Consider the following 57,671-nt stretch of genomic DNA (forward strand, 5'->3'; position numbering starts at 1 on the left):
AAATCATCAGTGACGCGAGCAATACTAACTCCTACAATTTCTATTGTTTCACCTGTGGGTGCATAGTCCTTATAGGAACCATTAAATGTTCCCCAATGTCGCCATTTAAAGGTAACATTAGGCGGACCAGAAAGTACTTCTGTTAATTCCCAAAGAAAGCCATTAGGGAAGGCTGTATGAAAAACTTGAAATGAAGATTCAAAGGTTTCTGTTTCAGAACTGTATTGCTCAGTTTCACCCAAAAACAGGTTATAAGTACCTTCATCTGCAACATCCTGAGCAGTGAATTGTTGTCCGCCATTGGTACTCATTTTAAACTTATCAGTAACAATCGAAAGCCACTGTTGAGGATTAGATTTATTAGAAGCTTCCATCTCAAAAGTGCGGACTAAGTTTTGAGCGTAGGCGCAGCCCGTCGTAGACATCGCTTCTAAAGAACCTTCTGGATGCTGAAATTTACTCTCTTGATGAAGAAATTCATTGGTGTATGAATAATCCGGGCGTTTTCCTTCTCGCCACTGTACTTCTTCATCATGAGCAATAACTATATCTCTATCTTGTACCCAGAGTGGCAATTCTGTTGTTTTATCGCTACTCATACAAGCTGACTGATTATAAACGTCGTTTCTAAGAATAATGTTTTATGCATACAAGTAAATAGAAAAATCTAAAAAAGTAAAAAATATTCATAATCAACTCAATAAACTTTACTTGTTGTACAAATCCGAATATGAGCAAACACGGATGCTTCTTGAGCTAGAAACTTATCTTATCGGATTTAGGTTTCTTCATCCGCTAGTTACACAGAATTCAGAAATGAATTCTGTTTTGTTAAATCAAATCAAATCTAATTGCATTACATTTCCTTCAGAGAAACCGAGGCTGGAGTAAACTGCTTTACCTGATGGCGAGGTGTTAAGAACTACTCGCGTACAACCGATCGCTTTTAAATATTCAATTGCTCTATTAGTTAGAGATTTGGCAATGCCTTGTCTGCGGTAAGATTGTTCAACGTAAACGCCCCAAATATATCCAAATTTGCGGTATTCATCTTTAAAAATATTCGGTGTTTTGCAATCAGTGAATCTTCTTTGCTGGAGGCTTCTCTGATAGTGATATGTTTTTCTGTCAGCATAATTTCTCACGATTTTTTGGAACTCACAAAAAACTCCTCCCCAAAGTACACCCGTAGGGGCACGGCATGCCGTGCCCCTACACCTTGCGATATAACGTTGTACCCCATCTGAATGAGAAACGCTATAGCATCAGCTAAAAACTGGCAGCTTGACAGATACAAGCTTAGACTTTCTGTGCAGTTACTTCCTCTGGCTTTTCTTGAGTTTGCAAAGATGCATACAACCGATTCAACGCATTTACATAAGCTTGCGCGGATGCCACGATGATATCTGTGTTCGCTGCATGACCAGAAAAGACTTTAGATTCATAACGTAAACGAATCGTCACTTCTCCAATGGCATCGATACCGGCTGTTACTGACTGCACAGAAAACTCAATCAATTCGTTGGGCACATTCACCACCCGATTGATCGCTTTGTAAACTGCATCCACTGGCCCAGTACCGATCGCAGCATCGGTTAATTCTTCACCTTCTGGAGTCCGCAGGGTGACTGTAGCCGTGGGTTTAGCGTTGCTACCACAGGAAACTTGCACCAACTCTACTCGGAACAAATCGGGTGCTTGTTGGATTTCATCATTAACGATCGCTTCCAAATCCCAATCGGAAATTTCTTTCTTTTTATCTGCTACGTCTTTGAATCTAACGAATGCTTTATTTAATTCCGTATCCGACAACTCAAAGCCCAATTCTTTTAACCGCGTGCGGAAAGCATTTCTCCCTGAATGTTTGCCCAAAACTATTTGATTGTCTGTCAAGCCAATCAATTGGGCATCCATAATTTCGTAGGTGAGTCTGTTTTTTAACACCCCATCTTGGTGAATTCCAGACTCATGGGCAAAGGCATTGGCACCCACGATCGCTTTATTTGCTTGTACTAACATTCCCGTCAAATTGGAAACTAAGCGTGAAGTTTTGTAAATTTGTCGGGTGTCGATATTTGTCAGGGATTCTTGAGAATCTGCTGGTCTTCCTAAGAAGGGGTTAAAATATTGCCGCCGGACGTGCAACGCCATTACTAATTCTTCTAATGATGCATTTCCGGCACGTTCGCCAATGCCATTGATTGTACATTCTAGTTGCCGTGCGCCATTTTTCACGGCTTCTAAGAAGTTAGCAACAGCCAAGCCCAAATCATTATGACCGTGAACGGAAATAATCGCTTGGTCGATGTTGGGGACATTTTCGATAATGCCCTTAATCATGGCTCCAAATTCGCTGGGGGTGGTGTAACCTACTGTATCGGGAATGTTAACTGTTGTTGCACCAGCTGCGATCGCACCTTCTAATACTTGGTACAGAAATTCTGGATCGGTACGCGCCGCATCCATTGGCGAAAATTCTATATCTGTCATGAAGGACTTGGCATAGGCTACCATTTCTTTGGCGATCGCTAGCACTTCTGCCCGTGACTTCCGCAACTGATACTCTAAATGAATATCTGAAGTGGAAATAAATGTGTGAATTCTGGCGTTAACTGCTGGTTTTAATGCTTCGGCGGCGGCTTCAATATCTGCTTTAATGGCTCTTGCCAAACTACAAACTACCGGGCCATTTTCTGTGCCGACAATTTGAGAAATCTTCTTGACTGCTTCAAAATCTCCCGGACTAGCGAATGCAAAGCCCGCCTCAATTACATCTACACCCAGACGAGCTAATTGTTTGGCAATAACTAGCTTTTCGTCTATATTCAAAGTCGCTCCCGGACACTGCTCTCCATCTCGCAATGTCGTATCAAAAATAATGATTCGATCTGTTTTGTTTGTCATTTGCCCTTTGTTGTTTAGTTTTTACTTGTGGCGCAATATATCTTCAACCTTAGTTTTTCTTTTACTCTTACCTTTGTAAATAATTGCTAAGACTACTAACCTTCGGTTTTTTCTATTTGATCTCTGATATCATTTAAATCTATATATCTATCAGTAGCGTTGCGTAGCTCTCTAGCAATCATTCCTTCAGTTGAGACTACCGTAATATGTGTATTTTTGGAGCGTAATAGTTCAATTGCTCTTTCAAAATCCCCATCACCACTGAATAATACTACTCGGTCATACTGGTCTACTGTATTAAACATATCTACAACAATTTCAATATCTAAATTCGCTTTTTGCGAGTAACGACCTGACGTATCATCATAGTATTCTTTGAGAATTTTAGTTCGGACTGTATATCCTAGACTGATTAGAGCATCTCTGAAACCTCGTTGATCTTGTGGGTCTTTCAAGCCAGTGTACCAGAATGCATTAATTAATGTTGTTTCTGATTGCTCATGTTTGAAATATTCCAAGACGCGCCGTGGGTCAAAAAACCAGCCATTTTTTTGTTGAGCATAGAACATATTGTTTCCGTCTACAAAAATAGACAGACGATTCATTGGAGAACCCATACAAATTTACACCTAATAATATATATGAATTTAGATTGAACAATAGATTATAGCAATTTTCAAATGCCTTGTTTGCTAATATCCATAAAGCAGTTTTTCATCTATAGCTTTTATCCTACCTCTTTCAAGGCATAAAAACGCCTGCAACATTGGAGTTGAGATCCTGGGTGCTAACCCTTATTCACTTCCAGCACTGCAAGAGCTATGGGGTGATCAAAATCTACCAATAAAATTGACTCAGTAACAGCATTCATCGCTGCATAACATTAAAGTTTACTCCTAAAGAGGTATAGAATTTGCTGAGGGTAGGATATGAGTTAATGCCTATCTATAGGTTTTGCTTTCAGTATCAGGACACCCTTTGTAAGGATTACCAATATTGCGCCAGACACAGAAGACGGTCTTGGGACAGCTTCAGGTAGAGTACCCAGTTAGGAGCATACTTGTTTGGTTAGGTTAGGGTAAAATCTCCCAGTAACGAAATGCACAGGCAGAGTATATCTGGCTCTAATCTGTGAGACAATCACTAGTTGTAACTCACTCAATAGAAAAAGAATAAGTTAGGCAGTGCTTGAGTAGAATCTCTTGGGGGCTGGCTCTGCCAATAAAAGTTTGTTGATGAATAGAAGATACTTTACAAATATATAAGATTGTCATTTAAGTCTTATTTGAATGTGCTTACACTAAAACGTGGTCTGAATAAATAAAAGTGTTGGACTTAAATCAATCAGTAACACGATATGGCAGAAGAACCTACATCTACCTTAACTAAAAACTATGTCTCTGCTGCCAATAGACTGTCAAGTAAACCGACAAAAGTAACTTCGACAGCATCAGCTCGCCAGTCCAGGTGGATGGTTCGCTTAGGTCATCTCCTCGCCGGCGCTTGGACAATAGGGGCAGCACTGTTGACTGCTTCTGGTTGGGGATTGGTTCAATTGACGGAAAATCAGGTGCTTTCTGGCTTTTTTCAACTGCGTGGGCCGATTGTGCCTCCAGAAGACATTGTAATTTTAGCAATAGATGATCAGTCAATATCAGTTCCCGAACAGTACTATAAAACAGATCCGAAACAGTACGCCTACCTAGAAACACTGAAATCTTATCCTTATCAACGTGCTGCATACTCCCAAGTCATCACAAAATTAATCAAAGCAGGTGCCCGCTCTGTAGCATTAGACGTTGTTTTTAACACCCCCAGTAGTTATGGAGTTTCTGACGATCGCCAATTCCAGGCAACATTGCAAAAATATGGCAGCAAAGTTACCTTAGCGGCTATCTACGAAAATTCCCAGACGCACCAAGGGTCTTTTACGCAACTGACAGGACCACAACGAATGTTTCGCACAGGGTCACTATCCATTGGCTCAGTTAATTTCCCCGTGGAGGTGGATGGTAAAGTTCACCGATTGGCGAGTGAGTTTTCTAAGTCCTTAGCTGAAGATAGTTTAATCGATAAGCTACCTTCTTTTGATGAAGCAGCGCTCAGGGCAGCACAAGTAAATTATCCCCGACCAAAGGGCGATCGCATTTATTTTTGGGGTCGTGCGGGTACATTTGAGCAAATACCCTTTTGGCACGTACTCGATCCGCAAAACTGGAACACCTATTTGCAACAGGGAAAGGTGTTCAAAGACAAGATCGTGCTGATTGGTGGAACAGATAAGTTAAACAATGATTATTATCCAGTCGCTGCAAGCATTGGTACTGAACCGATGTCCGGCGTGGAAATTCACGCCAATGCCATCGCCACTTTGATGTCAGGTAAAGCCATCGCCTCAGGAATCAACAGTCCACCGTTGCAGGGTTTGTTTGTGCTAGTGCTAGTTAGCAGTACAACCTTGATGATTAGCAGACGCAAGCGTAGTATCAATAGATTTCTCTATAGCCTCGCCCTGTCTGGCGCTTGGGGAGGAATTAGCTATGGGTTCTTTATCTATGGTCAGTTAATTTTTCCGACTACTATACCAATGATCGCGATCGCGATGACCGGACTTTCCTACCTGGGAACCTCGGTAGTGAGGGAAAGCATTAGAAAACGCCAATTAGTAGACATTTTTCAGAAGTATAAAACTTCCCCAGTTGTCCAAGAGATTATCAGCCAACAAGATGACTTTCAAGACCTAATCCAGCAACGAGATTTAGCCTTGTCAGGTAAAATACTGGCTCGACGCTACAAAATTGTCAAAGTTCTCGGTTCCGGTGGATTTAGCGAAACCTACATTGCCGAAGATACCCAACGTCCTGGGAATCCACGATGTGTTGTCAAACAACTCAAACCAGCCAGCACCAAATCAGAAGGGTTGCAACTTGCCAGACGTTTATTTAACTCAGAGGCGCAAACACTAGAAAAATTGGGAACGCACAATCAAATTCCTCAACTTTTGGCATATTTTGAAGAAGATGAAGAATTTTATTTAGTCCAAGAACAGATAATTGGTCATACTTTAAATCAGGAACTCCCAGCAGGTAGAGCAATTGAAGAAATTGCCGCGATCAAAATTGTTAGGGATTTATTGCAAACATTAACATTTATTCATAAAAACAACGTAATTCACCGGGATATTAAACCCAGCAATATCATTCGGCGACACTCAGACGGAAAACTGGTATTGATTGACTTTGGAGCAGTCAAAGAAGTTAGCACAAAACAGCTTGATACTCAAGAGCAAATCCCCTTCACCATTGGCATTGGGACTCAGGGTTACGCACCAAGCGAGCAATGTTTTGGCCGTCCACACTACAGTAGTGATATCTATGCAGTGGGTATGGTTGGAATTAAAGCCTTGACTGGTGTAGCACCCCGTGAGCTAGATAGAGATAGTGATGGGGAGATTAGATGGTGCGATGCCTACGGCGGTAAACTACGCACTCAGGTAAGCCACTCCGTAGCGAAAATTCTCAGTAAAATGGTGCTGGTTGACTTCAAACAGCGATATCAGTCTGCATCAGAGGCTCTTGAGGCTATTGAAGCTCTTCAAGTTCTGGATAATTCCGTAAATTCTGAAAGTAGACATCCCACAGCAGAAGATGATTTATTAATGAATACTTTAGATGAATTAGGTACCACCACAAAATCTTGCTCAAAACCATCCTCAGAAACTCCTTATTAGATGCAAAAGGAATAGCGATCGCTCGATTATTTCTAAGTTAGATTACCGAAGAAAGGCAGAGGGCAGGAGGCAGGAGGCAGGAGGAAGAAAATATATTTTTTGCCCTCTGCCAAACGGGTTTAGAGCAAGTAAATTTATTTATGAATAAAGGTAAAAAATGTATTTTGAGACGCGCAGCGCCAAAAATACAGCGTGCATTATAACCCCCGCAGTCATTTGCTGCAAGTAATGCTGTGAATATAGCGGTTCTCAGTTGAGTGCAATACAGACAGACCTAACCCCCAGCCCCTTCCCTTATAGGGAAGGGGAGTAAGATTCAAAGCCTCTCTCCTTTTAGGAGAGAGGAATGGAAGTGAGGTCAAACTGTATTGCATCCAAGTGAGAACCGCTATATTTTTGATTGTAGAGATGCGAAGCGGTACAAAGTACCGCTTCGCATCTCTACTGCTGATGGATTTACCCTGGATTCTGCCGCGCAATTCTCGCCACCACGATGGACTTAAACGCTTCTACTGCCTCCGGTGTAGGCTCGGTAGCTTGCCACGATGGACGTACAATCAAGCGATCGCACCAAGCACTTAGTTTGGGATAGTCACTTAAGGAAATGCCTACTCTCGGCAACCGCGTTACTACAGTTCCAGCTACAATTTCGACAAAAGTGAGGTTGTGACTAGCAAAGTAAGGGCGATCGTCTAATAAATTTTCAAAAAACTTCAGCACTGTGGCAATTTTTTGCTGTGCCGTCTTGATTTTTTCTGGATCTCCTCCAGGTAAGCCTAGAAACTGAGGTAAAAATGTGGTCGTTGCTGGCAAAAGTTCATTTACAGTTACCAGTTGTACCATGCGTGCGATCGCTAAATCCTTGGCATCTTTAGGCAACATCGCAGGTGTTGGATATCTTACCTCTAAATAGTCCAAAATTGCTAAAGATTCAACTATATTAAAGCCGTCATCTACCAACGCCGGAATGTGATGGAAGGGGCTAATTGCCAAAAACTCTGGTTTAAACTGCTCCCCATCCACTTTGATCTCTACTAATTCAAACTCAAGTCCTTTTTCTAGTAGAGCAATCCAGACGCGGCGTGAGTTGGGAGAAATCGGGGTGTGGTAAAGTGTCAGCACGAGAAAACCTCACAGCTTTATAAGTAAGGCGGACAATGCCAATTTTACACCTGATACTCAATTGAATTGTTCTAACAATGTCTCAACATCGGCATTGTGATCCAGAAAAGAAAATAAATGCCAATAGCGGAGTTTCCCTTCTTTATCTAATACAAACTGTGCTGGTAAAGGCGCTCCCAATGCTTGTCCTACTTGATAGGTACGAAATACTCGACAGATGGGATCACTCAGCAATGGCATTTTTAAGCCTAAATCCTTCACAACTATTTGACTCTGCCGTTCATCAGTACTAGTAACTAGTAAAACTTCTATACCGCGATTTTTAAATTTTTCGTAGTTCTCATTCAAAGCTTTGATGTGAGGAAAACAAAAGGGACAATATTGTTTTTCGGTAAAGATGCGAGTCAAGGCAAGTAATACTGGTTGCTTGCCTTTATAATCAGACAATTTTACTAAAGTTCCGTTGGTAATATCTGGCAGTTGAAAGTCTGGTGTTCCCACTTCCAGCCTGAGTTTATTAGTAGCTGGAACTGGTAAAAAATTGCGGAAGAATCGCTTATTTAATAAACCACTAAAATCAGTTGAAGTAAGCATGATACAATTTTGGATTTTAGATTTTGGATTGTCAAAGAGTTATAGCGTTTCCTAATTATATGAGTTAGTCATAGTCCCCTCTTCCCTTGCTCTTAGGGGGTTGTTTAAAAAGTCCTCTTATCGGTAGCAAAAAGTTCTAGATCCCCCTAAATCCCCCGATAAATTGGGGGACTTTGATTCTTCCCCCTTTTTAAGGCAGGGCTGTTTCATTCGATCTCTTAGAGATTTTGTCAATAGTATAAGTCAGAAATTTGCTTGATTTGGTTATCGAAAAGATACCACCTCAACGAGTAAATTTCAGTGCGATGTCTACGACGGGCTACGCCTACGCGATTTTCTCGCCCAATCAGATTTTTTAGTCACCTGACTTTTTTGCTTGAAACGCTTGTAAATCAGAGCCTTTTAGGGAATGAATCAGCCCTGCTTTTTAAGGGGGGTTAGGGGGGATTAATCAGTGCCAAAAGTTACAACCAACCACTTTTCAAACAACCTCTTAGGGAGTTGGAGGTGGGGTTATTGAACTTCACTCAACTGAGAACCGCTATATTAGATAATCTTTTGTTCACTGCATCTTTTACAATCATTGTTAAAACTGATATATATTTTTTTAACAATAATTATTTAAATACCATTTAGTCAAAAAACCACAGATAAATACCGAGCTTGACATTGTTTAATGTATACCTCTGTTTATCTGTGGTTTTCATTGATTTTGCTCTCAACTCCAACAGGATGAATTAGAGTTTGCTAGAACCGAGAAATTTAGACAGCAGAGAAGTAGACTTTAGACTTCACTGGGTCAGGATTCATTGTCTTGTCACCAGGTTGCCAACCAGCTGGGCAAACTTCGTCGGGGTGAGACTGAACATACTGAATTGCTTGTAATGTCCGCAGGGTTTCATCAACGCTGCGACCAAAAGCTAGATTGTTGATGGTAGCGTGCTGTATGATACCATCTTTATCGATGATGAATAGACCACGCAAGGCAATGCCTGCTGCTGGGTCAAGAACGTTATAAGCGGCACTAATCTCTTTCTTGATGTCAGAGACTAGAGGATAATTCAGGTCGCCAACGCCACCAGACTTACGATCTGTTTGAATCCAAGCGAGGTGGGAGAATTCACTATCAACGGAAGCCCCAAGGATTTCCGTATTAATTTTATTGAATTCTTCGTAGCGATCGCTAAATGCTGTGATTTCAGTGGGACAAACAAAGGTAAAGTCTAGTGGGTAGAAAAACAGGACGACATACTTCCCGCGATAATCGGCAAGTTTGATTGTCTTAAATTCCTGATCTACCACAGCCGTTGCTGTGAAATCGGGAGCTTGCTGACCAACGCGGAGGCTTCCTTCGGTTCCGTAAGTAAGGGACATTAACCTAATTCTCCTTTATCGGTTTAGTAGCGTTGGAATTCGGGTCAAGTAAAACTCACCCATCCACGCTCTCACAGTTTAGTTACGATCTGTTACGACTATATCATACTCATAACGATTTTGAGTAGCAAATGCCTGATTTAGATACAAGAGAATGGTTGCTTACTAATGGCTTGGGAAGTTTTGCTAGCGGTACTGTTTCTGGTGTCCGCACGCGCACTTATCATGGTTGGCTGTTTGCGGCAACAAACCCACCTTCTGGGCGGACTCTGCTGTTTTCGCACCTAGAAGCTAGCTTGGAAGTATTAGGAAACGTCGTGCCACTGGGCACAAATTTTTGGGGTAACGGTAAGATTGAGCCGACAGGCTACGAACTGCTACGTCATTTTGATATTAACCCAGTTCCAAAATGGACTTGGGGTAAAGATAACTGGCAGTTAACCAGACAGTTGGTGATGCCAATTGGTTTGGTCGGGACTGGGGACTGGGGACTAGGGACTGGGGAGTGGGCACAAGGGAAGATAAGCAATGCCCAATGCCCAATGCCCAATGCCCCTGCCCAATTTTGCCATCGGATTTTAATCCAGTATCACTACGAGGGAAGTGATACAGCGATTTTACGGTTGCGACTGTTGATAGCAGAACGTGACTTTCACCACCAGCAGACTGCTAGTGAAGAATTAAAGTTCTCACAATTGCTAGGGCAACAGCAAGTCTGTCTGCAAGCAATCCATTCTGGGCATTTCGGTATACCTTGGCACTTGCGCTGGACACAAGGAAATTATCAACCAGATGCAGTTTGGTATTGGAATTATCGATTGTCTGAGGAGACGAAACGCGGATTAGGCGACAAAGAAGACCTCCACAGTCCTGGTTACTTGATAGTCACACTCCAACCAGGAGATACGGTGACTCTAGAAGCACGAGTAGGTTTTCCCGACTCAGTGCAAGCTGTTCTCAACCCCGAAACCTTTGCAGAATCTCTAGAGTTAGAGCAAGAAAGGCTCTCACAAATTTTTGGATGGAGTAAAGAGGGGACTGGGGAAGAGTTTTCCAATTCCCAATTCCTAATCCCTAATCCCCAATTCCCAATGCCCAATACTTCTCTACGAGAGGCTGCGCCAACGGCGTCTCGTAGAGAAGGGATACCCAATACCCAATCTCCAATCTGGCAACAACTACTCAAAGCAAGCGATCAGTTTATTGTCTATCGAGCCTCAATAGCAGGCCCGACAGTCATTGCTGGTTATCACTGGTTTAATGACTGGGGACGTGACACATTAATCGCCTTACCGGGGTTGGCGCTAGTTCCACAGCGCTTTGACTTGGCAAAAGGAGTATTGCGAACTTTTGGGCATTATTGTCGCCACGGTTTGATTCCTAATGCATTTCCTGATGTCAATGGCGAACCAATTTATAATAGTATTGATGCGGCGTTGTGGTGGATTGAAACTTTAGGACTTTATTTAGAAGCTACCCAAGACTGGGATTTTTTGGCAGAGCAATTTCCCGTAGTACAGCAAATCTACAAAGCATTTATGGGTGGTACACATTTCAATATCCAAGTCGATGCTACTGATGGGCTAGTTAGTTGGGATGCTCGTGGTGTAGCCCTCACCTGGATGGATGTGGTAATTGGGTCACACCCCATCACACCCCGTCACGGGAAGCCAGTGGAAATCAATGCACTGTGGTATTCTGCTTTATGTTGGCTGAGTCAGTGGGCGGAGCGCTTGAGCCAGCTTGAGTATGGCTCGCCAGCCCGTCTCACTAAGCAAGCACAGCGTTATGCTCAACAAGCACGACATATAAAAACCTCGCTGCAAAAGTTCTGGAATCCTCAGCTAGGTTATCTATACGATACGATTGAGCCGGACGATCGCCGGAATTTTCAAATTCGCCCCAATGCCGTTTTAGCACTGTCGCTACATCATTGTGGGTTTTCCGAACAGCAAGGATGTCAGATATTAGATTTGGCAACTACCAGCTTGCTCACCCCCTATGGTCTTCGCAGTCTCGATCCAGGAGATCCCGAATACAAAGGGAAGTACGAGGGCAACCAAGAGCGACGCGATCGCGCTTATCACCAAGGCACTGTTTGGACTTGGCTAATTGGGCCATATATTCGGGCTTGGCAACGTTTTTATCCACAACAAGCGCTGCCTTTTGATTGGAAACCCCTGCTAGATCACTTCCTATTTGACGCTTGTCTTGGTTCTATTTCTGAGATTTTTGATGGCGATTCACCTCACACACCCAGAGGAGCGATCGCTCAAGCTTGGTCAGTTGGTGAAGTAATCCGCCACATTCAATAGTGCTGAGTCTTGAATATTAGTGCCAAGTGTATTGTATCTGAAGGGGCGATCGCTTCTCTGTTGACTGCAATACAGACCTAACCCCCAGCCCCTTCCCTACGTTCGCGTAGCAGAAGTGCGGGAAGGGGAGTAAGATTCAAAGCCTCTCTCCTAAAAGGAGAGAGGAATGGAAGTGAGGTCAAAACTGTAATGCACCCAAGCGAGAACCGCTATAGTTTTCCTGAACCAGCAAAACCGACTTCACCGGACGCTTGATATAATTTCCCTCCAAATCAACCTTCCCGTAAAAGGTTTTGCCATTGTAATAAAGCGAAGATGAACTCCCTCCATCCAGATTCATCGCTTGATCAGCACCAAGAGTTTTCATAAAATTAGCTAATGCTGGCAACGACACCCCAGAGTTAGCGGCAGCCGAGGGTTTTTGAGCCACCATAACTAAAATAACGCTGCCATCACGGGTGATACCCACAGCAGTTCTGGCATTGGGTTGGTTGCTGCCAAGTGCATCTCGTTTATTGGCATTATCCACAAAGCCTTCTTTTACTAACGTGAGTTCTGGTAATAGGCGTGGACCAGCACCTATCGCATCGACTAACTGACAACCTGCTGGTGGTGACTGACTATGTAAAGCAATGGAATAGCTGATAATTTGCCCACATAAGTAGCGGCGGAATTCTGTGCGATTAAATATTTGATCCAGATAAGGTTTCAAGTTGGGATTGTTCACCAGCCGTTCGTTTTCCTTGGGGTCAGCTACCAACTTTCGTTGTACAACAATATAAGATGTAGATTTTTGGTTGGCTGGGTCAAAAAAGCCTGCGTTCAAAATAGCTACGGCTCGATGCTTTTGGGCAAATTCCTCTACAGTGGCTACCTTCTGTGATAATGCCGGAGTTACCAAAAATCTGCTATTGGCTGGAATTAACACTATATGAGCTATGCTTTGGGGCAAAGTGCGCTCGAAGTAGCGGATAGTTTTTGGTGGTGAAGATGCAACAGTTGATATTGATGGTGTTGAGGAATGCAAATTAAACCACAACACCATTGCTAAACTAATTAATATCAAAGCCAGTAGTTTGATTTTTCTCACATTTAAACCCGCTTGTGGTTAGCTCAAACAAAGTTGCATATCATACCGCAAAACTTGATTGAATTTTGGAACGTCTACACACGCCCAACTGAGCGAAATGGCTTAGGGCGTAGTGTAGCAGAAACACACGCAGAAGTTAACGATTTTAGCAAGTATACATGGTAAAATCTAAGAAAGTTGCAAAACACCTTACTCTTCATAGGGATTGAAACGCTTCAAACTTACTAAATCCCCTCACCGGGACTGAAACTAAGACCATGTTAGAAATTACAAACCTGAAAAATATCTCTAAAAAATTCGCTATAGCCAGAAATTCTCCTTCTTTCAAAGAAAATGAGGCAATGAGAGCTATTGCATATAGCATGGATTTACTACTACCTGGTTTGTATATATGGCTACTCGGCTTTAGTTTTCGCATTGGTGGGAGCATACCAGATGATATTCCCTATAAATATCCTGGTAAAATTCACAGTAATACTGGAATTGCTTTAGTATTACCAGGATATAGAATTATTACGACTTACCAGGGTAGCTATGACCCTAAACAGACATCAGATACAGGGACTAACAGCTTTTAACGTATCGCGGAAGTCCCCACCCTCAATGTACTCATAGGGTGGGGATAAGGAGTCGTCAATCTTGTGGCTAGGCGATTTGTCAATGTAATCTTCAATCATTTGAGTCACTGTTTTTTCCTTGAAAGTGGCATGGTTTTTTAGTTTGTTGAAACGCTTTTCTGATATACGAATATGTACTTCCTTTGTTTTCATAAATATGTCTGTAGTGTGGATATATCTATGGGAATATATAAATGGTTGTTGACCCACCCACTCGACTCATATAACAAACGGCCACAGTAGCGGTAATACGCTTGCCTAGACTAAGAGCGAGAGAAAGGGGGAAAGACCTCGGTCACTGGTTCGTATGGTTACGCCCTGCGGTAAAAAATAAGCCACACAGGGGTGTACGAAAAAGTAATAAAACTGTCTGCCGAAGGCGGACGGCTGCGCGGGTTCTTCCTGAGAAGATAAAGGTAGCAATACCAGAAACGCTGTGTAAGACCATTATCGGGTTTAGTCCCGAATATCAAGAGTGATATACCCAACGTGGCAACGACGAATGAGACGCGAAACGATGATGGTTGTTATCTTTGAAGCTCCGGCTTCAGCGAAGCAAGCCGGAGTACTTCACTTGTACGGTTCTCGACTCAAATACTTTTGAAACCTTAATGACTCAGGCAGGGTATTCAATCTCAGGTAGCGCACCTGCACAGTCTAATAGAATAAAAGTATGGTGGATTCTTGAAGAAGAATTCAGAAGTCAGAATTCAGGAGTCAGAATCAATCAGTCGGGGATTCAGACCCGCGACTGATTGAAGACCACTAAATTAAAAATTTAGTGGGGGTATTAAACCCGATTATTCATCCGCCAGTCGTACAGAAAACATTGCTGAATTCTGACTCCTGACTCCTGAATTCTGTTCGATAACGAATACCCAAGAGTCGAGTGTGTATATAGTCCAGACAAGACAATAGTTATAACGGCATATCATATTAGCTGATATTTTTTATTTCTATTAAGCAATTTTTAGCGTGTATAGAAATTTTTGGTTGATATGATTTTTGTAGTCTGTGATATTTTAACCAGCAAAATAAATTAGCTATCTTTTATAACTGATTCCAATTCTGGAGATAGTGAATGTGTGTCTCTGAATGTTAAGGCAGGGAAGTAAACTGTAAATTGAGTACCTCTGCCTACCTGACTGTAAACATTGACAAAACCACCGTGATTCTTAATGATGCCCAACGCTGTGGAAAGTCCTAAACCTGTACCTTTCCCTATCTCTTTGGTGGTGAAAAATGGTTCAAAAATCCGTTGCTGGACTGACGACGACATCCCCATACCAGTATCCGTCACCACGATCGCAATATAAGAACCCGCTTTCGCATCAATATTTATCTGGACAGAATGTTCACCAATTACCAGATTTTCCGCCGCAATCCTTAAAATCCCGCCATTGGGCATAGCATCGCGGGCGTTAACTACTAAATTTATCAGCACCTGATGTAATTGAGTTGTGTCTCCACGCACGTACCACAGATTTTTGGGGATATCTATTTGGCAAATGATGGATTCGGGGAATGTTTGAGCGATAATTTGCTCAATTTCTGCCATCAAAGGCTGAATTTGGACAATTGTCTGTTTACCTTCAATACCCCGTGCAAAGGACAAAACTTGCTTGAGTAAATTAGCGCCGCGTTTAACATTATTTTCTAAAGTTTGCAGTATTTGCTGACTCTGCTGATCGGGCAATTTCTTCTGCAACAGTTGAACTGCCATTAAAATTGGAGATAGTATATTGTTGAGGTCATGAACGATACCGCCAGCTAGAGTGCCCATACTCTCCAAACGTTGCGATCGCACAAGTTGAGCTTCCAGTTGTTTCTGCTGCGTGATTTCGGTGTTCACACTCAAAATGGATTTGGGTTGTCCATTATCATCTCGGATCAGCATCCACCGACTTTCAACAATAATTACTTTGCCTTCCCTTGTCAGTTGATGCAACTCACCCCGCCACTCACCCGTATTCATTACCCTTAAGTAAGCATCTTCTAGCTGTGGTGAAATCTCTTTATACAAAAGCTGCAAAACATTCTTACCCACAACTTCCTCAGCCTTCCAGCCGTGCAGACGTTCAGCGCCTTTATTCCAAAACAAGATTTGGTTGTGGATATTTCGTACCAGAATCGCGTCAGTTGATACATCCAGCAGCAACCCTTGTTCACGGATTTTCTGTTGTGCCTGTTTTTGCTGGGTTATATCTCGCGTCAGTGCCAAATGGATGAACGTCCCATCAGACTCGTTACGCAGTGGTACGCCATGAGTTTCCATATAACGGCGGGTGCCTTGAAATCCAATGATTTCAAACTCCAAAGTCCCCTTGTTACCTTGGCAGATACTTTCATGCAAGTCCGCAAAGGCTGCTTTATACTCTGGCACAATTACGGCATCAATTGGTTTACCAATCAAGACATCAGCACTTTCCACTTCCATCATTGCCAGCCCTTCTGCATTAATTTCTAAAAGGGTGCCGTCCCTGGCAATTAATTTAATGCATTCTGGTTCTGCATCTATCATGGCTCGTAAACGATTTTCACTTTGGCGTAAGGCCACCTCCGTCTGCTGAAGTTGTCTGATATAACGCCACAACAAATCATACAGCAGCGCCACCAGCACCAAATCTACAACAGCAGCGATAAAAAATGTCACTATCGCCTTTTGGGAACTTGCTTGTGACTGCTGCATTCCCTGCTGCAATAAATTTTGCTCCGCCTTTAAAGAGTCGTGAATTAGCTGTTGGATTTCTTTGCCAATTTGCTGATCTTTATCAGATAACATTAGCTGCCGAACTGCTTTTAATCCCTGGTTTTGTCTGAGGGAAATTTCTTGTTGCAGAATGTTGAGTCTCTTGGTAATTTCCGGCTTCAGCAAAGAAATCGACTGCTGCTTATGATGGTTATCAGCAGTTAACTTACTGAGAATCTGAATATTGCTATTAGTTTGTTGAGCAGCTGCAAGATAGATTTGTAAATCATCTGCACCTGCTGTAATTAGATAATTACGTTGTGCAGTTTCAGTATCTTTAAGGGTAGATTGGATACTTTCAATTTGAGTAATAACTTTATATGAGTATGTCACCTCTTGCTGCTTGTGAATCAGTTTAACAGTGTTGCTATATGAAACTACAGCATTAGTCAATACAACTGCCAATGCTAGGACGAATATTGCTTTCAGCTTTTGGACTCTATAGGATTTTTTGTTCATGCGATCGCCCCTTCTGCCGCAGATTACTTGCATCAGTTAAGATTAAACATTAAAAAAAAATACCGACAATGCTTGAAGGATTTTGATAACACTGGTAGCAAAATACAATCTGTTAAAGTTGTAAATATATGGATTTCTTGGGATGATGATTTATACATAATAGTCACAAATAAATCCGCTAATTTTTAATATAAATTCATTTTTACAGTAATGTGGGCAATGCAGTTTAGATCAGATAAATTGCCTATTAACAGAGAGTAGGCAATAATACCAAAAATCACTTAATGACCAAACCACGTATTGTCTGCAAGACAACTTTTTTACAGGGTCATAACTTTTACACTGGACTCTGTGTTGAGCTATTTCCGACAGATCACAACCCCATTTCTGGGATATGTGATTCGTTTTAGCTTTTTGTTAATTCTTTTGCTAATCCTGTAGCAATCGGTAATTTTATCTGCCCAATGTGCATCACCAAGCTTTGCCGCGCCTATTCCAGAAATGGCTCGGCTTTGCAACGGTGATGGCTTTTTAGTTCCAACTAAGTGGTGCTAGTTATTGCCGTGATCACAACGCGGCGCGAAATATAAAACACAGGGCGGAGGGTCATCCCGTCCTTTTTAAAGCTAGGGAAATGTCCGACGGGTTGCCGGGAGTCACCTAGAAGCCCGCGCTGTCCCGAAGGGCAGCATCGGGAGTATGTCACTGTGGAAATCTTAATTTCAGCAAGCGTCAGCAAACTGCTGATTTACGGGGTATGATTGCCGTTGTCACAGGAGCCAGGGTAAAGATTGGTCATGGGGTAGCGTTGAGGCTGTTGCGAGATGGTGCAACTGTGATCGCAACAAGCCGTTTTCCCCATGACGCAGCAAAAAAGTATGCAGCAGAGCCAGATTTTCTAGAATGGCAACATCGGTTGCAACTTTACGGACTCGATTTGCGCCATCTCCACAGTGTTGAGCAATTTACCCAACACGTTTGCCAGTTTTACCCGCGACTCGACATTATTATCAATTAATTAATGCGATCGCTCCATTTATCAATGAAGGCAGGAGACAGAGGGCAGGAGGCAGGAGGAAAACTGCCCTCTATTTCCTGCCGCGACCAGACTCTTCTTGGGTTTAAGACCCATTCCAAAATCTCTGCCTCCTGCCTCCTGCCTTCTTCACCATTAACAGCTTCTCGGTAGGAAAACGTTCTAGACACCCCCACCCCGATAAATTGGGTAAATTTAATTCTTGACATGATTCACATATTATGCCAATAATAATAGTTTGTGGAAACTTTACTTCTTAATATAAGCTCTTGGCTAACGTCATTGTCATAGGTGCCCAATGGGGCGATGAAGGAAAAGGTAAAATAACTGACTTACTCAGCCGTTCCGCAGATGTTGTGGTGCGTTATCAAGGGGGTGTCAATGCTGGACACACAATTGTAGTCAAAGGTCAGACCTTGAAACTGCACTTGATTCCCTCTGGTATTTTGTATCCAAATACCGATTGCATTATCGGCTGTGGGACAGTCATCGATCCACAGATTTTGATTGCAGAAATCGACCAACTAAAAGAATTAAATATTTCCACTGACCACCTGCTGATATCTGAGACAGCCCACGTCACCATGCCTTATCATCGGTTGATTGATCAGGCATCGGAAGAACGACGGGGGAGCCATAAGATCGGCACAACAGGTAGGGGTATTGGGCCGACTTATGCTGACAAATCTGAACGTACAGGCATTCGAGTTTTAGACTTGATGGACCCGGATGGGCTACGTGAGCAGTTGGAGTGGACGATTAATTATAAAAACGTCATTTTAGAAAAGCTTTACAACTTGCCGCCTCTAGATGCACAAGAGGTGATTAAGGAGTATTTGGGTTATGCAGAACGCTTGCGGCCTTACGTTATTGATACATCGTTGAAAATATCCGATGCGATTCAGCGACGGCGCAATATTTTGTTTGAAGGCGCACAAGGTACGCTCCTCGATCTAGATCATGGAACTTATCCTTATGTCACCTCCTCTAACCCCGTGGCAGGGGGGGCTTGCGTTGGTACAGGGGTAGGCCCGACAATGATTGACCGGGTTATTGGGGTTTCAAAAGCCTATACAACACGAGTGGGAGAAGGACCATTTCCCACCGAATTGCATGGAGAGTTGGGCGAATTATTGTGCGATCGCGGTGCCGAATTTGGCACAACCACCGGACGCAAACGACGCTGCGGCTGGTTTGATGCCGTTATCGGTCGCTATGCCGTGCGGATTAATGGCATGGATTGTATGGCGCTCACCAAACTGGATGTCCTCGATGAATTAGAGTCAATCCAAGTTTGTGTCGCTTATGACATAGATGGCCAACGTAGCGAACACTTCCCTACCAGTTCCCGTAAATTTGCTAGATGTCGCCCCATCTACAAAACCTTACCAGGATGGCAAGTGTCAACAACTGACTGCCGCACCCTAGAAGACTTGCCACAGCAAGCACTGGACTATGTAAAATTCTTAGCCGGGTTGATGGAAGTCCCGATTGCGATCGTCTCACTCGGAGCCAGCCGCGATCAAACCATAATTGTAGAAGACCCCATCCACGGACCCAAACGCGCTCTATTGCACCCTGACGGCACACCTGCAACCTTGCTAAGTGCATAAATTAGTCATTAGTAATTTGCTAATGACCAATGACTAATGACAAATGACTAATGACAAAGGACAACTTATATGGCTATTACAGTCGAATCTCAAAAACGTCCAGAAGGCAGCAAGCCAAGAGCTTTGCGCCGTTCTGGACTGATACCCGCCAATTTGTATGGTCATAAGGGTACAGAATCCATTTCTTTAACCATTAATGCCAAAGTTGTTGAGCGCTTGCTCAAAAGAGCTTCAGTCAACAACACCTTGATTGATTTAAACGTTACTGATGTACCTTGGCGCGGTAAAGCCTTACTGCGGGAACTTCAGATCCATCCAGCAAAAGGTACACCTTACCACCTCAGCTTTTTCGCAGTTGCCGGCCACGGCGACACTACCGTAGGAGTTCGGTTGCGTTTTGTGGGAACTGCTATTGGTGTTAAACAAGATGGTGGTGTGTTAGACACCGTAATCTCTGAATTGCAAGTGAGTTGTGCGCCAGAAAATATCCCAGATGTAATAGAAATCGATGTCTCTAACCTGAAAATCGGAGACAGCTTGAGTATTAGTGATATCCCCTTTCCGGAAGGTGTAACACCTCTAGCTGAATTAGAGCGACTTGTTGTGAGCGTTTTGCAACCACAAATTAGTGCTGCTGATGCTGGCACAGAAACTGAAACAGCTTCTTAAGCTAGATAAACTGTGTAATAATTTTTGATGATACCAGGGGGAAACTCCTGGTTTTTTTGTATTTGAACCGCAGAGGCCAGAGATGACAGAAGCGACTCTTCCAGTTTTAGTTCAGCAAATGTTGCAGCCTGGATTTTATCCCCATGCGGTAACAGAACCTATTCAACTAATTCAAACCCATATTTCTTATGTGCTGTTAACTGGAGATTATGCCTATAAGCTGAAAAAACCTGTGAATTTTGGCTTTTTGGACTTTTCCACCTTAGAGAAGCGGCAGCATTTTTGTCACGAAGAGTTGCGGTTAAATCAACGGGGTGCTGGTGAACTGTATTTAGAAGTTTTGCCCATAACTTTGGTAGGGGAGCAATACCAGTTAGGGGGAACGGGCGAGGCTGTAGAATATGTGCTGAAGATGCGCCAGTTTCCTCAAGAGTCGCTATTAAGTACACTCTTTGAAGAAGGTAAGTTAAATGAGACACACCTAGAAGAGTTGGGACGGGTGGTGGCTCAATACCATGCCGACGCACAGACGAACGATTACATTCGCACTTTTGGTGAAGTGCCAAAAGTCCGGGCTGCCTTTGATGAGAATTATGAGCAAACTGAGAAGTATATTGGTGGTCCCCAAACTCAGGCGCAATTTACAGAAACAAAGCAATATACAGATAACTTTTTTGCAGAACGTCCAGAATTATTTGCTAGCAGAATTCACAACGATTATATTCGTGAATGTCACGGAGATTTACACCTGAAAAATATTGCTCTGTGGCACGATAAAATCTTGCTATTCGATTGCATTGAGTTTAATGAGCCATTTCGTTTTGTCGATGTGATGTACGATGTGGCGTTCACGGTGATGGATTTGTCAGCTCGTCAGCGCCAAGATTTGGGTAATGCGTTTTTGAATGCCTATATAGAGCAAACTGGAGACTGGGAAGGCTTACAGGTATTGCCCTTGTATTTAAGTCGTCAGGCTTATGTCCGGGCAAAGGTGACATCATTTTTGCTCGACGATGGGAGTGTACCCGCGACGGTAAAGGAAGAGGCGACAAAAACTGCTGCTGACTATTACAAACAGGCTTGGGAGTACACTAAACCAAAGCTGGGACAACTAATTTTGATGTCGGGGTTGTCGGGTTCTGGTAAAAGTACCACAGCAAAGTATTTAGCCCGTCAACAGGGAGCGATTCACCTGCGTTCGGATGCGGTGCGGAAACATTTAGGGGGAATTCCCTTGTGGGAAAAGGGTGGCGATGATTTGTATACACCTGAAATGACCCAGAAAACTTACACACGGTTGTTGGAATTGGGGATTATACTGGCTAAACAAGGTTTTTGTGTAATTTTGGATGCCAAGTATGATAAACAGCAGTTACGGCAAGAAGCGATCGCCCAAGCTACAAAGCACCAACTTCCCCTTCAGATTTTCCAATGCACAGCACCGCTAGAAGTTCTCAAAGAGCGTCTGAACAAACGCACTGGTGATATTGCTGATGCCACTGCCGATTTATTAGTCTCGCAAATCAAACAAGCTGAACCTTTCACTGAAGAAGAACAATCTTACGTAAAGATTTTGGATACAACTCAACCACAACAGTCACAATTAAAATAATTCATAATTATTAATTATTAATTCGTAATTGAATTGAAAATTACTAATTACGAATTAATAATTAGTTAATAGTCTTTTTTGATTATATGGCAGACAAAAAGAACGATTTTTTCAGTATTTCTCCCAGTTTCTTTTCTCAGCTGTTATTTGGGGCATTTTTAGCTTTTATATTAAAAATGACCGGCTCCGCACTACCTCTGAGCATCTTCTTAGGTATTATGGGGGGTTTCATCTTAAGCTGGATCACAAATGCAACCAGTAATAGTCCCCAGCCTCCAACTGTCGCCTCCTCTGATGGTGTCGATACAGGATTGAAATACTGGTTATTTTTCATGCTTGGTTTTGTATATTTGGGATATCCAGCACCCATGAGTATCTTGCTAGGTGGAATAGGCGCTTTAGCTGGAGGCTGGATTACTGCTTGGTGGGGAAGCAAGGAAGAAACTAGAACTCAGTTGCAAGTTGAAGAGTCTGAAGAAGGTGAAGTTGAACCAACAAATGAGAGGATCAACAAACGGCAAACAAGAAGAACTACCCAGCGTTACCGTCGCGGTGCTGGAAGTAGTTTCAATTTCCGGTTTTGGGAAAAGTAGTAATTTGGGGATTGGGCATTGGGCAAGGGTCTAAAATCTTAGGTTTGCTCTATGCCAATACTCGTAAATTGGCGTTCGCGTAGCGTGTCCTTTAGGACAAGGTATTGACTAGTAGGAGCTATTTTAAAGGTTTCCAGCCTATCTGCTAATGGGAATGTAGCCTAACTTGAAAAAATAACGAAGGTGATCGTAAATTAAAGGGTTTCGTCTTGGAATCGAGCGTGAATCTCATCAATGGAGTGTTCCATTTTCTTCACCATTTTGGGATAACGCAGTTTTTGAATGACAAGCCATCCAAACCCTGCAACAAAATACAGTAAGACCAAGTAAGGGAAGGTATTGTAAGGTGCTGCTGGCACTGGAAATAGAGTACTACCCGGAATTCCGACAGTACCGAGAACAGGAATCATCATAAAAACTACGCCTAAGACTGAAAATAAGATATCTATTGAGCGAAGTTTTTTGATGCGATACAAGTAAATTGGAGCAGCAATTGAAACCAAAATATATACGACTAAAAAACCATACGTGCAAAGTGTTCCGGTGTAACCCAAAATTTCAAAAGGCTTGATGCTAAATAAATTCAACGCACTAGGGACTATAAATGTAATCAAGGAACACAGGGCAATTGCCGTGTGGGGTGTCAGGTTAGAATCATGGGCTTTACCCAAAGAATTATGAAATAAACCATCCCGTGCCATCATGAATACGATCCTGGCTGCCGGATTGATACAAGCAAGAGTACAAGCGAAGAAGCTCAATAATGCACCAATACTAATTAACGTTCCCAATAAGCCTACACCTGCTTGATTTGCCAAAAATGTAAGTGGCTCCTCAGTTTTGCCCAAATCTACAGAGCTACCACTGAAGCCCAGCACTTCCACATAGGCCATGAACATGAAAAATACACCAGACCACATCGTGCTTTGGATCAAAGATTTTGGAATATTTTTCAGTGGTTTTTTAGCTTCATCTCCTAAAGACGTGGCACTTTCAAAACCCGAAAACCCAAACACAACCAGGACAATTCCTAGTGAGATCCCACCTGGGGTAGCTCCTTTGAGGCTCAGTTGGGACAGATCAATTGCAAAGCCCTTGTGTGCCCAAACAATCATCCCTAACAACAAAATTGAAACCACAGAGATGCCTTCAAGTACCAACATCATCTTTGCTGATAGCTGAATGTCTTTATAACCCACATACCAAGCCAGACCCGTCCCCAGTGCGAACAATGTTAAAGTATGGGTGTGTATGCCAATATGACCCAGCAAAGATTCGCCAAAAATTGCAAATCCAGATAATGTTGACATCCCGGTAAATAAATAACCCAGAATCAGACCCCAGGCAGACATAACACCTGCTGTAGAACCTAAACCTTTGACAATATAGGAGTATAGCGAACCTGGAGAAGCTGAACGCCGCGCAAATTGGTTAATGTTAACAGCAACAAACAACAGCCCAATCATCCCTAATAAGAAACTCAGCCAAGTTCCGTTACCTGAACTGGCGAAGATTAAACCTAAATTAGCTGCGGGTGTTGTTGTGGGTGCAATTACTGCTATTGATTGTGCAAACACTTCCCCGTATGAAAGACATTCTTTTTTTAAGCCGTGAGCGCTCTGATTGATTTTTAGCTCGATTTCTTGAGTCATATACCATCTCTCCTGACTATATAGTTGAATTCGCTAGGCATGGGGCTAAAGCCTGCAACTAACTTGGATAGCGCTGCAACTTAATATTCTGACTTCTCTCCTTTTGGAAGAGAGGCTTTGAATTTTCCCCCTTCCATAGTAGGGAAGTGGGCTGGGGGTTCGGTTAGAGTAAAAGTTGCACAGCGCGTTGAACAGGTACTGACTACAAAATGCTGGTTTAACTTGCTGGTTTAACTTGCTGATTTAACTTTATGAAATCTCAGTAATAAGAGCAAATATTCTTAATTATTAAACAGATAAATAGATTTTATTAATTCCTTGTTAGCTTAGATCACCTGATTCAAGTTAGATAAACTAATCGGCATTCAAGTTGCATAATCAGGGCGCTCATGTTGCCATTAGTGTCAATTTCAGGTATAATCCAATCTAGAAAAAGCTTTTAGAGATTATCTCGTTCCCAGTCTCTGACTGGGAATACATAATGAGGGGTACCGCCTCAAGACTTGCGGCAGAGCCGCAATGAGCAGCATTTCCAGCCAGAGGCTGAAAACGAAATTTGAAAAGGATTAAAAAAGTGCATCGGTTCTTTTTGCTACCACCTCTCGCACGCGATATATAGGCCGTCCTTGGGATTCATGGTATGTACGCATGAGCAATTCGGCCAAAAGACCGAAGCAAAACAATTGCACTCCCGTTACTAGCAGGAGAACTGCTAAAATCAGCAAAGGACGATTGCCAATCATCTCACCGAAAGCCAATTTGACGAAAGTCAAGTAAATTCCGATCGCTGTCCCCGAAATCATTGAAATTAAGCCCAACAGCCCAAAAACGTGCATCGGGCGGGTGAGGAATCTTTTCATGAATAGAATGGTTAACAAATCCATTAACACCCGAAATGTCCGCCAAATCCCATATTTACTACGACCAAAACGCCGGGCGTGATGACGCACAGGTATTTCGGTAATTCTAGCTCCTTCGATGTAGGCCAAAGCAGGTAAAAATCGGTGTAATTCCCCGTAGAGGTTCATATCTGCCAACAGTTCTGCACGATAGGCTTTCAGGGAACAACCATAGTCATGAATATTCACGCTAGTGGTATGTCGAATTAGCCAATTAGCAATTTTAGAAGGAAGTAACCGATTTACAGCACCATCTTGGCGTTTTTGCCGCCAACCACTCACTAAATCGTAACCTTCATCCAGCTTTGCTAATAACATGGGGATATCAGCCGGATCATTTTGGAGATCAGCATCTAAAGTGACGATCGCTTTACCCACTGCATAATGAAACCCCGCAGCCATCGCCGCAGTTTGTCCGTAGTTGCGACGCAAAATCACCGCCTTTAAATCAGTGCGGATTTGTGCCTGTTCTTTAAGAAAATCCCCAGAACCATCTGTAGAACCATCATCCACACAAATGATTTCATAATTTATCTGACTAGAAGATAAAGTAGATGCGATCGCTTCTAGTAAAAGCGGCAAACTTTCCACTTCGTCATGTATCGGCACCACCACCGAAACATCTGGGACAATTGCTGAAATCGCCCCATTTTCCCCAATCACCCCTTGATAAACTTTCCCACTCCTCATAAGCCTGTGCGTCCTCAGCGTCTCTGTGGTTCGTAACTCTTAAAAACTCTACCAGCACCTCGCAGCTGCTGATAGTAAGACTGACTAACCGTATCTCCCTGTTCCGAGAGAATATCAATCCCAATCCCATCCCGTCCCTGATCTTTCCCAGAACTATGGATATAATAACCATCGGCTAAATAAAGTCCGACATGGGTTGCTTTTTCGCTAGTTCCAAAAAATACCAGATCCCCAGGTGCTAATTCTGCAATAGTAATTGCTTGGGTGAATCCTTCCTGTTGATAGGCATCTCTAGGTAGCCAAATACCCACCGAAGCAAAGGCCGCCTGTATCAACCCAGAACAGTCATAATTTGGCCCAACCGTACCACCCCAAAGATAATAATTTGATTGTTGCATCGCTTTTTGGGTAAAGGCGATGATCTCTGCTAAGAGTTTTTTAATTTCAGATTCAGAAAATGTTGCAGCCTGATAAGGTACAGTAGCAGGTTGTAATGAATCAAAATCTGAAAGGGATACCCATCCTGGATAGTCATCTTCACATAAATACACCTCAACCGTTGAATTTTGATGATTTGATGTTACCCATAAATGTCGCCCAGATGCGGCTTGAGTTGCTAAACGTACACATTCAGGAGAATCATATAAATTCAGGTTAGCTAAACATTGATACTCGCCTGATTTTGGACTTGGGACTTCGGCTTCGCTCAGTTGAACGATTTGGGATTTTAGATTAAAGGACATTATTGGAGAATGATTTTTTTTAATAAAGACGAACAACTGGAAAATCTTGGTAATGGCATTTTAGATGCAACTTGGGCAGCGTTTCCGACCTTAGCCCGGAATCAAATCGCCCTGACTTGGGTTGTTTACGATCCACCAGTGCTAGTAAATACTGGTGGTGCGCTGACTCCTAACGCTTTTTGGGAGCATCCAGTTCGTGGTTTTACTTATCGCGGTGTTGAGCGGATTTATCCCGCCAGTGTAGTCAAGCTATTTTACCTGGTGGCGGTAAATGAATGGCTAGAAAAAGGTATGAGCCAAACCTCCAAAGAGTTGGAGCGAGCCTTGCGGGATATGATTGTAGATTCTAGCAATGATGCTACCAGCTTGATTGTAGATATTTTGAGTGGCACCACATCGGGACCAGAGTTACCAACTGGGCCATTTGAAACCTGGAAATATCAGCGTAATATTATTAACCGCTATTACCAATCTTTGGGTTGGGAAGAATTAGAGACGATTAACGTCTGTCAAAAAACTTGGGGTGATGGCCCTTATGGACGGGAACGGGCATTTGTGGGAGAGTTACTAGAAAATCGCAATATGGTGACAACAAATGCGATCGCGAGGTTACTGCATAGTATTGTAGGTGGAGTGGCGGTTTCGAGTGGGCGATCGCAAGCAATGATGGCTTTGCTCAAACGTCCTCTCGATAATTTGTCCACTGACGGCGAGGAAAATCAGGTAACAGGTTTCTTAGGTGGTGGACTGACTCCAAATGCTCAAATTTGGTCAAAAGCAGGTTGGACAAGTCAAGTTCGCCATGATGTTGCGTATATTGAGTTACCAGAACAGCGCCCTTACCTCTTAGTGGTATTTACTGAAGGTAAAGCGCAAGCTAAGAGTCGGGCTATTTTGCCCTTTGTTTCTCAGCTCGTTGCCGAAGCGATCGCTACTCTATAATCTACTCCTACATCGCCAGAATACTTTTCTTTTGTGTCCTTAGAGGTTGTTTGTAAAGTAGTTGTCCGTGATTTTAAGTGCTTTTAGATCCCCCCGATTAAGCCTTTTTAAGGGCAGGGTGGTTTCATCCAAGAGAGAAAAACTAAAACTGGTTTTCAAAGCCTCTCCCCACGTGGGGGAGAGGTTTGGAGAGGGGTAAAAAGCTAAGGAAAAACCGAAATTTCTTTCTTGATGTCATATTGAATCAAGCTGCGATTATGAGGATGGCGAACAGAGTTTGTAATCCCCAAAATGCCTGCTGTGAAGTAACATTTTGGGTGATATAGGACTACTATTTGATTTTCAAAAAGATACGTAGGGTGTGTTAGCGACAGCGTAACGCGCTAAATCCTTACGAATAGTGCGTTACGGATTTCATCCTAACGCACCCTACAGTACCTAATTTTGTTCAAAAATCAAATAGGAATCCTATATAAGTATTGTAGCGGTTCTCACTTGGATGCAATACAGTTTGACCTCACTTCCATTCCTCTCTCCTAAAAGGAGAGAGGCTTTGAATCTTACTCCCCAACGCTACAAGGGTTGGGGCTGGGGGTTGGGGCTGGGGGTTAGGTCTGTATTGCACTCAACTGAGAACCGCTATAGTTTGTCTTCCTTGAGATAGTATACCGACTTGAGAACCTTTAGTTTCAACTACTATTCTATTGCGATCGAGAACCCAGTAAAATTGGTCAGCTTTTGGAAATTTAGCATAAGTAAATTTATTAATAATCTGATTGTTTCCAGAAAAGCTTAGATTTAGGTCTGTATCTATATAATTTTCATTCTCATTTGGCTTAAATAATTCTGTGGAAAACGTCAAAAAATATGTTTCAGGCTACTCGCCGCCGTCTGGCGATTTGGTACACTACTGTCACTGCTGTATTACTACTACTGTTTGCCAGTGGGGTTTATTTATACGTCCGTGGTACACTGGTTGAGCGGATTGATGATACCCTTAATCATGTAGTGGAAATAGTAGAGCGTTGTCTTACAACCACTCGCTGTGCATCTACGCTCATATTGGAACCAATTAATGCTGATGCAGATAAATTTCGCATTAATGTAGAAGCCAGTTTTAGTGACAATACTGACACCGTAGAAGATGACCACATCGACCTAGAATGGTTTAGCCCGACTGGTAAATTACTTTGGTCTACGCTATCCGAACCCCTAAATATTCCCATTCGTGCCAACCGCACTGGTGAAACTGTGCGCGTAGTCAGGGGAGAGAGTGGAAATTCAAAATTCAAAATTCAAAATTCAAAACTCCTAACTCCCCATTACCCCTTATCCCCAGAGGGGGCCCCACCTTCCCCACTGTTATTGCGACAAGTTACCCAACGGGTGGAAGTGGGACGGCAGGTATTAGGATATCTGCGTGTTAGTCATCCCTGGTTTGAAGTCACTAAACCCAGTCGCAAGTTAATTTTTGATTTGGCACTAGGTATTGGGTTAATGGTGCTTTCTGTAGGTGCAAGTGGTTGGTTTCTTTCGGGTAAAGCGATGGAACCTGTAGGTGAGTCTTACCAACGCCTCAAGCAATTCACTGCTGATGCTTCCCATGAACTTAGAAGTCCCATTACTTTGATTCAAACCAATGTGCAAGTTGCTCTTGCTGACTTGGATTTAGCAGAGGGAGAAGCGACTACTTCTTTGCAGTATCGGCAACAGTTAAAGGTGGTGGAACGGTTAACGCAGCGTTTGGGTAAGTTAGTCAATGACTTACTCTTCCTAGCACGCCAGGATAGTGGTATTAGTAAAGATACTTTTTCACCTTGTCCACTAGATGCTTTGGTGATGGAGGTGGTTGAAGAACAACAATTGTTAGTCCCTGAAAAAGAAATTGCACTTTCTCTACACTTAGTTGATCCTCCCGCTTCTGAAACTAGCCCCGAATTACTGGAAAATTGGTTTACTCTTGTAGGCAATTGGGATCAATTAGTGCGGCTGTTCACAAATTTAATTGCTAACGCCTTACATTACACTCCAGCAGGTGGACGGGTGAAAGTGGAGTTGGCGCGGATAGAGGGAATAAATCGGGTTTCTGGGCTACGTCATACCAGTGCCCAGTTGCAAGTTAAAGTGAGTGATACTGGAGTTGGAATTCCGGCAGAAGCATTACCACGCTTGTTTGATCGGTTTTATCGGGTAGATCCGGCACGTACTCATCGGACTGGGAATACGGCTACAGCCAGCGCCACTGGTTCAGGGTTGGGATTAGCGATCGCTCAAGCTATTGTCGAACATCATCAGGGTCATGTTCAAGTTGAAAGTACCCAAGGCATCGGCACCACCTTTACTGTCACTTTACCAATAACTCTTGAGTCTTAATTTGGTAGGTTATTCTTTACGTCAAATACAAGCGATCGCAATGCTCTACCCCCATCAGTCATGACGGAATAAAAGAATCATGACTATTGTGGAAAATGGAAAAAAAACGATGTATATCCACTGAGGGGTATGTGGCATTTGTTTTTAAGTCATTGATGATTGACGCTTCCACTGTAAGCGATGTCTAATGACAAGCCTCTCTGCGTCTACGTACTCACCAATCAACCACATTCCCTTGAATCTTTCCAAGTTATCAGAGCATCCCCGTTAAAAATTGCTCAATAGAAACCCTATTCACTCAAAAAACTGGTCTTAGTTAAGACCAGTTTTTTGATTCTATTGCAAACTTTTAACAAAGCTTACTGCCGAATATTAATGGAACACACTTGAAAAGATATTATTAATCTTTATCATTAAAATGTCAAGATTTCATTAAGGGACTTCCCCAAAGTTTCCCATTAGATGTTGCCACTTCCCTTAAATTATCAGGCGGCGCTGACAAACTCTTGTCGCCAAAATGCTTATCCATCAACGCCGGGATTTGTGCCGCTTGAATTCGGCTATGGCGGGTTTTATCTGGCATAACTAAGTTAGGCCCAGCTTTACAATTTTTCATACAACCAGTGCCCTTGATTGTAACTTGGTCTTCTAAACCGCGATCGCTTAAAGCCGCCTCCAACGCCTGACAAACTGCGTTACCACCGCGTTTCATACAATCAGATTTTTGACATACTAAGATTGTCGCTTTAGTCTTTGCTGATTTTACCTTGGCACGATCGGTAGATGACGATTCTTGTAGTGGTGCGATCGTTTCAACTTTTCCCATGTCATAACGCGCCGCCATTACACGTTCAGCTTTCAGAGTGACTGTACCATCCTTCAAATCATATTTTTTGTAACCAACAACTTGCAGCCAAGTCCCTGGTGCTAACCGCAAGTCAAAAGCAGCCCGCAAATGTTTAGCTAGTTTAATGTAGGACTCACCCTCATGAGTCCCTAGCAGTAAGCCTTTCAGCTTATAGCCATCTTTAATAACAAAATCTATAAACCTACCTTCAAGGCAAAATTCTGATACTTCTGTAGCCTGGGATCTACTCATTTTCTTAACCTATTTCCAACTAGTACAAGCTATCAAGTGAGATATTTTCAGCAGATTATAACTGTTGCTAGCGAGTGTGCCAGCAGCGCTCAAGAGTCCAAATTTGGTCTTGACGAGAGGCTGCAAATCGCCGTATCACACTCCAAAGTTGAACACCAGCAGTAGGATTCTCAATTTCAACTTTTAATTGCTGGTTAGCCGCGCAACTACAGGGAATGTCTAACTCCTTTAGGCGTTGATAGACTTGCCAGCGATCTGCCCAATTCACCTCTACAAGGTGGTTTATTTCTATTTCTGAACTAAACGATTTCAAGAGAATTGCCCTCAAAGTGCAACAGACTTGCAGTAACTACCGAGATTTAACTCCCGGCTTTTTGAAAGTCTTAGGAGTTTAGCCTCTTAAAAGCAGTATACATTAAGTGCAAATAATTCTCATTAATTTTGGAAAAAAAATAAAATTTTTGCAGCCATCCTATGAAGGAGATATTTACTCCTCCCTCATCTCCCCACTCCCTCGCAAATTATGCACATCTAAGTCTGTATGTCAATAATAATGATAAATATATGCAAGTTGATCACCATACCATGATGCAGCAAGCAATAAACTTGAGAGTTTTAGTAAGCAAAAACACAAAATCTTGTCATGGCGAATTGGCTTGCTATTATAATTAAAATGTTAATATGTAAGGATTAAGCAGTTAAAAACTGTAATTACTAAAAAGAGAGAAATACAATGTCTGAAACGCAAACTTTGTTACGGAATTTTGGTCATGTATATGACAATCCTGTGTTGCTAGATCACAGCGTCACTGCTCCAGTTACAGAAGGATTTAACGTTGTATTAGCTAGTTTCCAAGCACTGTACTTGCAGTACCAAAAGCATCATTTTGTAGTTGAAGGCTCAGAATTTTATTCTCTACATGAGTTTTTTAACGAAAGCTACGACCAAGTACAAGACCATGTACATGAAATTGGAGAACGGTTGGATGGACTGGGTGGTGTGCCAGTAGCAACTTTCAGCAAATTGGCAGAATTAACCTGTTTTGAACAAGAATCTGAAGGCGTATATTCCTCTCGCCAAATGGTAGAAAATGACCTAGCAGCAGAACAAGCGATTATTGGTGTAATTCGCCGCCAAGCTGCTCAGGCAGAGAGTTTAGGCGATCGAGGCACACGCTATCTGTATGAAAAGATTTTGTTGAAAACTGAGGAACGTGCTTATCATTTGTCTCACTTCCTCGCCAAAGACAGCTTAACATTAGGGTTTGTCCAAGCCGCTCAGAGCTAAAACTCTCATAAATCTAGATTTGTCTACCTAGACTGAAAGAAAAAGTTAGCAGCACTAACTCTTAAAAAATTATAAAAAATGGCAGAGAATGACATACCCATCTCTCTGCCATTTTTTATATAAGCAAAAATATTTTTCTAATACTTAATATTAAAAATCTTTAGCAATTAGCTAGCTTAGATAAAAATTATCTAAGTAATTTATATGTGCTGAATAAGCAGAAAATATATGCAAAGATAAATTATCATCTATTGTAATATTTTATCAAATTAAATAATAAATATTCGCAAAAGTTTTAGAAATTTTAACATCAAAATTAAATAAAATTAGAAATACAAAATAATTGTTGGGGATTGGGCATCCCTTCTCTACGAGACGCTACGCGTAGCTTGCTTCCACGAAGTGGTACGGCTCCGCTCAGGGCAAGTGGGCACTTGTACTGAGCGAAGCCGAAGTATTGGGCATTGGGTATTCTCCCTTGCTCCCTGCTTCCCCTGCTCCTCAATCCCTCTCCGTCATCAAACTTAGAAAACTTAATAATAAAAAGCACAATAGGGGGTAAAGACCCTTAAAATAATCAGGATTTGTATTCGTATTCCAAGGCAACGACTATGCCCCGCCGTGACGACCTCCGGAAGATTCTACTGTTAGGCTCTGGCCCAATTGTGATCGGACAAGCCTGTGAGTTTGACTACTCTGGCACTCAAGCCTGCAAAGCACTGCGAGAAGAAGGCTATGAAGTGGTTTTGGTCAACTCCAACCCTGCAACGATTATGACCGACCCGGAAACGGCCGATCGCACTTACATTGAGCCGTTAACACCGGAATTGGTCGAAAAAGTCATTGAGAAAGAACGCCCTGATGCTTTACTACCAACGATGGGAGGACAAACCGCCCTCAACCTCGCCGTTGCTTTAGCCAAAAATGGGGTGTTGGAAAAGTATGGCGTTGAGTTAATCGGCGCTAAACTACCAGCCATCGAAAAAGCCGAAGATCGAAAACTGTTTGGTCAGGCAATGGCAAGGATTGGGGTAGCTGTGTGTCCCAGTGACACCGCCGAATCTTTAGAAGAAGCCAAAGCTGTTGCCCGCCAAATTGGTACTTATCCCTTAATCATTCGTCCAGCTTTCACAATGGGTGGAAGTGGCGGCGGTATTGCCTACAACCAAGAAGAATTTGAAGAAATGGCACAGGTAGGTATAGATGCCAGCCCCGTTTCACAAATTCTCATTGACCAGTCTTTACTCGGCTGGAAAGAATATGAACTCGAAGTGATGCGTGATTTGGCAGATAACGTGGTGATTATTTGCTCCATCGAAAACCTTGACCCGATGGGCATTCACACTGGAGACTCTATTACCGTCGCTCCCGCGCAAACCCTCACTGATAAAGAATATCAAAGGCTGCGGGATATGGCAATTAAAATCATCCGCGAGATTGGGGTGGAAACTGGCGGTTCTAATATTCAGTTTGCTGTCAATCCGGTTAATGGGGATGTGGTTGTAATTGAGATGAACCCCCGCGTTTCCCGCAGTTCGGCTTTATCTTCCAAAGCTACGGGTTTTCCCATTGCCAAAATTGCGGCAAAATTGGCTGTGGGCTACACCTTAGATGAAATTCAAAATGACATCACCAAGAAAACTCCCGCGTCCTTTGAGCCGACAATTGACTATGTGGTGACAAAAATTCCCCGCTTCGCCTTTGAAAAGTTTCCCGGTTCTGACCCAGTGCTGACAACCCAAATGAAGTCTGTGGGGGAAGCAATGGCAATTGGGCGGACGTTCAACGAATCCTTTCAAAAGGCGTTGCGATCGCTCGAAACCGGACGCGCTGGTTGGGGTTGCGATAAAGCCGAGAAATTACCCAGTGGTGAACAAATTCGCGCCCAACTGCGGACACCTAACCCCGATCGCATTTTTGCTGTCCGCCATGCCTTGCAGCAAGGTATAACCATTGAAGAAATCTATGAACTTACTGGTATTGACCGATGGTTCTTAGATAAATTGCAACAACTCCTAGATGTCGAGAAATTCCTGAAGCGGACACCTTTACAGCAATTGACAAAAGAGCAAATTTATGATATAAAGCGGGACGGATATAGCGATCGCCAAATTGCTTATGCCACCAAAACCACCGAAGATGAAGTTCGCGCTTACCGCAAGTCACTAGGAATTATCCCAGTTTACAAAACTGTAGATACTTGCGCGGCTGAGTTTGAAGCCTTTACGCCCTATTACTATTCTACCTACGAAGACGAAACAGAGGTAATGCCCGCAACCAAGCCAAAAGTGTTGATTTTGGGTGGTGGTCCCAACCGCATTGGGCAAGGAATTGAGTTTGATTATTGTTGTTGTCACGCCGCTTATGCCTTGAAGGAAGCGGGGTATGAGACAATTATGGTCAACTCCAACCCAGAGACAGTTTCCACAGATTACGATACTAGCGATCGCCTTTACTTTGAGCCTTTAACAAAAGAAGATGTCCTTAACATCATTGAAATTGAAAATCCAGTTGGGGTGATTATCCAGTTTGGTGGACAAACACCACTGAAGTTGGCTATCCCATTACAAGAGTTTCTTAGCAATAATACCTCTGGACTAACTACTAAAATTTGGGGTACATCGCCAGATTCCATTGATATGGCAGAAAACCGGGAGCGGTTTGAAAAAATTCTCCAACAGTTGAATATTGCCCAACCGCCTAATGGTATTGCTCGGACTTACGAAGATGCGCTGATTGTTGCCAAACGCATTGGCTATCCGGTAGTGGTGCGTCCCAGCTATGTGTTGGGAGGACGGGCGATGGAAATCGTTTATTCCGATGCTGAGTTGGAACGCTACATGACCTTTGCGGTATTAGTGGAACCAGAACATCCGATTTTGATTGATAAGTTTTTGGAAAATGCCATTGAAGTTGATGTCGATGCGATCGCCGATCACACTGGGCGGGTAGTGATTGGTGGCATCATGGAACACATCGAGCAGGCGGGGATTCACTCAGGAGATTCCGCTTGTTCCTTACCATCCATTTCCCTATCACCAGCAGTTCTCAATCAAATTCGCACCTGGACGGTACAGCTAGCACAAGCGCTGTCAGTCGTTGGGTTGATGAATATTCAATTTGCCGTTGTCGGCGCAAGCAGCTATTCTCCCCAAGTTTACATTTTGGAAGCCAACCCCCGTGCCTCCCGCACCGTGCCATTTGTATCTAAAGCGACGGGTGTACAGTTGGCGAAATTAGCATCCTTAATTATGTCAGGGAAAACCTTAGAGGAGCTAAATTTTACCGAGGAAGTCATACCAACCCACATTGCAGTAAAAGAAGCAGTATTACCCTTTAATAAATTCCCTGGAACTGATACAATATTAGGCCCAGAAATGAGATCCACTGGTGAGGTGATGGGGATTGACAGCGACTTTGGCCGGGCTTTTGCCAAAGCAGAACTGGGGGCTGGGGAACGTTTACCGCTAACGGGAACTGTATTTGTATCAATGAGCGATCGCGATAAAGCTGCTGCAAGTGGTGTGGTGAAAGAATTTATCGATTTGGGCTTTACAGTGATGGCTACCCTTGGTACACGCCGAGTTCTTCTGGAACAGGGGTTAAATATTGAATTAGTGTTAAAACTCCATGAAGGTCGTCCCCACGTCCTAGATGCGATCAAAAACCAGAAAATCCAACTTATTATCAACACACCATCAGGGGAAGAAGCCCAGACTGATGCAAGGTTAATCCGTCGCACAGCCTTAGCTTACAAAATTCCCATCATTACTACCATCGCCGGCGCAAAAGCTACCGTCGCCGCCATCCGTTCTTTACAAAATACGACTTTGGACGTAAAAGCCATCCAAGATTACTGTGCGATCGCGGAGTAGAGAGTAGAGAGTAGAGAGTAGAGAGTAGAGAGTAGAGAGTAGAGAGTAGAGAGTAGAGAGTAGAGACGCGATTAATCGCGTCTCTAGGGAGCAGGGAGCAGGGGAGCATAACCAATCCCTAGTACCCAATCCCCAAAAAAATTAAGTAATTGTTATAAGAGAATGACTATAGTTCTCATTGAGATACTTTAATAAATATGAGGAAAATTATTTGAACCAGATAATTTCTTAAATTGACTTCTAGCCAGCCTTATGAGAGAGGGTGACATTGCATTAACTGGAACAACCAGGAAATTTAATGTCGCCATCTAGCCAAAACATTCTCATAAATGTTACAATTATTAATAAGATTCCCATAGAAAAATGTTTAAAAAGCGACCTTTTATCTAACTGTAGATACTTGTGCAAAGTAGGAAATAACTGTAGTTTTAGCAGTTAAGAAGCCTAAATTTGATTATTATGAGCAGCCGAGTTGATCGGGCACGTAAGTTGCAAACCATAGCATGGGTTCCCAGTCTGACTGGGTAGCACCCTAATAAAGCATCTATCCCTTAATGACCCTACCCCCAAACCCATCCCATCATTACCAAAGAGTAGCGCCATGAAGACCGCTCAGACAGCCACAGACCTCGTGCGGACTTACCTGCGTGAGATTGGCCGTGTGCCACTCTTAACCCACGAGGAAGAGATTTTCTATGGTAAACAGGTGCAACGTTTCTGCGCTTTGCACGAATCAAGGGAAAGTCTTGCCACCCAGCTAGATCGTCAACCGACTCTAGAAGAGTGGGCTAAAGCGACAAACCTAGAACCAGTAGAGTTGAACGAAGCGATCGCAGATGGTGAAATTGCCAAGCGCAAGATGGTAGAAGCCAATTTGCGCTTGGTAGTCTCCGTTGCTAAAAAGTACATCAAGCGCAACGTCGATTTACTAGACTTGATCCAAGAAGGTAGTATTGGTATGCAACGCGGCGTAGAAAAGTTTGACCCCACCAAAGGTTACAGATTTTCTACTTATGCCTATTGGTGGATTCGGCAAGCAATTACTCGTGCTATAGCCGAAAAAGCCCGCACCATTCGCCTGCCCATCCATATCACCGAAAAATTAAATAAAATTAAAAAGGCACAGCGTCAATTGTCTCAAAAATTGGGACGCGCTCCCACAGCTGGGGAGCTAGCTGAAGAATTAGAATTGACCCCCAAACAAGTGCGAGAGTATCTAGAAAAGGCGCGTTTGCCCCTTTCCTTAGATTTGCGGTTGGGTGATAATTACGACACCGAACTTGGAGAAATGCTGGAAGATCCAGGAGCATCTCCAGAAGAGTTTGTCATGCAATCTTCCCTATCTTATGACTTGGATCGCCTGATGGGTGATCTCACGCCACAACAGAGGGAAGTAATCACACTACGCTTTGGGTTAACTGATGGGCAAGCGCTGACTCTGGCTAGAATTGGTGAAATACTCAACATTAGCCGAGAACGAGTGCGGCAAATTGAGCGGGAAGCCTTAACCAAACTTCGCAAGTCTAAAGCCAACATGGATGAATATTTGGCAAGTTAGTCATTAGTCATTAGTCATTAGTCATTAACAAAGGACTAATAACCAATGACCAATGACCAATGACCAATTGGTGAGAAAATACGCTGACTTTGGTACGGTTACACCTACTACCACTCTTACGTTAGGCTGTTAGATTAGTTGACAGGAAGACAAAATAACTAAGTCAAATCCAAAACAGGCATTTAATATTCAAATCACAAGCACCGCAGCCAAGAGTGGTAGTTAAGGAGCTAAAAAATGAGTAACCCATCTAATCGTGTATCAGAATTTTTTAATAGCGAATCAGAAACTAACGATTTACTATGGCAGTACGTTAAATCCTTGAGTCCAGATACAGTTACCCAGCTATCTAAACCCACGTCTGCCGAAGTGTTTCAGGTGATGGAACGGAATATTATCGGACTGTTGGGTAATCTACCTTCAGAACACTTTGGTGTTACTGTAACCACAAATCGGGAAAATCTGGGCCGGCTTCTGGCTTCTGCGATGATTAGCGGTTATTTCTTGCGTAATGCTGAACAGAGAATGAATTTTGAAATCGCCCTACAAGGTTCTGAAACCAATAATAGCGAAGATTAGAAATAGAAAATTTGGGAAATTCAATATTGTTGGGCTGCTAGCTAGTCACAGTCACAGCGATAATAATTTAAAATTCGGTTATCTTTGAACTCCTGTAATTTGATAATTAGTTCAATAAGAGGCGTATTGCTAAATGATTAATACACATTTGTGGATAAACTAATAGCGGTAGACGACCTTCGCAATAAACACAAACTCGGCAGAGTTAAAACCAGTCTGCCGAGTTTTGTTATTAGTCAAGAGTCAATAATTCTTCCCCTACTCCCTACTCCCCATTACCCCTTATCCCCAGAGGGGGACCCCACCTTCCCCAATCAACTATGAGTGAAACCAGTTCTTTCCCACCCCATAAAATTATTGGTGTTGCAGTAATTTGGAATGACCAAAAGCAAATTTTAATTGATCGCCGTCGTCCAGAAGGAGCGATGGGTGGTTTATGGGAATTTCCTGGTGGCAAAATTGAGCCTGGTGAAACTATCAGCGAGTGTATTCAACGGGAAATTTCCGAAGAACTGGGAATAGCAATTGAAGTAGGAGAACATCTGATTACTATTGACCACAGCTATACAAACTTGCGCGTTACCCTCACAGTACATCACTGCCGCCATGTTACAGGTATTCCTCAACCTTTGGAATCTGATGAAATTCGCTGGGTAACTTTGGAAGAACTGGAGCAGTTTACTTTTCCGAAAGCAAATACTCAAATTATTGCTGCCTTAAAAGGGAGTGGGGATGAGGGACTGGGGACTGGGGGAACAAAAAAATAATCAATGACCAATGACTAATGACTAATCCCGTAACAATCTATTAATTGCATCAGGTTGAGTCCCGCAATTTCCTACAATAGGCGAGAGACTTTGATTTAAGGTATCAGCAAATAAATGCCTAAAACCGTTGCCGATGTGATGAGCCGCGATCCTATTGTCGTGCGGGAGGAAACTCCACTGAAGGAAGCTATCCAAATTCTCGCAGAACGCCACATCAGCGGACTACCTGTTGTGGATGATCTCGGTAAATTGGTGGGCATTATTTCGGAAACCGATTTGATGTGGCAAGAAACTGGTGTTACTCCACCTGCGTACATTATGTTTCTTGACAGTGTGATCTATCTAAAAAATCCTGCTACTTATGAACGTGACTTGCACAAGGCTTTGGGGCAAACCGTTGGCGAGGTGATGAGTAAAAACCCGATCGCTATTTCCCCTGAGAAAACTTTAAGGGAAGCAGCGACAATCATGCACGATCGCAGCGTTCACCGCTTGCCAGTACTTGAGGCCGCGGGTCAAGTAATTGGTATTCTCACTCGTGGTGATATTATTCGGGCAATGGCAGCTAGTCAAGATTAGTCAAAAATATAGACGCGATGAATCGCGTCTGTACAAAAGCCAAAAGTAGAGACGCGATTCATCGCGTCTGTCTTTTTTATACATTTGAAAATCAAGGATAACTAAATGAGTATTACTCCGGAGTCTGTTAAGCAATTGCTCAGTTCTGAGGATTTAGGCGATCGCTTACGTGCTGTAAATCAAATCCGCCAACTGGAACCTGCCATTGGCTTTGAATTGCTTCAAAGTGCTATTGGCGATCGCAATTCCCGTGTCCGTTACTCAGCTGTGAGTCAAATGGATACACTGGGAACACAGGATTTACAGTTATCCTTAGATATCTTGCGCGATCGCTTGCTTCATGACTCCGAAGTAGATGTACAAGCAGCAGCAGCAGACTGTTTGGGCGCTCTAAAGTTACGTGAAGCTTTTGAAGATTTGCAGCAGCTTTATTATACAACTGGTGAATGGCTAATCCAATTCAGTATTATTGCTACCTTAGGAGAGTTAGGCGATCCACGAGCCTTTGAACTACTCAAAGAGGCACTCTCATCAGAAAATGAATTAGTCCAAACTGCTGCCATTAGTTCTTTAGGTGACTTGGGAGATTTACAAGCAGTTCCTCTGCTGGCTCCCTACGCCACCAATCCCGATTGGCAAATTCGTTACAGACTTGTACAAGCCTTGGCTCGTTTGGGTAATGCAGAAGCCAAATCTATATTAGAAACTCTGACTAATGATGAAGTAGATGCGATCGCAACTGAAGCCAAAAATTCTTTGCAATCAGTTTAAGTCTATCTCAGGTTAAGAAAATTCATTCTTAAATAGATTTATCTGACAGCATAAAAAATTCGACCTGGTTGGTAAATTTTGTATTCCAGCCAGATCGAATAGATAAATTAGAGTTACTTTTAGTTGTTAAAAGTAACTTTTTTATATTTAGGATATGGTCTATTGAACGAAACTCTTACGGCGGCGAGACATAGACATAACCATGCCAGCACCAACTAAACCTAAGCCTAGCATTGTGGTTGGCTCAGGAACGCTAACTGGTAGAGTGCTGAGAGTTAACTGGTAAGTGCTTGCACCCCCAGAAAAACTAGCGTTCAAAATGCCCGCCGCAAGAGTTTGTCCATTGAAATTAAATTCCCCCAAAATCCCATCTAATGCATTAAAATTAATGCTATTCCCACCAAACAAAGTTGTTCTGGTAACTACAGAATCATCTAGGTCAAAGGTAAGAAGGCCAGTAATGCCATCCAGGGTTTCTGATCCAAAATTAATGAATTGAGTGTAAGTGCCTGTAGAGTATGTAGCGCTTGTGTTTGATAAAATAGCTGTCCTGTTTAAATTTAGCGTCTTAATTGCAATAGGCGTTGTGCCTAAGTTTGGTGAGAAGGCTAAAAAATCACCGGTACTACTACTAGGGGTAATATTAACATTAGTAAATGTAATGCTAGTAGTAGTTGGATTGGTTCCAACATTATCAATGGTAGATGTACCAGAAAGACCAATACTTCCGTTCAGGGTTACAGCTTGAGCAGACCCAGCAGAGGTAAACAAGCCAGCAGCAGCTAAAGGAATTGCAGCAGTAATGGCTAAAGTTGCATTTAGTAATATAGATTTAAAACCAATCATTGTCTTCGACGCTCCTAGTAATAATCTTAAATCAGAGCAATTGCTTTACTTTTAATCTCAGTAATTTATAGAAAATACTGTCAGTGAAAGCGAAACTTGCGTGATGTATTTCTGATCTCCATAAAATCACATAGATTCGGAGTATGCAAGATTTACTGAGTGGTCTTCATTACATCTTTAAGACATCGCCATTTTTTATGAAATTTTAATTTTTTATATATCTACGCTTCATATATCTTCCATTTAAAAGAGTTTTAATCGTTGGCGATCGCTTTGGCTTTAATAAAGGTAGTTACCGTACCAGAAATTTAATGGTCAATTTTGATACTAGAATTACTCAACCATTTTTTAGATAAATGGAGTATGCACTGTATTTATAATCTCTTCAGTTACTAATATTTAGTGAAACGGTTCCTCTCGGAGAATAAATGAGAGGAACCGCTATATTTTTTTATGATCGAATCTGTCAAAGCTTTAAAATATTAAGTACCAAATACCTGTGGCCAAGTTGTTACAACGAAAACTACAACTGCGGCGATCGCTAACAACCCTTGAATCAAATTTCCAACCAAAGACCCGACTACAATTCCTATACCTGCTTTAATCGCCACCCGAAATTCACGTCGGTAAAGGTATTCACCAATAATTGCTCCTAAAAGCGGCCCTAGTAAAATTCCTAACAGTGGACCCCCAAAAGGTAACGTTGGCAATAGTCCTAAAAATCCCACCACCAAACCAACAATTGCACCAATTTGTCCCCACTTGCTAGCTCCAGCTTGTCTTGCTCCCACGTAGCTAGCTAAAAAATCCACTCCGACACTGAGCAGTAAAACTATAATTGTCACAATTAGTGGAATCTTGATAGCTGCAAAGGAACTACTAACAATCCCCCAGATAATAATTGCAATTAGAATTAAGCTGCTACCGGGAATGGCAGGAACTACCGCACCGATAATACCCACAAGCATTACGGCAACTAATAGCCAATAAATAATTTGCATAGATCAATTGTAAATTTCCAATTTTTTCGTAGGGGCACACAGCGCCCCTACTATATATTCTATCTGGGTAAGATGGTGAAAAATTATTAGTACACTGTGTAGAAGTTTGCCTACCTTTAACCAGTTACTCAGAGGATGTCTGAGAAGTATCAAATATTGGTTGATCCCCCCTTAAAAAGGGGGGAACTGGAATCAAAGTCCCCCAATTTATCGGGGAGCCACTGCGGTCTTCTCCCAAAGGGAGAGGCTAACGCCAAGGGGGTTTCCCCCATGAGCAAGTGGCGTGGATTTAGGGGGATCTCCAAGGGTTAGGTGTATATCTGACTTTTCACGTTATGTGGAAAAGTCCACCAAAAACCTAACCCCCTAACCCCCTTCCCTCCTAGGGAGGGGGGAAAATTCAAAGTCTCTCTCCTTAAAGGAAGAGAGAAATAGAAGTGAGGTTTTCCAGATGCTGCTGAATTGTCAGAGGTGTATATAAATAAAACTTTTCAGACATCCTCTCAGAGCAATTTGTCTTAATTGAAATCGTAGCTGAACTTACGCCTTGTCACCTAATGCTTCTAAACTTCTATTTAAAACCTCAAAACCCATGACAAGAAAAATATTAACTGGACTCAGTTCTGAAGCCTACGAACACCCTTTCGATCGCAAAGCCTTGGCTTCTTTACAAAATATGCCCGGTGTCTCCCTGCTACTCAAAAAAATTAACGAATATGGCATCGATCGCCTACTGAGACTGCAAAGCCTTGGGAGTGAAATTAGAATTTCGCCCCGTAATTTTCCCGAATTACATCAAGCATTTGTGGAAACCTGCCAAATTCTTGATGTTGCTCCACTTCCTGAACTATATCTGTTTCAAGGTACAGGTCATATTGAAACTTACATTGTTGGGGTGGAAAAACCCCTCGTCGGTATCAATTTAGATGCAATGGAGTGGCTGGGCGCGGATGAGTTGCTTTACATTTTCGGACACGAAATTGCTCGGATCAAGAGTCAGCACATGATTTATCATCAAATGGCAATTGTGATGCCAACTTTGAAAAATTTGTTAAGCAGTACCACACTGGGAGTTGGTGGCTTGGTAGCCGGTGGAATGGAACTGGGTTTGTATAATTGGCGAATGATGGCTAGGTTCACTGCTGATCGTGCTGGTTTGCTTGCTTGTCAGGATATTGACGTAGCAACCACTGCACTGATGAAACTCGCAGGTTTGCCAGATGAGTACTTGACTACTGCTGTAATCGAAGATTTCCTCGTCCAAGCCCGCGAATTTGCATCTAATAGCTTTGATACTGTCGATAAAGTCACCAAAATATTAAGCTATACAGAATCAGGGCTTTCTTGGGTAGTTATGCGGGCTGGTGAGTTATTGAAATGGGTTGATTCAGGAGCTTATGATAATTTAATTCAACAGACAAATTTATTGACACCAGAACAACCAGAAGAAAAAGAAGGAAAGACGCCAGAAGAAAAGGAAGGTTGGAATTTTTTGACTTCTTGGTAAAAAATATTGAGGTTATACCATTTCTTTGTGAGGCTGCGCCAAATTTTCTTTCCTTCTTTCTCTCTCTTTGTGTCCAACTCTTACGAGACGCTGCGCGAATGCGCCCTTCTCCCTTGGCGCTAGCCTCTCCCTTTGGGAGAAGGGGAGACGCTAACGCGAATGCGGTTCGTTCCTCATATAGTTTGGCGCATCTTCATACAGAATTGGTATTAGTTTGTAGTTTACCCCTTTGGGGATCTTGCTACGGATAGCGTCTCGTAGAGACGCTTTGCGAACACTACAAACCTTTAATTATTTACGCCGATCTAGTTACAAATTACGAGTTATTCTGACACATGATCGACCTAAGTTTAGGTTAGGTCACTTGGTTGGATAAAGTCGAGCTAAGAGTAACGGCTAATTTATCGGCAATTCCCGCAATCCAGTTTTCATCTTGTTTGGTATAACTACGAGGAGTATTCGCTGCCAAAATTAACGCACCTTGGTTGCCAATAGGTTGACAAATTACACCTTGAGTATTCTCTGGTAAATAATCAAATTCAACTCTACCTGGATATACTTTTAACGCAACTAGATAAATCGGCTTTTGTTTTTCGAGTACTTGTTTTAAGATTACTCCTGGTACAACCTCAGATTTGGTACCCAGAATCCCGCGACGCAACAAAACTTTACCCTGATAAAAAACCACAAGCGATCGCGTTACTGTATTACTCAACAATAAGTGAGATGCCCAGGCTAACTCTGTTTTCACGGTTTCTGGTAAATCTGCTGCAAGTTCAAAACCAACTTCACCGATTAGTTCTACAGTATCAGGCGATCGCGGCTGAACTTGCTGCCAAATTAAACCCGTCAAAATTAACACCGCACTCAAAATCACGCCCACCACATCACCACGCGATTGAGACTGGGTTAATTGTGGTGTTAATAAGCGATTAATCAGCAAAAGCACAGCGCCTAGCCCACCCACGACAATGGGTAGACGCCGCAAAACTCGATTAGGATCAGTCATTAGTCATTAGTCATTAGTCATTAGTCATTGGGAATTGGGAATTGGGAATTGGGAATTGGACAATAATTAATAGTTCTTCTCCCCCTGCCTCCCCTGCTCCCTTCCCCCTGCCTCCCCTGCCCCCTGCCCCATGCCTCACTCCTCCCCTGGTTCAATAATCCGTTGGAAAAGATAACCAGTACCCCGCGCTGTGAGAATCAATTCTGGGTTGCTAGGATCATCTTCTAACTTTGCCCGCAAACGGGATATATGCACGTCTACTACACGGGTATCTACATGACGTTCTGGTGTGTAACCCCAAACTTCCTGCAAAATTTCCGAACGAGAAAATGCTTCTCCAGAGCGACTGACTACCAACTCTAACAAGCTGAACTCCATACCCGTTAATCGAATGCGCTCATCACCTTTGTAGACTTGTCGCTTATTCGTATCGATTTTAATATTAGCGACATGAATTACCCCAGAACTGGGAATGCCAGAAGCACCGTTTTTATCTACCCGCCGCAGCACCGACCGAATCCGGGCTTCTAGCTCCTTGGGGGAAAATGGTTTAACTACATAGTCATCAGCACCCAATTCTAATCCGGTGATGCGATCGGCTACATCACCCAAAGCTGTTAGCATAATAATGGGCACATCTGATTCTTTTCGTAATTCTTGACATACACCGTAGCCGTCTAGTTTTGGCATCATTACATCCAAAACTACCAGGTCAGGATCAGTTTTGCGAAAAGTTTCCAAAGCTTCTTCGCCATCGCCAGCCGTCACTACATCGTAGCCAATCATGGAAAGGCGCGTTTCCAAAATCCGGCGAATGCTGGCTTCGTCGTCTACCACCAAGATTTTTTCTTTATGGCTTTCCAAGTTTCTCTAGGCTCCTTAACTAAAAATTTACATGATTAATTTTTAATACCATAATATTAAGATATCATTCCACCAATTGATTTGGAAAAAGCTCTAAATCCTACTATGATTAGTTTTTAGTTTTTTTCAAGAATTAAGTAAATATTAAGATTATTTAATAAAATTTAAGAATGGCAAAGCCAAAAACCTTTTTCACTTGTAACGAATGTGGAGCAGAATCGCCCCAGTGGTTTGGTAAGTGTCCAGCTTGCGGCACTTACAATTCTCTAGAAGAACAAATTTCTATTCAATCCTCAGTAGATGTACCCAGTCGGGGGGGAGTGAGTAGCTGGCAATCAACTCAAGGCAATGGCAAATCTCACGCTAAACCAGCTAAAGCGCGAGCCTCCTTAACATTTGATCAAATTACCGATCGCCAAATCGCCCGATGGGAGTCTGGTTATGGAGAATTGGATCGGGTGCTTGGGGGTGGCATTGTCCCAGGTTCTATGGTGCTGATTGGTGGCGATCCGGGTATCGGTAAATCGACTTTATTATTGCAAGTATCAAATCAATTAGCCCAAAAATATCGCATCCTTTACGTAACTGGTGAAGAATCGGGACAGCAAGTAAAATTACGAGCTTCTCGTTTGGGAGTATCAAAACCCCTAAGTGTGGTGAATGAGGAGAATGTTACAGTAGTCTTAGAGACTACACTTCCTATAGACCCTGACAGTATAGGTGCAGATTTATATGTACTGCCAGAAACAGATTTAGAAGAAATTTTACGGGAAATAGACTCTCTAAAACCAAATGTGGCGGTGATTGATAGTATCCAAACGGTGTTTTTTCCCGCTTTGACTTCTGCACCCGGTTCAGTGGCTCAGGTACGGGAATGTACCGCAGCACTGATGAAGGTGGCGAAGCACGAAGATGTCACCATGCTGATTGTGGGACACGTCACTAAAGAAGGAGCGATCGCCGGGCCAAAAGTTTTAGAGCATTTAGTCGATACAGTGTTGTATTTTGAAGGCGATCGCTTTGCTTCCCATCGGTTATTACGCACAGTGAAAAATCGCTTCGGTGCAACTCACGAAATCGGCATCTTTGAAATGGTGACAGAGGGATTGCGAGAAGTCTCCAACCCCTCAGAGCTATTTTTAGGCAACCGTGACGATCCCGCTCCCGGTACAGCCATTGTGGTTGCTTGTGAAGGTACTCGCCCCATTGTTGTGGAATTGCAAGCTTTAGTGAGTCCCACCAGCTACCCTTCTCCTCGGCGGGCTGGAACTGGCGTAGACTACAACCGCCTGGTGCAAATTCTTGCCGTCTTAGAAAAACGGGTGGGAATTCCCATGTCCAAGTTAGATTCTTACGTTGCTTCTGCGGGTGGGTTGAATGTGGAAGAACCGGCGGTAGATTTAGGAATTGCGATCGCGATCGTTGCGAGTTTCCGCGATCGCATAGTTGATCCCGGTACAGTATTAATCGGTGAAGTTGGCTTAGGTGGACAAGTGCGATCGGTTTCCCAAATGGAACTGCGGTTAAAAGAAGCTGCTAAGTTGGGATTTAAACGAGCGATCGTGCCAAAAGGGACAAAATTTCCTGACTTGAATATTGAGATATTACAAGTATCTAAAGTAATAGATGCAATTATCGCTGCTATCCCCCATCAGGAATTGACAGCCGACGATTTAGAACCCGATGAAGATGAATAACTACTGGGGACTGGGAAAACAGTCTCTAGGCGTGTTTTCAAAGTCTTAGATCCCCCCAACCCCCCGATAAATTGGGGGGCGAAGAGTCTCTTAAAGTCCCCCAATTTATCGGGGGATTTAGGGGGATCTAAAAGTTAGGAGGCTGAAACAGTAGTTTGAAAACACGCCCCCCAATCCCCAATCCCCAATCCCCAATCCCTAATCCCCAGCCCCCAATCCCCAATCCCTTTTACACACCAAAGGAAAACCCGCCATGACAACCCTCACCCAGGTTTTCCCAAAGCTGTTAGCAGTACAATTCACTACTTACAGGTAATTGGCTATGCCAGTGTAGGAGATTGGAGTCCACTGCTACCAACCGCCAACCCAGGTGAAGTAATGAGTATTTTAAGCCGTCAAATTTTAACGCAATAACCCCTATCTAACTTAGATCCCCGACTTTTTTGAAAAGTCGGGGATCTGAACATTGCTTAAAGTTTAAGCTTGGGAAAAGAAGTCGTTGCAAATTAGGAATATGGTATTTGATTGGGACGAAGAAAAAGCCAGAAGCAACCTTGCCAAGCATAGTGTTTCTTTTGATGAAGCTACTTCTGTGTTTGACGCTCCGCTCTTTTTAACCTTTGCCGATCCAGAACACTCCCTTCAAGAGCAACGTTTCATTATTATGAGAGAATCAGCCAAAGGGCGATTACTAGTTGTCGCTTATACTGACCGTGCAGGCACCACGCGCTTAATTAGTGTCCGTCCAGCTACCCGTAAGGAACGCAAAGCTTATGAGTCAGACCTTTGAAATGGATGATGACTTACGTCCTGAATACGACTTTACTCAACTCCCAGTTATAGCGCGCGGTCAAGGGCGCAAACGATCCACCCTAACTGTCCAGTTAGATCCCGATGTAGCAGCAATTTTTCCAGATTCTGGGGCAGTTAATGAAGGGCTGCGCCTATTGATAAGATTGATTCAACAAACATCATCCCAAACAGGTGTACAGTCTGTAGCTGTATCAAAAGAGGCATAGCTATTAGCCTCAACTCCGTAAAAACCTCGCATAACCCGAATCATCCGCCGAAAGGTTATCTGCGGCGGATGATTGGGAACGTTAAAGTAAATTTAGGTTTGCCATACCCCAGATGAATTATTCTCGCTTTTGCTAATCACGCTCCCCTATCTGTCGAGCAAAAGCGATGTCTACGACGGGCTATTCGGCGTCGCCCCATTTAGTCTAAAATGCGATCGTCATAGGTTGATTACGATTGAATACACTGCTTATTGTAGGCTGCATCAAAATTGCCTCAAATATCCTTTGCCAAAAACTGAGATTTATGATGTGCAAAAATAAAATATCAGTAAAACTACGGTTTTGAGCAATGGCGTCGTCTTGCAGCCGAGCAATTACTAAAAGGCTACAGCGAAGATGATGCTGTCTACGACATGATTTAAGTAATTCAAAATTATCAACCTGATCTAAGAACAATGCTAGAAATAACCAAAAATTATGTCATGGATGAAAATCAGCAAGCGATCGCTGTACAAATTCCTATAGCTGACTTTGAAAAAATTGAAGAAATATTGGAAAACTACGGCTTGATACAGCTAATGGAAGAATCGGAAGATAATGACCGCCTCTCTAAAGACGAAGGATGGAAATATTACCAATCATTAAAGCAAAAGAATGTGGAAAGTTGAATATACTAAAAAATTTTTAAAAGAATTAGCAGATTTACCACAAGATGTGCAAGCTCGGATTGAACCAATCGTCTTTCAAGAACTAGAATCAGAAAATCCCTTTGATTTAGGCTATTTGCAAAAAATGAAAGGCTACGACGATAAATATAAAATTCGCGTAGGTGATTACAGAATAGGTATTAATGTTGACAAAGAAACACAAACATTAATTTGTCAAAGAGTCGCACATCGTAAAGATATTTATAGAATTTTTCCTTGATACAATCTTTAACTTAGGTCAAAGTCTCCCCTCCCCGCAAGCGGGGTGGGGTGTTAGGGAACTTTTGCAAGAAGTCTAATGAATTTGAGTAATTTTAGCTTGTGTACCATCTAAATTTTTAGTCTTATGTGCTACTTCAGCAACTCGAAATTGTTCACCCACAAATGTCAAAGAATTAGCTAAATTTTCCCGCCAGTATTGCCAAGTGTGACTGCCAGGAAACTGACGAAACAAATTAGAAATTTTTAGGTTGTTTAGTACTTTAGTAAATTGTTTGGCTTCGTCGATTTCTTCAATATCTGATGTCCCTGAATCCAGGTAGATTTTCAACCTTTTTTTAGCTTGTAGGGGAATGGTTTTGATATAAGTTATTGGGCTATTTTTCGGGCCGCTTTTGTCATGAAAATAACCACTATGACTAAATAAAATTGAGAAATGATCCACGTTGTGTAATCCCACATTCATTGCTCCCCAACCACCAGAAGATAAACCACCTATTGCCCAAAAATCTGGATTAGTTAGTGTCCGATAACGGCTTCGCACAATTTTTACTAACTCACTCCCTACGGCTGTGGAGACTTTACCGTTAGGTCCATCGATATATTGCGGGTCCCAGTAGGGACTAGAACCACGTTTGTCGTTACCATCTGGTGTGATGATGATGCTGGGTGGCAACTTACCCGTAGTATAAAGTTGTTCCACAGTCTTGAGAGCTTGTCCCTTATTGGGAATAAACCAATCACTGGGGTTGCCATGTCCACCGTGGAGGAGAAAGATTACAGGATAGCTTCGTTTTGAGTTTTGCTCATAGCCAGGAGGTAATGAAACGCCGTAGGTACGACTTGCGCCCATTACTTGACTATCGTAAGTTTCAATTTTATAGCTGAGGGGAGTAGCCAAGTCGCTAGGATTCTGGGATGTTAACAGAGAAGCCGTTGTTTGTAAATTCTGCTGTTGCTGTGATTTTGCTGCTAAACTTTGACAGGAATTACAGCCAAATAGAGTTAATACTGAAACTAGCAAGAGAATTTTAGATTGTTTATAGTTCATCTTTGAAAGGCATTGGGCATTGGGCACTTGTACTGAGCGTAGCCGAAGTATGGGGCGGTTAGTGGTGGCAATGATAAAGTTTACCCAAGTAATTTGTCAATGCTGTGTCAACAAGATGGAAACTTTGCGACTGGTTGTAAATTAAAAGTCAAGAGTTAGGATAAGTTTCTTCACGATGCTTAAAAAGTTGCGACTCAATTTCAGTTCTTTGTTTGGCTTGTTGCTGTTGGTGCTTTCTTTGTGGGCGATCGCTAGCCAATTGCATCAGTATAATTATCGTGATATCCTCAACTCTCTAGCCGCTATTCCCAAAAGTCGCTTAAGCTGGGCAATTTGGCTGACAGCTTTGGCCTATCTAGTGATGATTGGGTACGATATTTTGGGTTTTAGCTACATTAATCGTTCTCTAAGTTGGAACAAGATTGCTCTAACCAACTTTATTAGCTCTGCATTTAGTAATACCATCGGTTTTGCTTTATTGACTGGCAGTGCTATCCGTTATCGATTTTACTCAAATTGGGGAGTGTCAGCAGTTGCGATCGCTCAAGTAATTGCTTTCGCCAACTTCAGCTTTTGGTTGGGGATGTTTGCGGTTGCTGGGTTAATATTTGCGATCAATCCTTTGACAATTCCCACACAACTACATTTGCCTTTTGCAACAGTACGTCCCATTGGTGTAATTTTTTTGCTGCTGATTGCTATTTACTTGTTGGGAAGTATTTTAATTAAACAACCATTAAGCATTCGTCACCAAGTATTTCGCTTTCCTTCTTTGCCAATATCCTTAGCTCAAATTGCAATTTCTAGCCTGGACTGGATTCTGGCTGCGGCGGTTTTTTATCCGCTACTTCCTAGTAATACACCTTTGTCTTATCTGGATTTTTTAGGAATTTATTTATTAGGGATGTTTGCAGGTGTGGTTAGTAATATTCCTGGCGGTTTGGGTGTCTTTGAAACTGTGATGTTGCTGTTTCTCTCTGATGATAAAATTTCGGCGGCGGCAGTTTTGGGATCACTGTTAGCTTATCGGGGAATATACTACTTTTTACCTTTGCTACTTGCAGCATGTTTGCTGGGAATATATGAAATTAGATTTAGAGCCGATAGATAAAGCGATCGCACCCCACAAAATCAAGTTAAAGAATCTGGATCTATCCCCAACCTTCGCAATTCTTCTGCAAACCTGTCGGCGCGTTGTTCGGCAGCAATCGCGCTTTCTTCTGGTGTTAGATATCTCACTCCTTGTTTGTCATACCAATACAACCAATCCCGCGTAATTCCCTGATAGGTTGCCCGTTCATAACCAATTGCTAAACCTATCTCTGATAACCAAACTAGATTTCCTGGCTGCAATACATATTCACCATTTACAAAGCGATAAACTTCTAAAGGTGGTTTTCTCCGGCGTTGGGGATTGTAGACAACATAATACAAAATCTCCATCTTTGCATAAAGTTTCTTTTTGTTAGTATATTCCCCACGTCGTTTATGAGAAACAACCTCAAGCGCCATAATTGGCATCACCTTTTCTTCCCACAACACATAACTCAAGCGCAAGTTCTCATCAAAAACTCGCTCGACTCCTAAGCTTAAAAATCCATCAGGTACAACCGGCGGTAGTTCGGGATCGTAATAAATACCCATATCAACCCCAAAAAACCAATCCATACGGCTTGTCCATAACCAAGCGAGGATTGCTTTGAGCAAGCTGGGAATTAAATCTTGTAGTTCATTGTCCACGGGTGTATAGTCAGAATCGGGCAGATCCTCGGCGGAGGGTAAACAGTGCAATGGGTTGTAATTTAACATGGTGGGTGCGTAGGCTAGCAAAAACCGCAGGTATCGCAAACTTATAATATCGATCATATCTATCCACCTCTGACTTTTTCTTGCGATAATTCCCAAGGGGGACGCGCTCCTCACTGGTTAGTAAAAGAGGGATAGATGACACTCAAGCGGTTGATTTTAATTTTTATACTGACGCCCATAGCAGTTCTGTTGGCAGTTTCGCAATTATTCGCTAGTTGGCAAGAACCTCAGTTCCAAAGTCGCCTAGAACTGTACCAAACAAATATTGCTCTCCAAGCCCAAGCTTGGCAATCAGAAGATAGCAATGATGACAATCTCCAGGCGATTCGGGAAGCTATACTTGGCGATCAACCCCTGGAAAGCTCCACAAAGCAGTATGAGGAGGCGCGTCAATCAGTTCAAGCTAATTTGGACAAAGTTAATGGCAAACTTGCACAATTACGCTCTCAACCGGAAATAACTCCCACACTTCCGAAACCTTTACCTGACGTTCCTCCCACTACTAAAACCTCTAAACAGGGACAGAAACAGTTACAGCAATCTCTCAAGCAATTACAAAAATTACTGGCTGAATTAGATTTGCGCCTGGGAATTTTACAAGCACAGCAAGGACAGACGGATACAGCTCTCAAAACTTGGAGCGAATTACAACAACGCTCAAATATCAATCCAGAATTTGGGGAAACCGCTTCTGTATTGAGTGGACTATGGAGTAATCCTCCCCGTCTGCTCCAAAATGCTCAAGAACGAATTCAAAAGAATTTAGAAGGTTGGTTTCGCTCTACTGCTTTGGTTAAGTTATACGAACTCCAGCAACGACAAGACGCTTTATCAGCAGTCAAAGCTGCACAACAAGAATCTTCGGCTCAAGCGGTGGTGAAATTGGCGGTTATTGGCACTATTCCGACCTTAGCAGCTTTAATTGGTCTAATACTGCTGATTTTATTATTTGCTCAACGCTTGTTGAAAGGAAAAGCCTCGTTACTAGCTCAAAATGCTGATGTTCCTTGGTCAACTCCTTGGGATGGTGAAACGGTTTTGCAGGTTTTTATCATCGGCTTTTTCTTTATGGGGCAAATTTTTGTGCCCTTGGTGATATCGCGGCTACCCATTCCGCATCCTATTGTTGATGTGCGACTTCAGGCGTTTTCTGTCTTGGTTAGTTACCTATTGGTAGCATTAGGGGCGCTGTTAGTGCTGTATTTCTCTCTCAAGCGCTTTTTTCCACTACCCGAATTCTGGTTTCGCTTCCGGTTTCAAGATAACTGGTTTTGGTGGGGACTGGGAGGCTATTGCACGGCTTTACCTATAGTTGTGGTGGTATCTTTGATTAATCAACAGCTATGGCAAGGACAAGGTGGTAGTAATCCTCTGTTGCAACTAGCCTTAGAAAGCCAAGATGGTGTCGCACTTGGCATCTTTTTCTTTACAGCAGCGATCGCAGCTCCATTTTTTGAAGAACTTCTCTTTCGCGGCTTTTTGTTACCCTCTCTAACTCGCTACTTACCCGTGTGGGGAGCGATTCTGATCAGTAGTTTGTTGTTTGCGATCGCTCACCTCAGCTTGTCGGAAATTCTTCCCCTGACTGCATTGGGGATTGTTTTGGGAGTAGTTTACACGCGATCGCGCAACCTCCTCGCTCCGATGTTAGTCCACAGCCTGTGGAATAGTGGTACACTACTAAGTCTATTTATTTTGGGTAGCAATTAATACTAATTCTATACGGTTGCTTAAACCTAAAATATCTGTTTCTATCACCATAAGTAAGAACAATTTACTAACATTTATTGTCATCTGGGTGATTTTAGCTAGCAACTGATCTTGTGATTGGTGCGTAGGGGTAGCCCGTCGTACTCGTACAGAGAAGGCATCGCAAAAAAAATCCGGAAATAATACTGATGGACTTGTAAAAAGTGGTGTGTAATAGCAGTTTTTGCTGATTATTGAGGTTCATTCTTCTCAAGATAAATGCCTTACCTAAAAATCTGCAAAACTGCCGCACCAGGGTTTGAAATCATCAAATCCACCGAAACTCATTCAGGAGCGCCAGATTTTTAGGCTATGCCGCAAGATATCTTAGCGTCTCCTTTGGAATAGAAGCACGCTGATTTTGGTTATTCGTCTTAGGACTTACTCATAATGAAAAAATTAAAACTCTAGTTATTAAGCAAATACATTTACTTGCTTTCATTGCAAGAAGGACTTTATTTTTATACTCACTTATCAAGGAGCAGCACTCAATTATGGCAAATCTCAACCCCACCCACCCAACCAAACAACTTTTAGCTGGTTACTGTGGCATTATCCTTGGAGCATTTGGGGTTCATAAGTTTATTCTAGGATACGCCCCAGAAGGCTTTATCATGTTAGTGATTTCTGGAGTTGGGGGTTCTTTCAGCTACAGCATTGCCTTTTTAATTATGCAACTTGTAGGTTTAATTGAAGGCATGATCTACTTGAATAAGTCTCCTGAAGAATTTGGAAATATTTACTTTGTGAATAAGCAGGGGTGGTTTTAAGCTGATGTGCAGCTAAATTTTATAACAAGAAAACCCAAAAATCTTGTAGTCCGGGCATCTTGCCCGCGTCCAATATACAAATTAAATACGCAACAGCTTAGTGCTGGAAGTGTCAAAATTTATTACTGTGGGAGATATGCAGGTGCTAAGTAAGAATAATTACATTAAGATTGAGGATGTCATTTATAGTTGAGGAGTATCCCTCATAGTGTCTAATATCAACCCCAGTGATTCTAGCAGCAAAAAAGTTGCAGCCGGCATCTGCGCTATCTTGTTAGGGGCTTTAGGTATTCACAAGTTTATTCTTGGTTACACTACTGAAGGTCTAATCATGCTGCTTGTTACCATACTCACATTTGGTTTTGGTGGGGCAATAATGGGGATTGTTGGTTTGGTTGAGGGTATTATCTACTTAACCAAGACTGATGAAGAATTCCTCAATACTTACATCGTCGAGAAGAAAGGCTGGTTTTGATTGCCGTTTGAATTTAATATGCATTGGTGTTTGAATTATCTCCTTATCCTTTGTCATACCACGGTAAATTAGTTCGCTGGGGTTTACTAGGATTTTCCTGTACACCCCTATTTGCTACTTATTTTTATCACCAAGGTTATAGAGTAGGATTCTTAGTTTGCCCAATCCGGCATTTAACTGGAATTCCATATCGTAATTTTTTGAGTAACTATTAATTGAAGTTATTGTGTACAGCATTTATAGGTATAAGTAAGTAAGTCGGTGAGAAAAATTCAATGTATATCAATAAATATAAATTAGCTGTAGCTGTAGGGTGTGTTATGCCTTATAGCAACGCACCTGAGATTGTTGACGGTGCGGCGCTTGGCGACAACACACCCTACATGAAAATTCCTTAACATAGCTGGAAATATTAGCACCGACTTACTTAGATACTTTTGTTAAAAATTATGAATCCTACTGCGATGCCAACTATAAAACGTAAACAACTGATCTGGATCGTCTTCTTGTTGTTGGGCTTTGGCTATTTCAGCGCCATGTCTAATTTGGAAATTCACAATTTTTGGAAAAGCCTAATTGTGCTGATGCCAATGCAGGTTGGAGCAATTATTTATGTAACTTACCTACGCTGGAGCCGTCATTGACCCTTAGAGGTTGTTTGAAACAACCTCTTAGCAAGATCCGATAAATTAAGAAATTTAATAGGGTTGACATACAGTCGTAGTTCCATATTTAGCCTACGCTCAAATTAGAGACGCTTTTATTCAGGCGTTGAATTTCTGTAGCGAATCTAAACACAAGCCATGCAACTCGTCCCGAAAACTAAGCTAGCCCCAGAACTTGACCCAATCCTAGAGAAGATTATTCTCGATGTTGGGGGCATGAAGTGTGCTGGGTGTGTGAACGCAGTACAGCGACAGCTAACCCAACATCCAGGAGTCAAGAGCGCCTGTGTGAACCTGGCCACAGAGGTAGCAGTTGTAGAGTCAGAAGTTGGTGCAGTCGATGCAGATGCACTCGCACAGCGATTAACAGGCGTTGGATTCCCAACTCAACCCCGAAAAGCTAGTGGCACCTTAGCTGGTGAGATATCTACTTTACCAGACCCAGCAGAACGACAACGCCAAGAAATGCGTTCTTCTGTAAGACAGTTAGCGATCGCTGCAATGTTGCTGTTATTGTCGGGAAGTGGACATTTTGGTAATCTTGGTAGCTCAGTGCTGCCAGTGTTAAATAACATCTGGTTTCACTGTGGATTGGCGACAGTGGCGCTATTAATTCCCGGTCGCCCGATTTTAGTTGATGGCTGGCTGGGCTGGCGGCGAAATGCGCCGAATATGAATACCCTGGTGGGATTAGGAACGCTGACGGCCTACATTGCCAGTTTAATAGCACTGCTTTTTCCCAAAATGGGTTGGGAGTGCTTCTTTGACGAACCAGTAATGATGCTGGGCTTTATTCTCTTAGGAAGAACATTAGAACAACAAGCTAGAGGTCGCGCCGCCGCCGCATTTAGGAAATTGCTGGCACTCCAGCCACTCTTAGCGCGATTGATTGCCAACCCAGAGAAAGGCAAAGTAGGGTCTTCTAGTGTAGAGATTCCGGCTGAACAGGTGCGTGTTGGAGAATGGTTACAAGTGCTGCCAGGTGATAAAATCCCTGTCGATGGGGAATTGGTGGTTGGTCAAACAACGGTGGATGAGTCAATGTTGACTGGGGAAGCCGTGCCAGTAATCAAGCAACCGGGAGATATGGTGACAGGGGGAACGTTGAACCAGTCAGGAGCGATCGCTATTCAGGCAACCCGGATTGGAAGTGATACAACTTTAGCTCAAATTGTCGCCCTAGTAGAAGCCGCCCAAATTCGGAAAGCCCCAGTACAGAAATTAGCAGATACAGTGGCGGGTTACTTTACCTACGGGGTGCTGACGGCATCTTTATTAACATTTGTCTTTTGGTACTTTTTCGGCACTCACATCTGGACTAATGTCACCATGTCTGGTGGCATGGAAATGATGAGCCACGCTTCCCACTCCGTAGAGACGCGATTAATCGCGTCTCTACCCACTCCCCACTCTCCCCTATTAATCAGCTTAAAACTAGCGATCGCAGTTATGGTAGTCGCCTGTCCCTGTGCTTTGGGACTTGCCACCCCAACAGCTATTCTCGTCGGGACTGCAATGGGCGCAGAACGGGGTTTGTTAATCAAAGGCGGCGACGTTTTAGAAAAAGTACACCAACTAGACACCGTAGTTTTTGATAAAACAGGTACTCTCACCACAGGTAATCCCATCGTCACAGACTGTCTGTTAATTGAGGAAATGGGCAGTGGGGAGTGGGGAATAGGGAATAGGAAACCCCACTCCCTAATCCAACTAGCAGCAGCCGTAGAAAGCGGTACTCACCACCCCCTAGCAAAAGCGATTCAGCAAGAAGCACAACGCCAACAGTTATCGATTCCAGAGGCTGTGGACTTTCACACTGAACCAGGATTAGGGGTGTCTGCTGTGGTAGAAGGCACAGTTGTACTATTGGGTAACTGGGAATGGTTGAGTTGGCACGGCATTGCCATTAATGAAACTGCACAACACATAATGCAGGATTTGGCAACAGATGGTAAAACAGTCGTTTGTGTAGCAGTTGGGGGAACATTAGC

Annotated in this window: 52 protein-coding genes (2 of these 52 cut by a window edge); 30 read left to right on the plus strand and 22 right to left on the minus strand. The window is 42.7% G+C overall.

Going from position 1 to position 57,671, the window contains the following annotated elements; genetic code table 11:
• The 4 genes from V7K97_RS01950 to V7K97_RS01965 all read right to left on the minus strand — a co-directional run.
• Positions 1-599, minus strand: partial view of an ester cyclase gene (locus V7K97_RS01950; RefSeq protein WP_334799020.1) — the 5' portion only. It extends 85 nt beyond the left edge of the window; the window shows 599 of its 684 coding nt (coding positions 1-599); its start codon is at positions 597-599; the stop codon falls past the left edge of the window.
• Between the two features lie 237 nt (positions 600-836).
• Positions 837-1,145: a GNAT family N-acetyltransferase gene (locus tag V7K97_RS01955; protein WP_334799021.1), complete on the minus strand. Its 309-nt coding sequence runs from the start codon at positions 1,143-1,145 to the stop codon at positions 837-839.
• A 154-nt stretch (positions 1,146-1,299) separates the two neighbouring features.
• Positions 1,300-2,904 carry a 2-isopropylmalate synthase gene (locus tag V7K97_RS01960; RefSeq protein ID WP_334799022.1) on the minus strand — a complete coding sequence of 535 codons (1,605 nt, stop codon included), beginning with the start codon at positions 2,902-2,904 and terminating at the stop codon, positions 1,300-1,302.
• Between the two features lie 95 nt (positions 2,905-2,999).
• Positions 3,000-3,521 (minus strand): LabA-like NYN domain-containing protein, encoded by a 522-nt coding sequence (locus V7K97_RS01965; protein ID WP_041565194.1) that lies wholly within the window; start codon positions 3,519-3,521, stop codon positions 3,000-3,002.
• 740 nt (positions 3,522-4,261) lie between these two features.
• Between V7K97_RS01965 and V7K97_RS01970 the strand changes: the two genes are divergently transcribed.
• Entirely contained in the window at positions 4,262-6,634 is a 2,373-nt protein-coding gene (locus tag V7K97_RS01970; protein ID WP_334799023.1) for a CHASE2 domain-containing serine/threonine-protein kinase, read from the plus strand.
• A 456-nt stretch (positions 6,635-7,090) separates the two neighbouring features.
• On the opposite strand, the gene V7K97_RS01975 is transcribed toward V7K97_RS01970, so the two are convergent.
• The 3 genes from V7K97_RS01975 to V7K97_RS01985 all read right to left on the minus strand — a co-directional run bounded on the left by V7K97_RS01975 (position 7,091) and on the right by V7K97_RS01985 (position 9,724).
• Positions 7,091-7,756, minus strand: coding sequence for a glutathione S-transferase family protein (locus tag V7K97_RS01975; RefSeq protein WP_334799024.1), 666 nt, complete (start codon positions 7,754-7,756; stop codon positions 7,091-7,093).
• Between the two features lie 57 nt (positions 7,757-7,813).
• Positions 7,814-8,350: a peroxiredoxin family protein gene (locus V7K97_RS01980; protein ID WP_334799025.1), complete on the minus strand. Its 537-nt coding sequence runs from the start codon at positions 8,348-8,350 to the stop codon at positions 7,814-7,816.
• Positions 8,351-9,112: 762 nt separating this feature from the next.
• Positions 9,113-9,724: a peroxiredoxin gene (locus tag V7K97_RS01985; protein WP_334799026.1), complete on the minus strand. Its 612-nt coding sequence runs from the start codon at positions 9,722-9,724 to the stop codon at positions 9,113-9,115.
• 131 nt (positions 9,725-9,855) lie between these two features.
• Between V7K97_RS01985 and V7K97_RS01990 the strand changes: the two genes are divergently transcribed.
• Complete coding sequence (locus tag V7K97_RS01990; protein ID WP_334799027.1) at positions 9,856-12,039, plus strand: amylo-alpha-1,6-glucosidase; 2,184 nt, start codon at positions 9,856-9,858, stop codon at positions 12,037-12,039.
• Between the two features lie 178 nt (positions 12,040-12,217).
• On the opposite strand, the gene V7K97_RS01995 is transcribed toward V7K97_RS01990, so the two are convergent.
• Positions 12,218-13,129, minus strand: coding sequence for a phosphodiester glycosidase family protein (locus V7K97_RS01995; protein WP_334799028.1), 912 nt, complete (start codon positions 13,127-13,129; stop codon positions 12,218-12,220).
• Between the two features lie 257 nt (positions 13,130-13,386).
• Between V7K97_RS01995 and V7K97_RS02000 the strand changes: the two genes are divergently transcribed.
• Positions 13,387-13,707: a hypothetical protein gene (locus V7K97_RS02000; protein WP_334799029.1), complete on the plus strand. Its 321-nt coding sequence runs from the start codon at positions 13,387-13,389 to the stop codon at positions 13,705-13,707.
• Between the two features lie 1,078 nt (positions 13,708-14,785).
• Here V7K97_RS02000 and V7K97_RS02005 read toward each other — a convergent pair.
• Positions 14,786-16,987, minus strand: a complete 2,202-nt coding sequence (locus V7K97_RS02005) for a PAS domain S-box protein (protein ID WP_334799030.1) — start codon at positions 16,985-16,987, stop codon at positions 14,786-14,788.
• Between the two features lie 724 nt (positions 16,988-17,711).
• Here V7K97_RS02005 and V7K97_RS02010 point away from each other — a divergent pair.
• A complete protein-coding gene (locus tag V7K97_RS02010) occupies positions 17,712-17,972 on the plus strand; it encodes an SDR family NAD(P)-dependent oxidoreductase (protein ID WP_334799031.1) in 261 nt (86 codons plus the stop codon).
• On the opposite strand, the gene V7K97_RS02015 is transcribed toward V7K97_RS02010, so the two are convergent.
• The gene (locus tag V7K97_RS02015; RefSeq protein ID WP_334799032.1) at positions 17,969-18,199 is read right to left on the minus strand and encodes a hypothetical protein; all 231 of its coding nucleotides are present in this window, start codon (positions 18,197-18,199) and stop codon (positions 17,969-17,971) included. The two genes, V7K97_RS02010 and V7K97_RS02015, sit on opposite strands and share 4 nt — an antisense overlap.
• Positions 18,200-18,259: 60 nt before the next feature.
• Between V7K97_RS02015 and V7K97_RS02020 the strand changes: the two genes are divergently transcribed.
• The 4 genes from V7K97_RS02020 (at position 18,260) to V7K97_RS02035 (ending at position 22,477) form a co-directional block, all read left to right on the plus strand.
• Positions 18,260-19,603, plus strand: a complete 1,344-nt coding sequence (locus V7K97_RS02020) for an adenylosuccinate synthase (protein ID WP_334799033.1) — start codon at positions 18,260-18,262, stop codon at positions 19,601-19,603.
• Positions 19,604-19,672: 69 nt separating this feature from the next.
• The gene (locus tag V7K97_RS02025; protein ID WP_334799034.1) at positions 19,673-20,272 is read left to right on the plus strand and encodes a 50S ribosomal protein L25/general stress protein Ctc; all 600 of its coding nucleotides are present in this window, start codon (positions 19,673-19,675) and stop codon (positions 20,270-20,272) included.
• A gap of 82 nt (positions 20,273-20,354) precedes the next feature.
• The gene (locus tag V7K97_RS02030) at positions 20,355-21,884 is read left to right on the plus strand and encodes a bifunctional aminoglycoside phosphotransferase/ATP-binding protein (RefSeq protein WP_334799035.1); all 1,530 of its coding nucleotides are present in this window, start codon (positions 20,355-20,357) and stop codon (positions 21,882-21,884) included.
• Between the two features lie 86 nt (positions 21,885-21,970).
• Positions 21,971-22,477, plus strand: a complete 507-nt coding sequence (locus tag V7K97_RS02035; RefSeq protein WP_334799036.1) for a hypothetical protein — start codon at positions 21,971-21,973, stop codon at positions 22,475-22,477.
• 194 nt (positions 22,478-22,671) lie between these two features.
• On the opposite strand, the gene V7K97_RS02040 is transcribed toward V7K97_RS02035, so the two are convergent.
• The 3 genes from V7K97_RS02040 to V7K97_RS02050 all read right to left on the minus strand — a co-directional run bounded on the left by V7K97_RS02040 (position 22,672) and on the right by V7K97_RS02050 (position 26,461).
• The gene (locus V7K97_RS02040; protein ID WP_334799037.1) at positions 22,672-24,129 is read right to left on the minus strand and encodes an APC family permease; all 1,458 of its coding nucleotides are present in this window, start codon (positions 24,127-24,129) and stop codon (positions 22,672-22,674) included.
• Between the two features lie 566 nt (positions 24,130-24,695).
• Positions 24,696-25,718 (minus strand): glycosyltransferase family 2 protein, encoded by a 1,023-nt coding sequence (locus V7K97_RS02045; protein WP_334799038.1) that lies wholly within the window; start codon positions 25,716-25,718, stop codon positions 24,696-24,698.
• Between the two features lie 14 nt (positions 25,719-25,732).
• Complete coding sequence (locus tag V7K97_RS02050; protein ID WP_334799039.1) at positions 25,733-26,461, minus strand: C40 family peptidase; 729 nt, start codon at positions 26,459-26,461, stop codon at positions 25,733-25,735.
• Positions 26,462-26,470: 9 nt separating this feature from the next.
• On the opposite strand from V7K97_RS02050, the gene V7K97_RS02055 reads away from it, so the two are divergent.
• Positions 26,471-27,403 carry a serine hydrolase gene (locus V7K97_RS02055; protein WP_334799040.1) on the plus strand — a complete coding sequence of 311 codons (933 nt, stop codon included), beginning with the start codon at positions 26,471-26,473 and terminating at the stop codon, positions 27,401-27,403.
• 625 nt (positions 27,404-28,028) lie between these two features.
• Here the strand turns inward: V7K97_RS02055 and V7K97_RS02060 are convergent.
• Positions 28,029-28,265 carry a hypothetical protein gene (locus V7K97_RS02060; protein ID WP_334799041.1) on the minus strand — a complete coding sequence of 79 codons (237 nt, stop codon included), beginning with the start codon at positions 28,263-28,265 and terminating at the stop codon, positions 28,029-28,031.
• A 5-nt stretch (positions 28,266-28,270) separates the two neighbouring features.
• Here V7K97_RS02060 and V7K97_RS02065 point away from each other — a divergent pair, with 5 nt between their 5' ends.
• Complete coding sequence (locus V7K97_RS02065) at positions 28,271-29,776, plus strand: sensor histidine kinase (protein ID WP_334799042.1); 1,506 nt, start codon at positions 28,271-28,273, stop codon at positions 29,774-29,776.
• Positions 29,777-30,197: 421 nt separating this feature from the next.
• Here V7K97_RS02065 and V7K97_RS02070 read toward each other — a convergent pair whose 3' ends face one another.
• On the minus strand, positions 30,198-30,875 hold the full coding sequence (locus V7K97_RS02070; RefSeq protein WP_334799043.1) for a (2Fe-2S) ferredoxin domain-containing protein: 678 nt from the start codon (positions 30,873-30,875) through the stop codon (positions 30,198-30,200).
• A gap of 67 nt (positions 30,876-30,942) precedes the next feature.
• Positions 30,943-31,188 (minus strand): Asr1405/Asl0597 family protein, encoded by a 246-nt coding sequence (locus tag V7K97_RS02075; protein WP_334799044.1) that lies wholly within the window; start codon positions 31,186-31,188, stop codon positions 30,943-30,945.
• Positions 31,189-31,608: 420 nt separating this feature from the next.
• On the opposite strand from V7K97_RS02075, the gene V7K97_RS02080 reads away from it, so the two are divergent.
• The 7 genes from V7K97_RS02080 (at position 31,609) to nblB (ending at position 40,292) form a co-directional block, all read left to right on the plus strand.
• Positions 31,609-32,163, plus strand: coding sequence for a Dps family protein (locus V7K97_RS02080; protein WP_265274903.1), 555 nt, complete (start codon positions 31,609-31,611; stop codon positions 32,161-32,163).
• Between the two features lie 611 nt (positions 32,164-32,774).
• A complete protein-coding gene (gene carB / locus V7K97_RS02085; RefSeq protein ID WP_334799045.1) occupies positions 32,775-36,038 on the plus strand; it encodes a carbamoyl-phosphate synthase large subunit in 3,264 nt (1,087 codons plus the stop codon).
• Between the two features lie 601 nt (positions 36,039-36,639).
• Positions 36,640-37,596: an RNA polymerase sigma factor, RpoD/SigA family gene (locus V7K97_RS02090; RefSeq protein ID WP_334799046.1), complete on the plus strand. Its 957-nt coding sequence runs from the start codon at positions 36,640-36,642 to the stop codon at positions 37,594-37,596.
• A gap of 237 nt (positions 37,597-37,833) precedes the next feature.
• The gene (locus V7K97_RS02095) at positions 37,834-38,175 is read left to right on the plus strand and encodes a DUF760 domain-containing protein (protein WP_334799047.1); all 342 of its coding nucleotides are present in this window, start codon (positions 37,834-37,836) and stop codon (positions 38,173-38,175) included.
• A 320-nt stretch (positions 38,176-38,495) separates the two neighbouring features.
• Entirely contained in the window at positions 38,496-38,942 is a 447-nt protein-coding gene (mutT, locus tag V7K97_RS02100; RefSeq protein ID WP_334799048.1) for an 8-oxo-dGTP diphosphatase MutT, read from the plus strand.
• 114 nt (positions 38,943-39,056) lie between these two features.
• Entirely contained in the window at positions 39,057-39,521 is a 465-nt protein-coding gene (locus tag V7K97_RS02105; protein ID WP_334799049.1) for a CBS domain-containing protein, read from the plus strand.
• Between the two features lie 105 nt (positions 39,522-39,626).
• Positions 39,627-40,292 carry a phycobilisome degradation protein NblB gene (gene nblB / locus V7K97_RS02110; protein ID WP_334799050.1) on the plus strand — a complete coding sequence of 222 codons (666 nt, stop codon included), beginning with the start codon at positions 39,627-39,629 and terminating at the stop codon, positions 40,290-40,292.
• A gap of 159 nt (positions 40,293-40,451) precedes the next feature.
• Here the strand turns inward: nblB and V7K97_RS02115 are convergent, their stop codons facing one another.
• Both V7K97_RS02115 and V7K97_RS02120 read right to left on the minus strand, forming a co-directional pair.
• Positions 40,452-41,138 carry a PEP-CTERM sorting domain-containing protein gene (locus tag V7K97_RS02115; protein WP_334799051.1) on the minus strand — a complete coding sequence of 229 codons (687 nt, stop codon included), beginning with the start codon at positions 41,136-41,138 and terminating at the stop codon, positions 40,452-40,454.
• 482 nt (positions 41,139-41,620) lie between these two features.
• On the minus strand, positions 41,621-42,139 hold the full coding sequence (locus V7K97_RS02120; RefSeq protein ID WP_334799052.1) for a DUF456 domain-containing protein: 519 nt from the start codon (positions 42,137-42,139) through the stop codon (positions 41,621-41,623).
• Positions 42,140-42,731: 592 nt separating this feature from the next.
• On the opposite strand from V7K97_RS02120, the gene V7K97_RS02125 reads away from it, so the two are divergent.
• Positions 42,732-43,646, plus strand: a complete 915-nt coding sequence (locus tag V7K97_RS02125; RefSeq protein WP_334799053.1) for a M48 family metallopeptidase — start codon at positions 42,732-42,734, stop codon at positions 43,644-43,646.
• 355 nt (positions 43,647-44,001) lie between these two features.
• On the opposite strand, the gene V7K97_RS02130 is transcribed toward V7K97_RS02125, so the two are convergent.
• Complete coding sequence (locus V7K97_RS02130; RefSeq protein WP_334799054.1) at positions 44,002-44,655, minus strand: cofactor assembly of complex C subunit B; 654 nt, start codon at positions 44,653-44,655, stop codon at positions 44,002-44,004.
• Positions 44,656-44,790: 135 nt separating this feature from the next.
• On the minus strand, positions 44,791-45,519 hold the full coding sequence (gene rpaB / locus V7K97_RS02135) for a response regulator transcription factor RpaB (protein ID WP_334799055.1): 729 nt from the start codon (positions 45,517-45,519) through the stop codon (positions 44,791-44,793).
• A gap of 170 nt (positions 45,520-45,689) precedes the next feature.
• Between rpaB and radA the strand changes: the two genes are divergently transcribed.
• The 6 genes from radA (at position 45,690) to V7K97_RS02160 (ending at position 49,162) form a co-directional block, all read left to right on the plus strand.
• Positions 45,690-47,216, plus strand: coding sequence for a DNA repair protein RadA (gene radA, locus V7K97_RS02140; RefSeq protein ID WP_334799056.1), 1,527 nt, complete (start codon positions 45,690-45,692; stop codon positions 47,214-47,216).
• A 180-nt stretch (positions 47,217-47,396) separates the two neighbouring features.
• The gene (locus tag V7K97_RS31885) at positions 47,397-47,630 is read left to right on the plus strand and encodes a hypothetical protein (RefSeq protein ID WP_442936925.1); all 234 of its coding nucleotides are present in this window, start codon (positions 47,397-47,399) and stop codon (positions 47,628-47,630) included.
• Between the two features lie 100 nt (positions 47,631-47,730).
• Positions 47,731-48,006, plus strand: a complete 276-nt coding sequence (locus V7K97_RS02145) for a BrnT family toxin (protein ID WP_334799057.1) — start codon at positions 47,731-47,733, stop codon at positions 48,004-48,006.
• Positions 47,990-48,235 (plus strand): hypothetical protein, encoded by a 246-nt coding sequence (locus V7K97_RS02150; RefSeq protein ID WP_229492087.1) that lies wholly within the window; start codon positions 47,990-47,992, stop codon positions 48,233-48,235. The genes V7K97_RS02145 and V7K97_RS02150 overlap by 17 nt, the downstream gene beginning before the upstream one ends.
• A 455-nt stretch (positions 48,236-48,690) precedes the next feature.
• A complete protein-coding gene (locus V7K97_RS02155; protein WP_334799058.1) occupies positions 48,691-48,903 on the plus strand; it encodes a hypothetical protein in 213 nt (70 codons plus the stop codon).
• A complete protein-coding gene (locus tag V7K97_RS02160) occupies positions 48,890-49,162 on the plus strand; it encodes a type II toxin-antitoxin system RelE family toxin (RefSeq protein ID WP_334799059.1) in 273 nt (90 codons plus the stop codon). The genes V7K97_RS02155 and V7K97_RS02160 overlap by 14 nt, the downstream gene beginning before the upstream one ends.
• Before the next feature lie 75 nt (positions 49,163-49,237).
• Here V7K97_RS02160 and V7K97_RS02165 read toward each other — a convergent pair whose 3' ends face one another.
• The gene (locus V7K97_RS02165) at positions 49,238-50,212 is read right to left on the minus strand and encodes an alpha/beta hydrolase (RefSeq protein WP_334799060.1); all 975 of its coding nucleotides are present in this window, start codon (positions 50,210-50,212) and stop codon (positions 49,238-49,240) included.
• Positions 50,213-50,387: 175 nt separating this feature from the next.
• On the opposite strand from V7K97_RS02165, the gene V7K97_RS02170 reads away from it, so the two are divergent.
• Complete coding sequence (locus tag V7K97_RS02170; RefSeq protein ID WP_334799061.1) at positions 50,388-51,323, plus strand: lysylphosphatidylglycerol synthase domain-containing protein; 936 nt, start codon at positions 50,388-50,390, stop codon at positions 51,321-51,323.
• A gap of 20 nt (positions 51,324-51,343) precedes the next feature.
• Here the strand turns inward: V7K97_RS02170 and V7K97_RS02175 are convergent, their stop codons facing one another.
• On the minus strand, positions 51,344-52,021 hold the full coding sequence (locus tag V7K97_RS02175; RefSeq protein ID WP_334799168.1) for a Uma2 family endonuclease: 678 nt from the start codon (positions 52,019-52,021) through the stop codon (positions 51,344-51,346).
• 135 nt (positions 52,022-52,156) lie between these two features.
• Between V7K97_RS02175 and V7K97_RS02180 the strand changes: the two genes are divergently transcribed.
• The 5 genes from V7K97_RS02180 to V7K97_RS02200 all read left to right on the plus strand — a co-directional run.
• Positions 52,157-53,731, plus strand: coding sequence for a CPBP family intramembrane glutamic endopeptidase (locus V7K97_RS02180; RefSeq protein WP_334799062.1), 1,575 nt, complete (start codon positions 52,157-52,159; stop codon positions 53,729-53,731).
• A gap of 533 nt (positions 53,732-54,264) precedes the next feature.
• Positions 54,265-54,540: a TM2 domain-containing protein gene (locus V7K97_RS02185; RefSeq protein WP_334799063.1), complete on the plus strand. Its 276-nt coding sequence runs from the start codon at positions 54,265-54,267 to the stop codon at positions 54,538-54,540.
• Between the two features lie 208 nt (positions 54,541-54,748).
• A complete protein-coding gene (locus V7K97_RS02190; RefSeq protein WP_334799064.1) occupies positions 54,749-55,015 on the plus strand; it encodes a TM2 domain-containing protein in 267 nt (88 codons plus the stop codon).
• A 449-nt stretch (positions 55,016-55,464) separates the two neighbouring features.
• Entirely contained in the window at positions 55,465-55,659 is a 195-nt protein-coding gene (locus tag V7K97_RS02195) for a hypothetical protein (protein ID WP_334799065.1), read from the plus strand.
• Between the two features lie 159 nt (positions 55,660-55,818).
• Positions 55,819-57,671, plus strand: partial view of a heavy metal translocating P-type ATPase gene (locus V7K97_RS02200; protein WP_334799066.1) — the 5' portion only. The gene runs 625 nt beyond the window's last position; the window shows 1,853 of its 2,478 coding nt (coding positions 1-1,853); the start codon lies at positions 55,819-55,821; its stop codon lies beyond the right edge, outside the window.

It is taken from the genome of Nostoc sp., from assembly GCF_036917815.1.
In the GTDB taxonomy this organism is placed as follows: Bacteria; Cyanobacteriota; Cyanobacteriia; order Cyanobacteriales; family Nostocaceae; genus Nostoc.

Bases quoted from the DNA above. Each gene is read 5' to 3' on its own strand.
- V7K97_RS02045 (WP_334799038.1), bottom strand. From the start codon at position 25,718: ATGAGGAGTGGGAAAGTTTATCAAGGGGTGATTGGGGAAAATGGGGCG.
- V7K97_RS02155 (WP_334799058.1), top strand. From the start codon at position 48,691: ATGCTAGAAATAACCAAAAATTATGTCATGGATGAAAATCAGCAAGCG.
- V7K97_RS02175 (WP_334799168.1), bottom strand. From the start codon at position 52,021: ATGTTAAATTACAACCCATTGCACTGTTTACCCTCCGCCGAGGATCTG.
- V7K97_RS02065 (WP_334799042.1), top strand. From the start codon at position 28,271: ATGTTTCAGGCTACTCGCCGCCGTCTGGCGATTTGGTACACTACTGTC.
- V7K97_RS02055 (WP_334799040.1), top strand. From the start codon at position 26,471: ATGATTTTTTTTAATAAAGACGAACAACTGGAAAATCTTGGTAATGGC.
- V7K97_RS02010 (WP_334799031.1), top strand. From the start codon at position 17,712: ATGATTGCCGTTGTCACAGGAGCCAGGGTAAAGATTGGTCATGGGGTA.
- V7K97_RS02025 (WP_334799034.1), top strand. From the start codon at position 19,673: ATGGCTATTACAGTCGAATCTCAAAAACGTCCAGAAGGCAGCAAGCCA.
- V7K97_RS02000 (WP_334799029.1), top strand. From the start codon at position 13,387: ATGTTAGAAATTACAAACCTGAAAAATATCTCTAAAAAATTCGCTATA.
- V7K97_RS02115 (WP_334799051.1), bottom strand. From the start codon at position 41,138: ATGATTGGTTTTAAATCTATATTACTAAATGCAACTTTAGCCATTACT.
- V7K97_RS02070 (WP_334799043.1), bottom strand. From the start codon at position 30,875: ATGAGTAGATCCCAGGCTACAGAAGTATCAGAATTTTGCCTTGAAGGT.
- V7K97_RS01990 (WP_334799027.1), top strand. From the start codon at position 9,856: ATGCCTGATTTAGATACAAGAGAATGGTTGCTTACTAATGGCTTGGGA.
- V7K97_RS01970 (WP_334799023.1), top strand. From the start codon at position 4,262: ATGGCAGAAGAACCTACATCTACCTTAACTAAAAACTATGTCTCTGCT.
- radA (WP_334799056.1), top strand. From the start codon at position 45,690: ATGGCAAAGCCAAAAACCTTTTTCACTTGTAACGAATGTGGAGCAGAA.
- V7K97_RS02150 (WP_229492087.1), top strand. From the start codon at position 47,990: ATGAGTCAGACCTTTGAAATGGATGATGACTTACGTCCTGAATACGAC.
- V7K97_RS02030 (WP_334799035.1), top strand. From the start codon at position 20,355: ATGACAGAAGCGACTCTTCCAGTTTTAGTTCAGCAAATGTTGCAGCCT.
- V7K97_RS02170 (WP_334799061.1), top strand. From the start codon at position 50,388: ATGCTTAAAAAGTTGCGACTCAATTTCAGTTCTTTGTTTGGCTTGTTG.
- V7K97_RS02005 (WP_334799030.1), bottom strand. From the start codon at position 16,987: ATGCAAGTAATCTGCGGCAGAAGGGGCGATCGCATGAACAAAAAATCC.
- V7K97_RS02195 (WP_334799065.1), top strand. From the start codon at position 55,465: ATGAATCCTACTGCGATGCCAACTATAAAACGTAAACAACTGATCTGG.
- mutT (WP_334799048.1), top strand. From the start codon at position 38,496: ATGAGTGAAACCAGTTCTTTCCCACCCCATAAAATTATTGGTGTTGCA.
- V7K97_RS02080 (WP_265274903.1), top strand. From the start codon at position 31,609: ATGTCTGAAACGCAAACTTTGTTACGGAATTTTGGTCATGTATATGAC.
- V7K97_RS02145 (WP_334799057.1), top strand. From the start codon at position 47,731: ATGGTATTTGATTGGGACGAAGAAAAAGCCAGAAGCAACCTTGCCAAG.
- V7K97_RS02185 (WP_334799063.1), top strand. From the start codon at position 54,265: ATGGCAAATCTCAACCCCACCCACCCAACCAAACAACTTTTAGCTGGT.
- V7K97_RS02050 (WP_334799039.1), bottom strand. From the start codon at position 26,461: ATGTCCTTTAATCTAAAATCCCAAATCGTTCAACTGAGCGAAGCCGAA.
- V7K97_RS01960 (WP_334799022.1), bottom strand. From the start codon at position 2,904: ATGACAAACAAAACAGATCGAATCATTATTTTTGATACGACATTGCGA.
- V7K97_RS02160 (WP_334799059.1), top strand. From the start codon at position 48,890: ATGTGGAAAGTTGAATATACTAAAAAATTTTTAAAAGAATTAGCAGAT.
- V7K97_RS02180 (WP_334799062.1), top strand. From the start codon at position 52,157: ATGACACTCAAGCGGTTGATTTTAATTTTTATACTGACGCCCATAGCA.
- carB (WP_334799045.1), top strand. From the start codon at position 32,775: ATGCCCCGCCGTGACGACCTCCGGAAGATTCTACTGTTAGGCTCTGGC.
- V7K97_RS01985 (WP_334799026.1), bottom strand. From the start codon at position 9,724: ATGTCCCTTACTTACGGAACCGAAGGAAGCCTCCGCGTTGGTCAGCAA.
- V7K97_RS02125 (WP_334799053.1), top strand. From the start codon at position 42,732: ATGACAAGAAAAATATTAACTGGACTCAGTTCTGAAGCCTACGAACAC.
- V7K97_RS02165 (WP_334799060.1), bottom strand. From the start codon at position 50,212: ATGAACTATAAACAATCTAAAATTCTCTTGCTAGTTTCAGTATTAACT.
- V7K97_RS01980 (WP_334799025.1), bottom strand. From the start codon at position 8,350: ATGCTTACTTCAACTGATTTTAGTGGTTTATTAAATAAGCGATTCTTC.
- V7K97_RS01965 (WP_041565194.1), bottom strand. From the start codon at position 3,521: ATGGGTTCTCCAATGAATCGTCTGTCTATTTTTGTAGACGGAAACAAT.
- V7K97_RS02040 (WP_334799037.1), bottom strand. From the start codon at position 24,129: ATGACTCAAGAAATCGAGCTAAAAATCAATCAGAGCGCTCACGGCTTA.
- V7K97_RS02105 (WP_334799049.1), top strand. From the start codon at position 39,057: ATGCCTAAAACCGTTGCCGATGTGATGAGCCGCGATCCTATTGTCGTG.
- V7K97_RS02130 (WP_334799054.1), bottom strand. From the start codon at position 44,655: ATGACTGATCCTAATCGAGTTTTGCGGCGTCTACCCATTGTCGTGGGT.
- V7K97_RS02090 (WP_334799046.1), top strand. From the start codon at position 36,640: ATGAAGACCGCTCAGACAGCCACAGACCTCGTGCGGACTTACCTGCGT.
- nblB (WP_334799050.1), top strand. From the start codon at position 39,627: ATGAGTATTACTCCGGAGTCTGTTAAGCAATTGCTCAGTTCTGAGGAT.
- V7K97_RS02015 (WP_334799032.1), bottom strand. From the start codon at position 18,199: ATGTCAAGAATTAAATTTACCCAATTTATCGGGGTGGGGGTGTCTAGA.
- V7K97_RS02095 (WP_334799047.1), top strand. From the start codon at position 37,834: ATGAGTAACCCATCTAATCGTGTATCAGAATTTTTTAATAGCGAATCA.
- V7K97_RS02120 (WP_334799052.1), bottom strand. From the start codon at position 42,139: ATGCAAATTATTTATTGGCTATTAGTTGCCGTAATGCTTGTGGGTATT.
- V7K97_RS02035 (WP_334799036.1), top strand. From the start codon at position 21,971: ATGGCAGACAAAAAGAACGATTTTTTCAGTATTTCTCCCAGTTTCTTT.